This window comes from Comamonas sp. GCA5 (assembly GCF_036541385.1).
Taxonomy (GTDB): domain Bacteria; phylum Pseudomonadota; class Gammaproteobacteria; order Burkholderiales; family Burkholderiaceae_C; genus Comamonas; species Comamonas aquatica.
Genome location: NZ_JAZHFR010000011.1, coordinates 1 through 56,878, shown reverse-complemented (window position 1 = coordinate 56,878; position 56,878 = coordinate 1). Strand labels below are relative to the sequence as shown.

Genomic DNA, 56,878 nt, shown 5'->3' with positions numbered 1-56,878 from the left:
GTGCCCACTGCCCGCCGGCGCCCAGCCAGGGTCGCCCTGCAGCCAAGGCGCCCTCCCCTCGCCCGTCGCGCGCAACGCGTCGACAGCGGGGGACGGCCCGCAGGGCCCCAAGGTGCGCCAGTCAGTCCAGCTTGATCTGGCCCTTGCGCACCACCTCGCCCCATTTGACCTCTTCCTGCCGCAGGAAGGTGGCGAAGTCGGCGGGGCTCGACCCCACGGCCTGGGCGCCCAGGTCTGACAGGCGCTGTTTCACCTCGTCTTCCTTCAGCACGTCAACCAGGGTCTGCTGCAGCTTGGCGACCACGGGCGCGGGCGTGCCGGTCGGCAGGAACACCCCGTTCCACTCGTAGGCCTCATAGCCGGGGATCGCGGCCTCGGCGACGGTCGGCACCTCGGGCAGGCGCTTGGAACGCTCGGGGGCCGACACGGCCAGCGCGCGCAGCTTGCCCCCGGCAATCAGCGGATAGGTGGCCGCCACGGTGCCGAACATGAAATCCACCTGCCCCCCCATCACATCGGCGATGGCCGGGCCGCCGCTCTTGTAGGGCACGTGCACCATGTCCAGGTTGAGCTTCTGGCGGAACAGCTCCGCCGCCAGGCGCTGCACGGTGCCGCTGCCGCCGGAGGCGAAGTTCAGCTTGCCCGGCTCGGCCTTGGCCTTGGCGATCAGGTCGTTCACGTTCTTGAACGGCGAGTCGGCCTTCACGATCAGCGCATTGGGCGCCAGCAGCACCAGCGACAGCGGCTGCAGCGCGTTCGCCGCATACGGCATCTTGGGGAACAGGTGCGGGTTGATGGAGTGCGGCGTGGCGTCGTACAGCATGGTGTAGCCATCGGCGGGGGCCTTGGCAACAAAGCCCGCGCCAATCGTGCCGCTGGCGCCGGCCTTGTTGTCCACGATCACGCTGGTGCCCAGCTTGGCGCCCATGCGCGTGGCAATCACGCGGGCCACGGCGTCGGCCGCCCCACCGGGGGCATAGGGCACGACCATGGTGATGGTGCGCTCGGGGAAGGCGGCGTGCGCCAGCGTGGCCGCCAGGGCACAGGCGGCGATGAGGGGTCGGATGAATCGGGGCATGGTGGGTGTCTCCTGGTTGTAAAAATGCAAGCACGGGCCGCAGGGGGCCGGACTCAGTCGGCCTTGAGGTCCAGCGCGCGGGCGATCTGGGTGTAGGTGGCGACTTCGCGTTCGACCTGGCTGGCAAAGGCCGGGCCGCAGGTGGCGTCGGCCTCCAGCCCCAGGCCCCGCAGCTTCTCGACGGTGGCGGCGCTGCCGGCGAAGTCGCGCACCACCTGCTCCAGTTGCTGCGCAATCGGGGCCGGCAGGCCGGCGGGGGCCAGCACGCCATACCAGGCATCGGCCGCATATTGGCCGCCGCCCGACTCGGCGAAGGTCGGCACCTCGGGCAGCAGGGCCGAGCGCTTGGGCGAGGCCACGGCCAGTGCCGTGAGCTTGCCACTGCGGATCTGCGGCAGCACCGACCCCAGCGTGGCGAACGAGCTGTCGAGCTGCCCGCCCATCAGGTCGGTGACCACCGGCGCCGCGCCCTTGTACGGCACGTGGTTCAGCTGCAGGTGGTTGGCCCGCGCGAACATCTCCGTGGCGAAGTGGCCAGAGCTGCCCACGCCCGCCGTGCCGGCGGTGGTGCGGCCCGGTTCCTTGCGCGCACGGGCCATGTAGTCGGTCAGCGATTTCACCGGCAGGCCGGGCCCCACCACCAGCACCGTGGGGCTGGTGGCCACCGTGCACAGCGGCTTGAACGATGTCACCGCATCGAATTTCACCCGCCCGCTGTACAGGCCCGGGATCATCGTGTGGTTGGTCGCCCCGAACAGCAGCGTGTAGCCGTCGGCCGGGGCGCTGGCCACCGCCTGCGCCGCCAGGATGGTGTTGGCGCCGGGCTTGTTGTCGACGATGAAGGTCTGCCCCAGGGCACGGCTGGCATGGTCGGCAAAGGCGCGGGCCACCACGTCGGTGGGCCCCCCGGCCGCAAAGCCCACCACCAGCTTGACCGGCTTGGCCGGGTAGGTGGCGGCCTGCGCGAAACCGCCCGCAGACGCTATCGATAGTGCAGCTACCAGCGCTTGATAGATAAGCGCCAGAGGCTGTTTTGGCTTGAAAGCACGAAGCATGGATGTCTCCTGTCCCGGGCTGCGCAGACGGCAGCCTCTGGTGGTGGAAAGGTGCCGGATGCGGTGCCCGGCCCCTGGATTCCTGCGGGGCCCCCGCTCACCGGGGCCCCGCAGGCGGTGCCGCTCAGGTCGGCGCTGCCGCGGGCGTGCGCGCCAGCACGGCCAGCAGGTTCTGCGCGGCACCCACGCCCATGTTGACGTAGGCATCGCTGGTCACGCCACCGATGTGGGGGCTGAGGATGAAGTGCGGCTCGCCCTGGAACGGGTGGCCGGCCGTCATCGGCTCCACCGCAAAACTGTCCAGGCCGGCGGCCATCACCTGGCCGGAACGCACGGCGTCCAGCAGGGAGGCTTCGTCGATCAGGCCGCCGCGTGCCGTGTTCACCACGATCACGCCGCGCTTGCATTGCGCCAGCGTGGCGGCATTCAGCATGCCGCGGTTCTCGTCGGTCAGCGGGCAGTGCAGCGAAATGGCATCGGCCTCGCGCCAGATCGTGGCCAGGTCCACGCGCTGCACGTAGTCGGGCAGGTTCTTGGCGAACGGGTCGAAGCCGATCACGCGCATGCCCAGCGCGTCGGCCATCTTGGCAAAGCGCAGGCCGATGGCGCCCAGACCCACCAGGCCCACGGTGCGGCCACCGAGCTCCAGGCTCTTGTGCGTGGCCTTGTCCCAGTGGCCGGCGTGCATGCGCGCATCGAGCTGCACCACCGACTTGGCGCAGGCCAGCAGCAGGGCCAGGGCCTGTTCGGCCACGGCCGCCGCGTTGGCGCCCGCAGCCGCCACCACCGCGATGCCGCGCGCCTGGGCCGCCACCTTGTCGATGGTGTCGGTGCCGCTGCCATGTTTGGAGATCACTTTCAGCGACGGTGCCACGTCCATGATCGACGCGCCCACCTTGCCGTAGCGCACGATGATGGCCACGGGGTCGTGCTGCTGGGCCAGCGCGACCAGATCGTCTTCGGTCGGCGTCTTGCCGGCATAAACGACTTCGTAGCCGGTGAGCAGGTCCAGCGCCTGCTGCGCCAGGTCGGCGCCGGTGACGATGATGGTGCCGGCGCTCACAGCGATTCCCCTTCCTTGAGCACGCCGGCGGCGCGCAGCGCGGCGGGCAGCCACTTGGAGGCCGTGTCGCCGCGGGCAATCGCTTCGATGCGTGCGGCCTCGTCGGCCACCTTCTTGTCGGCCAGGGCCATCATGGCGGGCGCCTTGGCGCGTTCGATCACGACCACGCCATCGGCATCGCCGACCACCAGGTCACCGGGGTTCACCACGGTGCCGCCGGCCGAGATGGGGTGGTTGATGCGACCGGGCACGTACTTGGTGGGACCGGCGGGGTTGAAGCCGGCGCTGAACACGGGGAAGTCCAGGTCCAGGATTTCCAGCTTGTCGCGAATGGCACCGTCGACGATCACGCCGGCCAGGCCGATTTTCTTGCAGGCGCTGAGCATCAGCGTGCCCATCAGGGCCGCCGTCTGGTCGCCCTTGCCGTCGATCACCAGCACGTCGCCGGGCTTGGCCAGCGCGATGGCGGCGTGGATCATGAGGTTGTCGCCGGGGCGCACTTCGACGGTGAAGGCGGGGCCGGCCACCTTCATGTCCTGGTGCACGGGGGTCACGCGGGCGTGCATGGTGCCGCGGCGGCCGGCCACGTCGGCCAGGATGGCGGCCTGGAAGCTGCTGGCCTTGGCGACGACATCGGCGCTGACGCGCTCGATGTCACGGATGACTTCGGGAAGTTGGCTCATGGTGATTCAATCCGGTTGAGGAAGCGAAAGAGAAAACAAAGGTGTGGGGACCGCCGGGGCGACATCACCGTGGCCGCCATCGGGGCCTGGGGGTGGCGGCACCGAAGGGCGCGGCCACCACGCGTTGCAGACCGTTGGAACACCACACCGGGGGTGGCCATCGCCCTGCCATACCTGCGTCGGGCATGGCCACGCCTGCGTGCGACCTCTGGCGATCTCCACGGGCAGGCGGTGGGGTGGTGCGGCCTCAGTTCAGGCTGGCGCCCGAGTCCTTGACGATCTTGGCCCAGCGCGGCACTTCGGCTTGCAGCAGCTGGCCGAAGTCCTTGGTGCTGCCGCCGAGGACATCGCCGCCTTCCGAGCGCAATTTCTCGGCGACGTCCGGCTCGGCCAGGGCGGCGTTGATGGCGGTGTTCAGCTTTTGCACCACCGCGTCGGGGGTGCCTGCCGGCGCCAGGATGCCGAACCAGGTGATGGCCTCGAAGTTCTGGCTGCCCGATTCGGACATGGCCGGGGTCGAGGGCAACTGGCCCGAGCGCTGCTTGGAGGTGACCATCAAGGGGTGCAGCTTTTCGTTGCGCACCTGACCGATCAGCGAGGGGATCGAGCCCACGAACAGATCAATCTGCCCGCCAGACAAATCCGTGATCGCCTGCGCAATCCCCTTGTAGGGAATGTGGCGCAGCTTGATGCCGGTGGCCTGCTCCACCTGCGTCACCGCCAGGTGGGCCACCGTGCCGTTGCCCGCATAGCCCACGGTGACCACGTCCGGCTTGGCCTTGGCGAGCTTGAGCACTTCGGCCATCGACTTGAAGGTGGTGCCCGCGCCACTGACCATCAGGATGGGCGAGGACGACACCAGGGCCACGGGCACCAGGTCCTTCAGCGGGTCATAGGGCAGCTTCTTGTACAAGGCCGGGTTGATGGCCAGATTGCTGGTCTGGCCCATGACCAGGGTGTAGCCGTCGGGCATGGACTTGGCGGCGGCATCCACCCCCAGGTTGCCCCCGCGCCGGGGCGGTTGTCGACGACGATGTTCCAGCTGGTTTTCTCGGTGATTTTTTGCGCCACGGAACGCGCAATCATGTCCGTGCCGCCACCGGGCGGGAAAGGCACGATCAGGCGGATGGGCTTGGCCGGGTAGGCGGCTTGCGCCTGCGCACCCACTGCGGCCGTGGCCAGCAGGGTGGCGCCGAACACCCAGGTGCACAGGCGTGCCGGGGTGGAAAGGACTCGTTTCGTGATGGTCATGCGTTGTCTCCGTCTTGTGTTTTGGAATGTCCGCCCGGTCTTTGCGCCAGGTGGTGCACGACTGTAGAAAAAAGTTTCGCTGCGTACAATGACGTTTCGAGCAGCGAAACCAATTGCATCATGAGCAACCCCATCCACCGCCGCACACCGCCCCGCGCTGACGCGTCCTCGGCCCAGGGCCTGCCCTCCCCAGGAGCCCTGCCGGGCGATGCCGATGACAACCAGCCCCCCTCGACCGGCAGCGTGACGGCAGTCCTGCGCGCGATGCAGGTGCTGGATGCTTTTGCCCTGGGAGAGTCCCACCTGCCGCTGACCGAACTCAGCCGTCGCTGCCAGTTGCACAAGACCACGGTGCTGCGCATCGCCCGCACCCTGGCCCTGTCGGGCTATCTGGTGCAGCGCGAGGACGGGGACTGGCGCCTGGGCCCTGCGGCAGGCTGGCTGGGCGCACGCTACCAGGCCGGCTTCGACGTGCAGAACGTGCTGGAACCTGCGCTGCGCGCCCTGACCCTGGCCAGCGGAGAAAGTGCCGCGTTCTATGTCCGGGAAGGGAATGTGAGAACCTGCCTGGTGCGTGTCGAAGGTCCCCAGGCCTTGCGCCACCATGCCCGCATGGGCGAAGGCCTACCGCTGGACCGGGGATCACCCGGACGCGTGATCCTGGCCTTTTCCGGGGAGCCCGGCGAGCTGTACGAAGACATCCGCCAGCGCGGCTATCACTGGTCCATCGGCGAGCGTGAACAAGGGGTGGCCACCATTTCCGCCCCGGTTTTCGGCAAGCACTGGCGGCTGCTGGGATCGGTGTGCGTGTCAGGTCCGGCCTCACGCCTGTCGCAGCAAAGGCTGGAGGAGATCGCGCCGACGGTAATTGCGGCGGCCAATCAACTGTCCTACGAACTGGCCGGCAACACCGGCACGACCACCACGCCGGCCAGGGTCAGCCATTGGCACCCGTGACCCCTTGATGGGGTATCGCCGCGCGCACTGCGGCAAGTTCCAAGGGCACCGGTGGGCGTAGGCCATGCAGGTGCAGGCGCCTCCGCGAGCCCCCATGTTCGTCGGAACCGGCTGCGGGCCGTTGGTCCCCCCGAAAGCCTGGCAATCACAGCCTATGGCGACTTCATCCCCAGCCGCTTGGCCAGTTTGTGCAGGTTGCTGGGATCGAGCTCCAGCGCACGCGCGGCCTGTGCCCATTGGCCGTGGCAGGCCTGCAGCGCCTGCCGGATGGCGGCACGCTGCGCCTCATCCACCACCATGCGCAGGGAGAGCCCCGGTGCCACCGGGGGCACGACGGAAGGCAGGTCCGAGGGCAGCTGGGGCTGGACATCCAGCCCCAGCCAGTCGGCTTCCAGCGTGACGATCTCGCTGCGCTGCGCGCCGTGGCTCAGCGCCTTGAGTGCAGCACGGCTGATGACGTGCTCCAGCTCGCGCACATTGCCGGGCCAGGGGTAGCGGCGCATGGCGTCTTCGGCCGATGCCGACAGCCGCAGACTGCGCAGGCCCAGGCGGGCGCGGTTGAGCTCGGCAAAGAAGCCCGCCAGCAGCAGCACATCGTGGCCGCGCTCGCGCAGTGGCGGAATCGGCACCGGGTAGACCGACAGCCGGTGGTACAGATCGGCGCGAAAACTGCCCTCCTGCACCCGCTCCTGCAGATTGCGATTGGTGGCGGCGATGATGCGCACATCCACCTTGCGCGGGCGGTCCGCGCCCAGGCGCTGGATTTCGCCGTTCTGCAGAGCCCGCAACAGCTTGGCCTGGATGGACAGGGGCAGCTCCCCCACCTCATCCAGGAACAGGGTGCCGCCCTCCGCGGCCTCGAAGCGTCCGGGACGGTCGGTGATCGCCCCCGAGAACGCACCGCGCGCGTGGCCGAACAGCTCGCTCTCGGCCAGGGCCTCGGGCAGCGCCGCGCAATTCACGTGCACCAGGGGCCTAGCGCTGCGGCGTGACATCTGGTGCAGGCGCCGGGCAAATAGCTCCTTGCCCACCCCGGTCTCGCCAAGCAGCAGCACGGGCAGCTCCGTGTCGGCCACCACCTGCAGCTCCTTAAGCAAGCGCTGCAGGGCTGGGCTGTCACCGATGATCTCGCCCTCGGGACGTGCCACCAGGCTTTCCGCCACCGTCCCCGCCGACTGGCGCGCACCGCGCAGCGCCGTCTCCAGCCGGGTCACGCGCACGGCGGCCTCGATCAGGGGCACCAGCTGCTCCAGGTCGCGCACGGCCTTGCCCGCAAAGGTGCCCACAGTCAATGCGTCCAGCGTCAACACGCCCCAGCACTGGCCCTCGACCTCCAGCGTCACGCCCATGCAGTCGTGCACATCCAGGGGCTGGCCCGCCTGCTCGATCACCAGGCCATCGTAGGGGTCCGGCAGGCTGCTGTCATGCGCAAAGCGCACCACTTCGCCCGCACGCTTGAGCAGGGTCGCCAGGCGCGGGTGGTCGGCAATCGGAAAGCGCCGCCCCAAGGCGTCGCGCGACAGCCCCTCCACCGCCACGGGCCGCAGGCTGCTGGTTTCCTTGTCCAGGCCCAGCAGTGCCACGGCCCCGCAGCCGAAATGCATGCGCAGCAGCTCGACCATGCGCTGCAGACGCACGGCAATCGGCAACTCCATGGAGAGATCGGTCAGCAACAAAGCGTGCAGAGGATTCATGGTGAAAACTACCTTTCGCGGGTTGTTTCAACCCTAAGGCATCAGGGTAGTTACGACCTTGATCCATGTAAACATTTGTTTTTGTTTCATTTTTTTCTGGCCTGTTCCATGCATGGATCCGGGTGACGGCAAATCCGCCCTCACCTCTCGGAGATATTCACCATGAAACAGCTCTCTCTGAATGCACTTTCTCTGGCCCTGTGCGCACTGACCCTGGCAGGTACCGCCCCCGTGCTGCAGGCCGCCCCCAACCAGGCTCAACCCGCGGCCTCGGCGGCCAAGGCCCCGCAGGCCGTCAAGCGCTTTGTGCTGCACACCAATGTGGTGGACGGCAAGATGGTCTACGTGGATGACAAGGGAGTGGTCAACCCCACCTTGCATGTGGCCGTAGGCGACACCGTGGAGATCGAGCTGTTCAGTGGCGAAGGCGCGGAGCACGACTTCATCATTGACGAGCTGGGGGTGGCTTCGCCCAAGTTCAGCGCCACCCAGAAGCAAAAGCTGCGCTTCCAGGTCACCCAGGCCGGGGAATTCCAGTACTACTGCTCCATCCCGGGCCACCGGCAGGTGGGCATGTTCGGCACCCTCAAGGTGTCTGGGGAGTCGCTGCCGGCCGCCACCGCCAGCAGCAACGCGGCCGTGGCGCTGTATGCCCCTGCAGCCACCCCGCTCCGGGCCGCAGACCCCGCGGCCGTGGACATTGCCGCCGACCCGAACAAGCTGCCCGCCCCTATGGCTGCGCATGCGCCTCGGGTCCAGAAGGTGCGCCTGGAAACCGTGGAACTGCCCGGCAAGCTGGACGACGACACCAGCTTCACCTACTGGACCTTCAACCGCCAGGTACCCGGGCCGATGCTGCGTGCCCGCATCGGTGACACGATCGAGCTGACGCTGGCCAATTCCAAGGACAGCAAGGCCATCCACTCCATCGACCTGCACGCCGTGACCGGGGGACACGGTGGGGGTGCAGACACCCAGGTCGCCCCCGGCCAGGAAAAGACCATCACCTTCAAGGCCCTGCACGCCGGCCTGTTCGTCTACCACTGCGCCACGCCGCTGGTGCCGCAGCACATTGCGGCCGGCATGTACGGAATGATCCTGGTCGAGCCCGAACAAGGCCTGCCCAAGGTGGACCGCGAGTTCTATGTGATGCAGGGCGACATGTACACCCAGCGCCCGATTGGCGCCAAGGGGCACCAGGAGGTGGACCTGCAGAAGATGTCCGATGAACTGCCCAGCTACTACGTCTTCAACGGCGCCGTGGGCGCCCTCAGCAAGACGCACAAGATGCAGGCCAAGGTGGGCGAGACCGTGCGCATCTACTTCGGGGTCGGCGGCCCCAACAAGGTGTCCTCCTTCCACGTAATTGGCGAGGTGTTCGACAAGGTCTACAGCGAAGCCGCCCTGAACACCATCAAGCACAGCGTGCAGACCACCCTGGTCGCCCCCGGTGGCGCGACCATCGTGGAACTGAAGATGGACCACCCCGGCAGCTACCTGCTGGTGGACCACGCCCTGTCACGCACCGGCAAGGGCGCCGTCGGTGTGCTCGAAGTCACCGGCGACAGCACCCCTGGCGTCTACCACTCCGGCGCGCTCTGACCCTGCGCAGCGCGCCATATCACCGGCAGCCCCGGCACGGGGCTGCCTTCCCCCCTCCGACACCTTGATGAGGACACCCTCCATGTCTTACCTGGAACAATCCCTGGGCCAGCTGCCGCCGCATTCCTGGTGCCACCGGCTTGTTCGATGCCCACCAGCTGGATTTCTGCTGCGCGGGCAACCGCAGCCTGCGCACCGCCACACAAAGCCTGGGCATCGATCCCCAGCCATTGGTGGAGGCGCTGCAAGCGCTGGAGCAGCGCGCCGCCCCCGAGCCGGCCCAAGACTGGAGCAGCGCCAGCGATGCGCAGCTGATCGCGCACCTGCTGGTGCGCTACCACGCCGTGCACCGCGAACAGCTGCCCGAGCTGATCCGCCTGGCGCGCCGCGTGGAGCAGGTGCATGGTGACCGCGAGGACTGCCCGAATGGCCTGGCCGACCACCTGGAGGCCATGGCCCAGGAACTGGACAGCCACATGCGCAAGGAAGAGCTGGTGCTGTTCCCGATGATCACGCAGGGCCGCGGCGGCATGGCCAACATGCCGATCGCCGCCATGCGCGCCGAGCACGACGACCATGGCAGCGAGCTGCGCCGCCTGGATGCGCTGACCCAGGGCATCACCCCGCCGCGCGACGCCTGCACCACCTGGCGCGCGCTCTACACCGGCCTGCGCAGCTTCCGCGACGACCTGATCCAACACATCCACACCGAAAACAACATCCTGTTCGAGCGCTTCGCGCCCGCACAGGTGCTGTGAACATTGATTGGGAGGCTCCACCATGGGTCCGTACAAAAAGCACTGGTTCACCCTGATCGGCCTGTGCATCGTGATGTTTTCGCTGCTGGGCTACCTGGGTGCCGACATCTACCGCGCCGCGCCGCCCATTCCCGCCCAGGTGGTCACCGCCCAGGGGCACAAGCTCTTTGGCCAGGACGACATCCTGGATGGCCAGACCGCGTGGCAGTCGGTGGGGGGCATGCAACTGGGCTCCATCTGGGGCCACGGTGCCTACCAGGCACCCGACTGGACGGCCGACTGGCTGCACCGCGAGCTGAGCGCCTGGCTGGAGATGGCCGCACAGGAGCGCCACCACAAGCCCTACGGCGATCTGGACGTGGGCGCCCAGGCCGCGCTGCGCGCCGAACTGCAGGCCGAGTACCGTGGCAACCGCGTAGGGGCCGACGACACACTGACCGTCAGTGAGCGCCGTGCCCAGGCCATGGCCCAGACGGCGACCTACTACGACCAGCTGTTCTCCGACGCTCCCGCCCTGCGCGGCAGCCGCGAGAGCTTCGCCATGAAGGAAAACACCCTGCCCAGCGCCGAACGCCGGGCACAGATGACCAAGTTCTTCTTCTGGACCGCGTGGGCCGCCGCCACCGAGCGCCCCAACAGCAAGGTCACCTACACCAACAACTGGCCGCACGAGCCACTGATCGGCAACGTGCCCAGCAGCGAGAACGTGGTCTGGTCGATTGCCAGCGTGGTCATCCTGCTGGCCGGCGTGGGCTTCCTGGTCTGGGGCTGGTCCTTCCTGCGCCACCAGGACGGTGAGGACACGGCCGCACCGGCCCAGGACCCGCTGACCCGCTTTGCCCTCACGCCCTCGCAGCGGGCCCTGGGCAAATACCTGCTGCTGGTGGCCGGCCTGTTCATCTTCCAGGTGATGCTGGGGGGCTTCACCGCGCACTACACGGTGGAAGGCCAGGAGTTCTACGGCATCGACGTGTCGCAGTGGTTCCCCTACTCGCTCACCCGCACCTGGCACATCCAGAGCGCCCTGTTCTGGATCGCCACGGGCTTCCTGGCGCTGGGCCTGTTCCTGGCGCCGGTGATCAACGGCGGCAAGGACCCCAAGTTCCAGAAGCTGGGCGTGGACGTGCTGTTCTGGGCGCTGGTCTTGGTCTGCGTCGGCTCCTTCGTGGGCAACTACCTGGCCATCGCCCAGATCATGCCGCCGGAGTGGAACTTCTGGCTGGGCCACCAGGGCTACGAATTCGTGGACCTGGGGCGCTTCTGGCAAATCCTGAAATGGGTGGGCATGCTGCTGTGGCTGGTGCTGATGCTGCGCGGCGTGCTGCCGGCACTGCTGGCCCGCAATGGTGAAGACAAGAACCTGTTGGCCCTGCTGACCTGCTCGTGCGGTGCCATCGGCCTGTTCTACGGCGCGGGCCTGTTCTACGGCGAGCGCACCAGCCTGACCATCATGGAGTACTGGCGCTGGTGGGTGGTGCACCTGTGGGTCGAGGGCTTCTTCGAAGTCTTCGCCACCACCGGCCTGGCCTTCGTCTTCTCCAGCATGGGACTGGTGTCGCGCCGCATGGCCACCACCGCCAGCTTGGCCTCGGCCTCGCTGTTCCTGCTGGGCGGCATTCCGGGCACTTTCCACCACCTGTACTTTGCCGGCACCACCACCCCGGTCATGGCCGTAGGGGCCGCCTTCAGCGCGCTGGAAGTGGTGCCCCTGATCGTGCTGGGCCATGAGGCCTGGGAGAACTGGCGCCTGCAACGCCGTGCGCCCTGGATGCAGCAGGTGAAATGGCCGCTGATGTGCTTCGTGGCCGTGGCCTTCTGGAACATGCTGGGTGCCGGAGTGTTCGGCTTCATGATCAACCCGCCCATCTCGCTGTACTACGTGCAGGGTCTGAACACCACGCCGCTGCACGCCCATGCCGCGCTGTTCGGGGTGTATGGCTTCCTGGCCCTGGGCTTTACCTTGATGGTGCTGCGCTATGTGCGCCCGCAACTGGTGTTCAGCGAAGGTCTGATGAAAACCGCCTTCTGGTGCCTCAACGGTGGCCTGGTGCTGATGATCGCCACCAGCCTGCTGCCCATCGGCATCCTGCAGTTCCACGCCAGCGTGAGCGAAGGCCTGTGGTGGGCTCGCAGCGAAGCTTTCATGCAGCAGCCTTTGCTGGAAACGCTGCGCTGGGTGCGCACCTTCGGTGACGTGGTGTTCATCGTCGGTGCCGTGGCCATGGCCTGGCAGGTGGTCAGCGGCGTGCGCGGGACCTCGGCCGCCTCGCACCCCAGCGCCACCGTCATTCCGGCGAAATAACAACGATGGAAAGAAAGACCGCGCGTGCGCCCTCCTGGGGGTGCACGCGGCAGAAGGACCCTCGAATGCAGATCGACAAACTCAAACACCAGCACGCCGACATCCTGGCGCGCCTGGCAGCCCTGCGCCAACTCACCCATGCGGGCGTGGCCCCGAACGCACCCGCGATTGCCGCCGGCATTGTGGGGATGAGCGCCGTGATCAAGCTGCACCTGGCCGTGGAGGACCAGGCCCTGTACCCAGCCCTGCAGCGCAGCCACGATGCCGATATGGCGCACATGGGGCAGCTGTACCAGGACGAAATGGCGCAGCTGGCCGAGGCCTATGACGGCTTTGTACGCCGCTGGAACACCGCACAGCGCCTGCGCGCGGACACCGAAGGGTTCCGCGCCGATGCCAACGATGTGCTGCGCCGCCTGCATGCCCGCATGCAGCGCGAGAACCGCGAGTTTTACCCACGCATCGAGGCTCTGGCCTAGGTCATTGTTTTTTGAGAGTGGCACCTTGGGCCCTGCTTGCAGGGCCCTTTTTTTGCGGGGTGTCTCACATCCGACGCCATGCATGACGGCGCTGCATCGGGTCTCGCCCCCCTGGAACCCCGCCTCAGGGCATTCAGACCCGGCATTCCCCCGGTGTTGCCAGGCACAGGAAAAATGGTTGAAATCGGTACCACTCGCTGTACATTCCCCCCGGACTGCGGAAGGATTCACATGGCACTTGCACATGCATCACCCGGCCAGGCCCTCGACGTACGCCCACTGGGGCTGCGCCTTGCGGACGCGAAAACTTCGGCCCTGTTCAAGTCGGAGGATCTCGAGATCCTGCGCTTGGTCCTGCTGGCGGGCCGGTCCTTCCCGCAGCACAAGGTGCCCGGGGAGGTCACGATCCACTGCCTCGAAGGCAGCCTCGACATTCAGCTGGAGGCGCGCAGCGTCCGGCTGGAAGCCGGCGCCCTGCTGTTCCTCACCCGGCACACGGTGCACGCGGTCCACGCCGTGACCGACGCCAGTGCCTTGGTCACCATCTGTCTGAAACCCTGAGCCTGGGACTGTCGGGCCGCAGGCGCTACCCCGCGTGCCGCATTGGCGGCATGCGGCGGGCCATGCCTGCCGCCCGCTATGAGGACGGCGCGTCCGTCAAAACTTCGGGGGACCACCCACCGCCCAGGGCCTTGTACAAGGCCACATGACCCTGCAAGCGCTCCAGCTGCAGTTGCACCGACTGGTCCTGGGCCGCGTAGAGCACGCGTTGTGTCTCCAGCAAAACCAGCAGGCTTTCCGCACCGGCGCGGTAGCGCACCTCGGCCAGCCCCAGTGCACGCTGCGCTTGCTCCAGCTCTTGCCCCTGTGCCTGGATCTGCGCGTCCACCCCTGCCAGGGTGTGCAGCGAGGTCTGCACTTCCCCTGCGGCCTGGACGATGGTCTGCCGGTACGTGGCCAGAAGCTCGACCTGCCGGGCCTGTGCGCGCTCGTGCCCCGCCGCCAGCCGCCCCCCATCAAAGACCGGGGCCACCAGACCGGCGGCCAGCGTGTACAGGGGGTTGTCGAACAGGCGATGCCACCGGTCATCACCACTGCCCAAGCTGGCGGTCAGCGTTACGCGCGGCAGCAAGGCGGCGCGGGCGGCCGCCACGTCGGCGTGCGCCGCTGCCAGCTGCGCTTCCGCCCGTGCCACGTCAGGGCGGCGCACCAGCAATGCCGCAGGCAGCCCGGCATCCAGCGCCGAGGGCCGCAACGCCATCACGCTGCGTGCCGCGATGGGCAGCTCCTGTGCCTGCCCCAGCAGCATGCCCACCGTGGTTTGCGCCTGGACCCTCTGCTGCAGCAGCAGGGCCAGGCTGCGCTGCTGTGTGGCCACCAGCCCGCGCTGCTGGGCCAGGTCCAGCGGCGAAGCAGCCCCGGCCCGCACCCTGGCGTCCACCAGTTGCAGCAAGCGTTCCGCTGCGCGCAGATTGGACTGGGCAATGTCCGCGCGCTCGCGCAGCGCCACCGCTTGCAGCCAGGCACTGGCCACGCCTGCCGTGACCGTCAAGCGCACGGTGTCGCGGTCATGGGCACTGGCCCGCCACGCCGACTCAGCTGCAGCACGTGCAGACCGGTTGCGCCCCCAGAAGTCCAGTTCGTAGCTGGCCGACAGGCTGCCCCCATAGCGCGAGCCGTTGACCGAGGCCTGGCCACCGAGGCGGTCTTCCCGGCGCGCCTCCACGCCGGCGGTCAACTCCGGCAGCAACTGGGCGCCTGCCAGTCGGGCACTGGCAGCCGCCTGGTGCACACGGGCGGTGGCCGCAGCCACATCCCAGCTGTCACGCTCGGCCTGGGCCACCAGGGCATCGAGTTCGGCGCTGCCCAGGCTGCGCCACCAGGTCCGGCCGACCCCGGACAAGCCCCCCTGTGGGGCCTGCTGCCACTGCGCAGGCAGGGCCGGCGCCCAGTGGGTGGTGTCCACCACGGGTGCGGTGCATCCCGTGAAGGCCAAGACCGCCGCACATGCGCCGGCGGTGGTAAATCGCTGCATTCCTACTCTCCTGCCAAAGCCCGCACCGGATCCAGGCGAGCTGCCGTCTGCGTGGGCTTGTAGCCAAAGACCAGCCCGGTGATCACCGCACAGGCGAAGGCACCCAGCATGGCGCGCACGGAAAACACCACCGGCACCCCCACGGCGATCAGCACCGCCCCCAGCGCCAGCCCCACGAACAGACCGGCGCTGCCGCCGACCAGCGTCACCAGGCTGGCCTCTGCCAGGAACTGCCGCAGGATGTCGCGCTGGCGCGCACCCACGGCCATGCGGATGCCGATTTCGCGCGTCCGCTCCTTCACCGTCATCAGCATCACATTCATCACGCTGATGCCGCCCACCACGAGCGAGACGGCGGCAATCAGGCCCAGCATCATGGCCATGCTCTGGCGGGTGGCGGCCTCCGCCTGGATGCGCGCAGCCGCATTGCCGATGCCAAAGTCTTCCCGCCCGCCATGGCGGGCGATCAGCAATTGCCGCATGGCAGTTTCTGCTGCGTGGACGTCCGCGGAAGACATGGCCTCCACCACCACATAGTCCGGCTGGGTCTGGCTTTGGTAGACCCGGGCGCGGCCTGCGTTGTAGGGGATGAACACCATGTCGTCATAGTCCTGCGCCCCGGACTCCGCGCCGCGCTCGCTCATCACCCCGATCACCTCGAAAGCCGAGGTACCGATGATGAGTTGCTGGCCCAAGGGATGGGGGGTATCGGGGAAGAAATGCTGCCAAGCCTTGTGCCCCAGCACGACCAGGGGGGCCAGGTCGTGGTCTTCAGCGGCGGTGTAAAAGCGCCCTTGCGCCACCAACCAGTGGTGGACGGCCGGCATCTCCTCGCTGGCAGCAAACACGTAGAGCTGCTTGTCCACACTGCCGTACCGCACCGTCACCGGGTCACCGATCACGGGCAGCACGCGCCGGATCTCTGCCAGCTCGCGCACGGCCTGCAGGTCTTCCTCTGTCAACTGCCCTGCCGGCCCGCCTGTGACCGGGGGCTTGCTGCCCATGTACAGGATGGCCGTGCCCATGGTGCCCATGCGCTCCATGACCTGGCGGCGTGCACCTTCGCCAATCGCCAGCATCACGATCACCGAGGCCACGCCAATCACGATCCCCAGCAAGGTCAGGCTGGTGCGCACCCGGTTGATGACCATGCCACGCCAGGCGCTGCGTGCCGCTTCCCGCAGGTCGGCCCACCAGACCGCCGTGGCCGCAGGCGACCGCGCCAGTTCTGGGGGCTCTGCCAAGGCCGCCTCCCGGGGCGCCGGGGCAGGCTCCCGGCTGTCGCTGACGATGCGGCCGTCGTGGATTTCAATCACCCGCCGTGCCTGGGCCGCCACCGCCCGGTCGTGCGTGATCAGCACGATCGTGTGCCCGGCATCGGCCAGTTCGTGCAGCAGCGCCATGACTTCGGCCCCGCTGTGGGAGTCCAGGGCCCCGGTGGGTTCATCGGCCAGGATGACGTCCCCCCCATTCATCAGCGCGCGCGCAATCGATACCCGCTGCTGCTGCCCGCCCGACAGCTGGTGGGGCCGGTTGTGCCGCCGGGCCTCCAGGCCCAGCCGCGCCAACAACTGCTGGGCCCGCTGCGCCCGGGCGTCCGGGTGCAGGCCGGCATAGATGGCCGGCATTTCCACGTTCTCCTGGGCGGTCTCGCTCGCAATCAGGTGGTAGCCCTGAAACACGAAGCCAAAGGCTTCGCGGCGCAGCCAGGCCAAGGCGTCCGCATCCAGCAGCCCGACATCCTGGCCCTGAAAGTGGTAACTGCCGTGGCTGGGGCGGTCCAGGCACCCCAAAATATTCATCAGCGTGGACTTGCCCGATCCCGAGCTGCCCACCACCGCCACAAACTCCCCCGCGTGAATCTCCAGGTCGATGCCATGCAGCACGGTCACTTGCGGTGGGCCGCCACGGCCACCGCCGTAGTGCTTGCCAATGCCGCGCAGGGCAATCAAGGGCACCGTGTCGTCTGCGGCCATCGGCAGTGCTGCGGCGTCGACACTCACCATTGCAGCCACCGCAGTCCGCCCGCGTTCACCGTTTCACCCGTGATCACCGGCTCGCCCTCTTGCAGCCCCTGCGGCACGGCCACCCGGTGGCGGCTGCGCACCCCGGTGTGCACCGTGCGCGGCTCTGGCTGTCCACGCGCATTCAGGACCCGCACCACCTGCTCGCCCTCCTGCGCCCCTGGCTGCACCGCCACCAGGGGCACGGTCAGCACCTGCTCGACGCGGGCCGTGACAAAGACCACCTGGGCGGTCATCTGCGGCATCAGCTCGGCATCCAGGTTGTCCACGTCGAACAGCACCGTATAGGCCACCGCCTTGGTGGCCGGCGCAGGCGTGCCTGCCACGGCACCGGCCGCCGCCTGGCTGACCGACGGCGCAGGCAAGACCTGGCGCACATGGCTGTGCCAGCGGCGCGGCTGGTCCTGGCCGGCACTGCCCAGCGTGGTGAAGTACACCGGCATGCCTTGCTTCACCCGGCGCACATCGGCTTCCGACACGTCGGTCCAGACCGTCATCGCCGTCAGATCGGCAATCCGCAGGATATTGGGCGTCTGGTAGGTGGCATTGAGCGTCTGCCCTTCACGGGCCTCGACCGTAACCACGGTCCCGGCCATCGGGGCGTAGATGCGCGTATAGCCCAGGCGGGCTTCGTCGGCCTGCAGCGTGGCCTGCGTCTGCGCGATCTGTGCCTTCAGGTGCTCGACGCGCGCCGCCGCGCCCACCAACTGGGCTTGGGCCGACTGCACATCCTCTTCGCGCGTCGCGCCGTCCCTGTCCATCTGCTGCTGGCGGTCCCACTGCTGCTGGGCCAGCCGGTGTTGGGCCTGCTGCTCCGCCAGCTGCACGCGCAAACCTGCCAGCGAGGCCCGCCCGGCATCCACGGTGGCGCGCTGCACGCTGGGATCGATCTCGACCAGCAAGGCACCCTTTTCGACCGTGGCGCCCGGTGCCACCAGCAAGCGCGTGATCTGCCCCGACACCTGCGCCCCGACATCCACATAGCGGCGCGGCTGCAAGGTGCCAATTGCCGTCACCGTGGCCTCCACATCGCCGCGCACCGCCGGCTCCGTCTGGTACGTCGTTCTGGGACGGCTGGCCGCCCACAACACGCCCCCAGCGCACCCCACAACCACCAAGGCCGTCACGGCCCAACGCTTCATTCCACCAAGCTGCATCAAAGCGGCACTTTCAAGAAAAATTGATCGGCTGGCGCCGTGGACCAGTCCACGCGGCCGCCACAGGCCGTCGCCCGCCTTGCATCAAGGCCTGCCAAATCGACCACGGCGCCCCTCACAGCCACGCCAGGACGCAGCCCGTCGCCCCCAACAAGGCAGCGGTCGCGCCGGCACGCACCGTCCAGGGCGGCGACCACGACATCCCGCCCGCGGTCAGCAGCGCCCCCAGGGACCAGAACCCGAGGGCGGCCACCGTGCTGACCGAAGCCCCCCAGCCGAGCACGCAGGGCACCCAGACGCTGGCGAGCAGCAGCAGGCCCCCACCCCGCAGCAGCACACACAGGGGCAGCGGAATCTCGTCCCGCCCGGACCACTGCGGGTAGTGGCGGTCCATGGCACATGCCAGCGCCGCCATGCCGCCCAAGGCCAGCAGCCCTGCAATCACCGAGGCTTGCCACATGCTCATACGCCCGACTCCGGCTGTGCGATGGATCCGGCGGCCTTGCGGGCCACCGAGACGCTGCGTCTGGATTGCGCCGCAGGGGCACGGTGCAACCGGCGCACGACGGCGGCGGCCGCGATACCGGTCGCCAGCACAAACAGCTCGACACCGGCACTTTCCCAATCCCCGTCCCGGAAGTGGGCGGCCAGGTGGTCCCCGGTGGTCATGAAGTTCAGCACGGGCAGCCCCAGGCACAGCAGCGCCAGAACGCCGAGCTGTTCGCGCCAGGCCGCAGCCGGTGGACGCACCCAGGCGTGCAGCACGGCCAGCGCCCACAGGCCGAAGAACACCACCAGCTCCCAGTCGTCCCGGTGGGGCAAGCCCAGGGGGACCAGGCGGTTGGCCCACAGAAAGCTGATACAGGCCACGGCCAAGCCGGCCACCGCTGCCACATTCAGCCCTTCGATCAGGCGATAGACCGCTGCGGTCGCGCTGCCGAACTCGCCCAGGTGCTTGGCCCGGCGCTTGACCACGAACAAGATCGCCCCCGTGGCCATCATGGCGCTGCCGGCCAGGCCGCAGACGAAGTAGACCCACTTGAGCGCCAGCCCCCCGAAAGTCACCATGTGCAGGCCGCCCAGCACGGACTGCACCAGTGACGGCGTGCCACCATCCACCTCGCCCGGCTGGCGCACCTGCAGTACGTCCCCCGTGGCGGCCGAGAACATGGCCATGCCGCTGGTCGGACTGAGGCGCTGGCGCGTGCCGTCGACGTCGTTCCAGCCATAGACACCGACACGCGCAGCCGCATCACCGGGGTGGTCGATGACCACCGCGCGCACGGGCTGTCCCATCAGGGCCTGCCCGCGCAGCACCAAAGGCTCCAGCTCCGGCACCGCCATGGCGTGCCCTGTGCGCTGGGGCTTGCCTGGCTCGTTGAGGGCGGCCAGAAAAGTGCGCGTGCCTTCCTGGCCGACACCAAAGTACGCCGCAATGCCGGCCGGCATGAAGGTCAGGCCGGAGAGAGCGATCCCGGTATAGGCAATCATCAGCTGGAAGGGCAGCGTCAGCACCGCCACGGCATTGTGGGCATCCAGCCAGCTGCGCTGCCCCTTGCCAGGGCGAAAGGTGAAGAAGTCCTTCAAGATGCGCCGGTGCGTGATCACGCCACTGACCAGGGCCACCAGCATCGCCAGGGCCGCCCCCCCGACGATCCACAACCCCACCCGGCCGGCGTGCAGTTCGTAGTGGAAGTTGACAAAGTGGTGCCCCCCCAGGGTCTGGCGCAGTGGCGGGTGGCTGGACTCCGGCAAGGGGGTGCCGGTGCGCGGGTCCAGTTGGGCGGCAACGTACTGGCCTTGGGCATCCAGCCAGTACACGCGCAGCTCGCCCGCGCCGCGGGCATCGGCCGGCCACAGCTCCCACATGCCAGCCCCGGGGTGCTGCTGCGCCATATAGGCCAGGCCCCACGCCAGGCGCTGGTGCAGGGTGCCCGTCGGTTCGGCCTCGCTGTCAGAGACTTGCGCCGCCGCTTCTTCGGCATGGTGCTCCGGGGTCATCCAGTGGGTGATGGGCTCGGCAAAGACCGCCAAAGTACCGGTCAGAAAGATGGCAAACAGCAGCCAGGAGCACCACAGGCCACACCAGGTGTGCAGCCAGGCCTGCGCCTGCCGCCATCCGCCTTGCGCCGCACCACTGCGAGAAAGAGGTTGCTGCATCGCTCAGCCCCCCCGCTGTGCCAGCCACACGGCCGCCAGCAACAGGCCCAGAGTGGCCGCCGCAAAGACGCCCACCACCCGGGCCAGCGCCACCGGGGAGAACGCCCAGATCATGGCAGCCACGTACGCCAGCCAACCGGTCTGCTCCCCCGCCAGGATGCCGTCCACGCGCGCGGCATCCCACGCCCCCCACAACACCGCCCAGGCACTGGCCAGGGCATACCCCCCCAGGACCGCCACCAGGGCACGCCACGTCCAACCCACGCCCAACTGGCGGGTGCTTGCTTGACTCATGTCCATGCCCCGTTCAGAAACGTCCCTTGAGGGTCACGGTCACCGTGCGCTTTTCGCCATAGAAATTGCCATAGCCGGCGTAGCCCACGGTGCTGTAGTAGGTCTTGTCGAACAGGTTGCCCACGTTCATGGCGATGCTCCAGTCCGGGTTGACGGCATAGCCCAGGCGTGCGGACCAGACAGCGTGTCCCGGCGATGTGAACTGGTACGGCGTCCACGCGCCGTCATAGCGCCCCGTCCCCGGGTTGTAGGCATTGATGCCGCTGGCGCGGAAATGCGCACTCTGCGCCACCACCCCCGCGCCCATGCTCCAGCCGCGCCAAACGCCCCCCAGGCGGTAGTCGGCCCAGGCCTTGAACAAATGGCGCGGCGTGACCGTGCTGAACTGGGCATCGCCCTGGCGCTTGTCTTCGTTGTCGTTGAAGGTGTAGCCCACGGCCACCTGCAGGTTGGGGGTGACGCGGCCGGTCAGCTCCAGGTCGATGCCTTGGCTCAGCTGGTAGCCATCGCGGAAATAGCAGCAGCCCCCGCGCCAGTCGGTCTGCGGGTAGGCGGGGTCCACCACCGCCTGCCCCTTCTTCTCCGTACGGAACAGGGCGGCACTGGCGATCAGGTCCTTGGTCCACTCGCCCTTGATCCCCAGTTCATAGGTGCGCCCCCGCACCGGGTCCAGCGGTGTGCCCGGCAACGGTGCCGAGAACTTGCCGGCTTGCGACTGGTAAATCTCTGCCGTGCTGGCATACAGGCTGATGGTCTTCGACAGGTCATAGACCACGCCAGCGTAGGGCACGAACACATGGCTTTCACGGCTTTGCGCATTCAATGCACCATCCATGCCATGCTGCGTGTTGCGGTCCTGCAGCGTGTAACGTCCGCCCAGCACCACCGCCCAGTCCTGCACGGGCCGCAGACGCAGCGAGCCATACAGCCCCGACTTCTGGTTGCGCGTTTGCGAACCACTGGTCCAGTTGCCCAGGGGGTAGCCCGGGTCCGCGGGTGGCGTGCGGTCAAAGATGTCGGCAGGGCCGATCCTGGGCCACAGACTGCGCACCACATCGTTGGTGCGCTGCATGTCCCAGCCCACGATCACGTCATGGCGCCGGCCCCAGGCGTCAAACCCGCCCTGCAGGTGCATGTCCAGGCTGGTTTCCCGTGCGCGGGACTGGTTTTGGTGGATCCACCAGTCGGTCCCCTGCAGGGTGACGGGGTCGGGGGTCCCTTCAATTTCCGCCGCGTTCACGCCTTCCTCAAAGCGCGTGTGCCGCAGCTGCGCCTTCAATTGCCAAGCGTTGGAGAGCTGGTGCTCCAGCTTGGCAAACACGGTCTTGTTCTCGCGCGCAATCCAGTTCCAGGGGGCACCCATGTTGGTGTCGCGCGGCAGGCCGATGTCACTGCCGTCGGCATAGCGCGGCAGGCTGGCATTGAAGCCCGTGTTGCGGTCTTTCTGGTAGCTGCCGCCCAGCATCAGCAGCGTGTCGGTGCCCACATCCAGCTCCAGCACGCCGTACAGCATCTGCCGCTTCAGGCGCGAGGGATCGGCCATTTCGCTGCGGTCATGGTGGACCGCCACAAAACGCCCACGCAAACTGCCCTCGGCATTCAGGGCCCCGGTGCCATCGATTTCGGCACGGTAGTTGTTGAGCGTGCCGCCCGACATCAGCACCTGCATCTGCCGCTGGGGCAACGCGCGCTTGTAGGTGAAGTTGATCACGCCGCCGGCCTCACCCGCGCCAAACAGCCCGTCCGCGCTGCATAGCAGTCGTCTGCATCAACTGAAGCAAACGGTTGCTCAGCCTCGGCTGCCCTCTAGTCGTGTGCTCTCCACGCATGCTTTTACGCCCATAACTGCCTGATAGAACCTATGGACTCTTCAAGCGACTCTTTGTGTGATCAGACGCCCTCTATATCTCGCTGTACATGCAGCGCCTGCCCCATAGAAGAAAAAGCGCTCCATCAGAGCGCTTTTTTCGTAGCAAAAGAGATCAATCTGCAGCGATGAAAGTCTAGATATCACTGGCAAAAATCACAAAGAGCCGCTTGGGTTTACGACTTTACGGTTACAAATCACCGCCCCGCAAACCCGCATGAATGCTTGCCCTGTGTTTACGACTTTATTTGCCGGTTTACGACTTTAATTACCCAGAACAACAACAGCCAGCCATCGCTGGCGTCGCTTATTCGACCGTCACGCTCTTGGCCAGGTTGCGGGGCTTGTCCACATCGGTGCCGCGCGCCACGGCCGTGTGGTAGGCCAGCAGTTGCAGCGGCACCACGTGCAAGATGGGGCTGAGGGCGCCGTAGTTCTCCGGCATGCGGATCACGTGCAGGCCTTCGGCGTTGTCGATGTTGGTCTTGGCATCGGCCAGCACATACAGCACCCCGCCGCGCGCGCGCACTTCCTGCATGTTGCTCTTGAGCTTTTCCAGCAGTTCGTCGTTGGGCGCCACAGTCACCACCGGCATGGAACTGTCGACCAGCGCCAGCGGACCGTGCTTGAGTTCCCCGGCGGGATAGGCCTCGGCGTGGATGTAGGTGATCTCCTTGAGCTTGAGCGCTCCTTCCAGCGCGATCGGATAGTGCATGCCACGCCCCAGGAACAGCGCGTTCTGGTGCTTGGCAAAGTTCTCGGCCCAGCTGACCACCTGGGGCTCCAGCGCCAGCACCGACTGCAAGGCCACGGGCAGGTGGCGCATTGCCGTCAGGTACTCCTGCTCCTTGGCCTCGGTCAGCTTGCCTTTGGACTGGGCCAGCGCCAGGGTCAGCAGGAACAGGCCGGCCAGTTGCGTGGTGAAGGCCTTGGTCGACGCCACACCGATTTCCACGCCGGCCCGCGTGATGTAGGCCAGTTTGCACTCGCGCACCATGGCGCTGGTGGCCACGTTGCAGATGGTCAGCGTGTGCGCCATGCCCAGGCTCTGCGCATGGCGCAGGGCGGCCAGGGTGTCCGCTGTTTCGCCCGACTGGCTGATGGTGACCACCAGGGTCCGGGGATTGGGCACGCTGGTGCGGTAGCGGTATTCGCTGGCCACTTCCACGTTGCAGGGAATGCCGGCAATGCCTTCCAGCCAGTACTTGGCGGTGCAGCCGCTGTAATAGCTGGTGCCACAGGCCAGGATCAGGACGTTGTCGATCTCCTGGAACACCCGCCAGGCCGCCGTGCCATCGGCGCCGTCAAACAGCTCGGGGGCGATGTTGACGATGCCTTCCAGCGTGTCGCCAATCGCGCGCGGCTGCTCGAAGATTTCCTTTTGCATGTAGTGGCGGTAGGGGCCCAGCTCCACGGCACCGCTGTGCGCGTGCACGGTCTTGACCGGGCGCTGCTCGGGCAGCACGGCATGGCCGCTCTTGTTGCTGATCCAGTAGCGGCCGGGCTGCAGGTCCACCAGGTCGCCCTCTTCCAGATAGACGATCTGGTCGGTCACGCCGGCCACGGCCATGGCGTCGCTGGCCAGGAAGAATTCGCTGTTGTCCTGGCCCACGCCCAGCACCAGGGGCGAGCCGGCACGCCCGCCGACCACGCGGTGCGGCTCGTCCTTGTGCATCACTGCAATCGCATAGGCACCATGCAGCTGGGCGCGCGCCGCCTTCACGGCCTCGAACAGATCGCCGTCGTACAGGCTGTCCACCAGGTGACAGACCACCTCGGTGTCGGTCTGGCTGGCAAAGATGTAGCCCTTGGCCTGCAGGTCGGCACGCAGCGCCTCGTAGTTCTCGATGATGCCGTTGTGCACCAGCGCCACCCGCGCGGGCTTGCCGCCGTCCACGGTTTCGCCCGGGCCATAGCTGAAATGCGGGTGGGCGTTGCGCACGGCCGGTTCACCGTGCGTGGCCCAGCGGGTGTGGGCGATTCCGGTCAGGCCCTGCAGGTCGTCGGTGGTGACCTGCTCCAGCAGCTCGGCCACGCGCGCCGTGCTGCGGGCGCGCTGCAGGCCCTGGCTGATGGGGCTGCCGGCCACCATGCGGTGCACGGCCACGCCGCACGAGTCATAGCCGCGGTACTCCAGGCGCTGCAGGCCTTGCACCAGCAGAGGAACGATGTTGCGCGTAGAAACGGCGCCGACGATGCCACACATAGGCGGAACTCCGAAAGGGTTGGAAGGTGGGGCGATGCTAAAAGCATCGCCATAAAACTTATGATCTATTTTTCACAGTTTCAGAAATTAAATTTCATCAAAAATCATTCAAGAAATTTAATTCCAATTTCCAATGAAATATGAAATTCAAACACCTGATGGCAGCCTGGACCTGACCGATCTGCAGTTGCTGGACCTGCTGCAGCGCGACGCGGGGCAAAGCAATCTGCGCCTGGCCGAGCTGCTGCACATCTCACCCCCGACCTGCCTGCGCCGGGTGCGCCGCCTGCATGCGCTGGGGCTGATCGAGCGCCAGGTCGCCATCGTGCGCCCTGAGGTGCTGGCCCCGCTGGTCGGCCACGGGCTGCAGGCCCTGATCGAGGTGACGCTGGAGCGCCAGCACGCCGAAGCGCTGCAGGCCTTCGAGGCCCTGGCCGTGGCCGAGGACGGGGTGCAGCAGTGCTGGCGCGTCTCGCCCGGACCTGATTTCGTGCTGGTCGTCGCCTGCCGCGACATGCCAGCCTACCTGGCGCTGTCGCAGCGGCTGTTCACCGCCCAGAGCAATGTGCGCAACGTGAAGAGCTTCTTTGCCACCCGGCGGGCCAAGTTCAGCCCGCACCTGCCGCCGCTGGCGCAGTAAAACCAATAGCTGCCCACGCAGGCTGCAAGCGCGTCACAGCCACTTTTGACACAGATTCAGAGGGCACCCGGCCAATCGATGCACACGGTGCAGCCGGCCTGCGGCTGGGCCTCGATGGCCAGCCGCGCCCCATGGCGCTGCGCCACGGTCTGCACCAGGGCCAGACCACAGCCGACCCCGGGAAATTCCGCGTCCCGGTGCATGCGCTGGAACAGCTCCCCCAGGTGCTGGGCACGCTGGCGGTCAAAGCCCACACCCTGGTCCTGCACCTGCAGGCGCCACCAGCCATCGTCCAGGGGCTGGGCGCTGAGACGGACCACGGGCTGCGCCTGGCGGGCCGAAAACTTGACCGCGTTGTGCAGCACCGCCTCGGTCAGGGCCTGCAGCGCGGCGGCATCGGCCATCACGGGCACCGGGGCCTCGGGCAGCGTCCACTGCACCTGCGGGTGCGTGGCCTGCCAGCGCTGCGCCGCATGCCGGGCCACCACCCCCCAGTCGATCAGGCCCAGGACCAAGGGCGCCCGCGCCGCGTGCGAGACCTGGGCCAGGCCGTCCAGCATGGCCGACATCTTGCGCGCCGACTGCTCCATGGTGGTGGTGAACTCGCGCGCATCGGCCACGGCGTCGGCGGCCTGGGGCGCAGCCGCCGCCAGTTCCTCCACCGATTCGCGCAGCAGCGGGGCGAAGGACAGCACATGCCGCAGCGGCGCGCGCAGATCGTGCGCCACGGCACGCATCCAGGCCTCGTGCGCACCCTGCAACTGCGCCAGCTCTTGCTGCTGGCGCGCAATCACGGCCTGGGCCTCCTCCAGGGTCGACGGCAACACGGGGTGCATGGCGCCTCAGGCCTTGGGTTGCTTGGTGGGGCGCTGCCAATTAGCGATCGACACCTGCTTGCCTCGCGCCACATTCAGGGTGCCGGGCGGGGTGTTCTTGGTGATGGTCGAGCCACCACCCACGGTGCCGCCCGCCCCCAGGGTCACCGGCGCCACCAGCACGCAGTTGCTGCCCACGTGCACGTCGGCCTCGATCACGGTGCGGTGCTTGTTGACGCCGTCGTAGTTGGCGGTGATGCTGCCGGCGCCGTAGTTCACGCGCTCGCCCACCGTGGCATCGCCCAGGTAGGCCAGGTGGTTGGCCTTGGCGCCATCGGCCAGGGTCGAGTTCTTGACCTCGACGAAGTTGCCGATGTGCACCTCGCGGCCCAGCTCGGCGCCGGGGCGCAGGCGGGCAAACGGGCCGACCAGCGCCCCCTCGCCCACGCGGGCGCCCAGCTTCTCGCCGTCGATGTGGGTAAAGGGGTGGATCACCGCACCGGCGGCGATCTGGGCATTGCTGATGTGGCAGTAGGCGCCGATGCGCACGCCCTCGCCCACCTCCACCCGTCCGGTGAAGATGCAGCCCACGTCGATCTCCACATCCTGGCCGCAGCGCAGCTGCGCCGGCGTGCCGCGCACGTCGTCGCGCAGGTCCAAACGCGCCGGGTCGGCCAGGCGCACGCCCTGCTCCATCAGGGCATGGGCTGCGCGCAGCTGGTGGGCACGCTCCAGCTCGGCCAGTTGCAAGGGGCTGTTCACGCCGGCGACCTGCACCGCGTCGGTGATGCGGTGTGCCACCACTTCCACCCCGTCGGCCACGGCCATGGCGACGATGTCGGTCAGATAGTACTCGGCCTGGGCGTTGTGGTTGTTCAGCTGGCACAGCCACTGCGCCAGGCGCTGGGCCGGCACGGCCATGATGCCGCTGTAGACCTCGGTGATGGCGCGCTCGGCCTCGCTGGCGTCCTTTTGCTCCACGATGCGCTGCACCGTGCCGGCGTCATTGCGCACGATGCGGCCATAGCCCGTGGGATTGTCCAGCGACACGGTCAGCAGCGCCATGCGTTGGCCCGCAGCGGCGTCGACCAGCGCGGCCAGTGTGTCGGCCTGGGTCAGCGGCACGTCGCCCGACAGGATGACGACCATGCCGTCGCGCGCCAGCACCGGCACGGCCTGCTGCACGGCGTGGCCCGTGCCCAACTGGGGTTCCTGGCGCACGAACTTCAGGTCCAAATGACTGTCAGCCCGCGCTGCGTCGGTGATGACTGCTTCCACTTCTGCAGCACCATGGCCCGTCACCACCACGGCCGAGCGCGCCTGCAACTGCTGCGCCGTGTCCAGCACGTGCTGCAGCAAGGCCCGCCCCGCCAGCTTTTGCAGCACCTTGGGGGTGCGGCTTTTCATGCGGGTGCCTTTGCCGGCAGCCATGACGACGATATCCAGGGGGAGTGCATTCAGGGACATGGGACGCAATCAACTCACAGTGAAACCAGCCAACGCTGGCGATGGTCTTCGATTATCACGCGCCCGGCCGCCGCGCCGGGCGTGATCGGCATGGCCACCGCGACCGTGCCGTGGGACGCAGCCCACACCGCGCCGCCCGGCGTTTGATGTCCGTCAGACAGACGCTGCGCCAGGGCCCTGCCCCCATTGGAAGGCGCCGGCACTTTATGCATCCTGGGCAGGCGTTGTGCGCCGCAGGGCCACCCCACCCCATGTTTCACCGATTTGGAGAGCCCATGACCTTCATGCCGTGGCCCAGCGACTTGATGCTGGGCATCCCCCATGTTGACGCCCAGCACCAGCACCTGGTGGCGCTGATCAATGCCTTGCACGACGAACTCGACAACCCCATCCCGGACCGCGCGGTGGTCGGCGAGGTGCTGGAGGGCCTGGTCGAGTACACGCACAACCACTTCATCGAGGAAGAGGTCATGTTCCAGCGCTACGGCTACCCGCAGGCGACGGCGCACACGGCCGAGCATGGCCAGTTCACCACCCAGGCCATGAACTGGCTGCTGCGTTTCGAGGCCGGGGAAGAGGTGGACCTGGAGGCCATGGCCTTTCTCAAGCACTGGCTGCTGCACCACATCCTGCAGGAGGACCGCGCCTACGTGCCCTTTTTGCAGGCGGCCATCGCCGAGGCCGGTGCGCCGGGCGCTATCACCAGCGAAGCACCCAGCGCTTGCTGAATGGCGCTTTCCAAGGCTAAAGACCTTGAACACCTTTTTCAGCCAGCGCCAACCGCTCCTGGTTTTGAAAAAAACAAGGCGGCACCTGCTTCCAGATACCGCCTTGGGCCGCACACCCGGGGCACCCAGGGCGCCCCGCACATCACGCCAGCGTCACCCGCGCGAACTTGCGCTTGCCCACCTGCACCACGAAGGTGCCGGCGTCCAGCTTCAGGCCGCGGTCACTGACCACGTTGCCATCCACGCGCACGCCGCCGCCATCGATCAGGCGGTTGGCTTCGCTGGTCGAGGGCGCCAGATTGGCCTGCTTCAGCAAAGCGCCGATGCCCAGGGGCGCGCCGGACAGGCTCAGCTCGGGGATGTCGTCGGGGATACCGCCCTTGGAGCGGTTGATGAAATCCTGCTCGGCCGCCTCGGCCGCCGCCGCGCTGTGGAAGCGCGTGGTGATTTCCTTGGCCAGGGCCACCTTGGCGTGCTTGGGGTTGCCGCCGGCGGCAATCTCGGCCTTCAACTGGGCGATGTGCTCCAGGCTCTGGAAGGACAGCAAGGTGTACCAGTCCCACATCAGGTCGTCCGAGATCGACAGCACCTTGGCGAACATGGTGTTGGCGTCCTCGGTGATACCGATGTAGTTGTTCTTGGACTTGGACATCTTGTGCACGCCGTCCAGGCCCACCAGCAGCGGCATGGTGAGCACACACTGTTGTGGCTGGCCATATTCGGCCTGCAGATGGCGCCCCATCATCAGGTTGAACTTCTGGTCCGTACCGCCCAGTTCCAGGTCGGCCTGCAGCGCCACCGAGTCATAGCCTTGCAGCAGCGGGTACAGGAACTCGTGCAGGCTGATGGAGCTGCCTTCGGTGAAGCGCGTGTGGAAGTCGTTGCGCTCCATCATGCGGGCCACGGTGTACTTGGCCGACAGCTGGATCATGCCGCGCGCGCCCAGCTGGTCGCACCATTCGCTGTTGTAGCGCACCTCGGTCTTGGCCGGGTCCAGCACCTTGGCGGCCTGGGTGTAATAGGTCTCGGCGTTCACCTTGATCTGCTCGGCCGTCAGCGGCGGGCGGGTGGAGTTGCGGCCCGAGGGGTCGCCGATCAGCGTGGTGAAGTCGCCGATCAGAAAGATCACCTGGTGGCCCAGATCTTGCAGCTGGCGCATCTTGTTCAGCACCACCGTATGCCCCAGATGAATGTCCGGCGCCGTAGGATCCAGCCCCAACTTGATGCGCAAAGGCACGCCCGTGGCCTCCGAACGCGCCAGTTTCTGCGCCCATTCCTCCTGGGGCAGCAGCTCATCCACACCACGCAACGTGACTTCAAGCGCTTGTCTTACAGCCTCGGTGACCGGGTATGTTGTAACAGCATTTTGATTCATAAGGGTTTTTTCCAGCACGGGGGGTATTGCCCCCGCTATACTTCGGGCTCGATTGCAGTGACGAATTCTAGTCGGCCGGCCATTGGCATACAGCGCAATGGCAACTATGCTGACAGAAAGCGTATCCCGTCACTCACATGGTCGTTTGTCTTCTCAGGGTACGCGCCACTTCCGGGAACCATGTTTTGAATAACAGCCTAGTTTCTGCCGGCAGTGCTTTGCTTGCACAGCTGGCCCGGTCCATTCAGCGACACCCCAAGCGACTCACCGCAGCCATCGCCGCCCTCATGCTCAGCGCAGGCGGCGGCGCGTTTGCTGTGGCCTCGCTAGGTCCAGATCCCGCTGAACTGCCGGTTCGCACACTCACGCAGACCGTCCCCTCGTTGGTGGAAGGCAGTACGTTGGCGGACCTGACGGACCTCAACGATTTCTCGCTCTATCGCACCGACTACACCCGCGCCAGCGACACCGCCGAGTCGTTGCTGCAGCGCCTGGGCATTGCCGATCCGGGCGCCTCCGCCTTCCTGCGCAGCAACGAGCTGGCCCGCCAGCACCTGTTCAGCCGCAATGGCCGCCTGGTCTCCGCCGAAGCCAGCAACGACCACCAGTTGCGCAAGCTGAACGTGCGCTGGATCCAGGACGAAACCAGCCAGAACTTCGAGCGCCTGGTGCTGGAGCGCGATGCCAACGGCAAGTTCAGCGCCACCGTGTCCAGCGCACCGCTGACCACCAGCACCCGCTTGGCGGGCGGCACCATCCACAGCAGCCTGTTCGCCGCGACCGATGCCGCCGGCCTGCCCGATGCCGTGGCCGTGCAGATCGCCGACATCTTTGAAGAGGTCAATTTCCACCGCCTGCACAAAGGTGACCGCTTCTCCGTCATCTACGAAACCCTGGAAGCCGACGGCGAATTCCTGCGCTCGGGCCGCGTGCTGGCCGCAGAATTCCACAACCGCGACAAGCTGTACCAGGCCATGTGGTTCCAGGAGCCCGGCAAGCGTGGCTCCTACTACGCCATGGACGGCTCCAGCTTGCGCCGCGCCTACCTGAGCTCCCCCGTGGAGTTCTCGCGCGTCAGCAGCGGCTTTGCCATGCGCATGCACCCCATCCACAACACCTGGCGCAAGCACCTGGGCACGGACTTTGCCGCCGCCACCGGCACCAAGGTGCGTACCGTGGGCGACGGCGTGGTTGAGTTTGCGGGCTGGCAAAACGGTTTTGGCAATGTGGTGTTCATCAAGCACAGCAACAGCAGCCATGTCACCGTCTACGCCCACCTGAGCCGTATTGACGTCAAGAAGGGGCAGCCCGTGGAACAAGGCCAGTCGATTGGCGCCGTGGGCGCGACAGGCTGGGCCACCGGTCCGCACCTGCACTTCGAGTTCCGTGTCAACGGCGTCCACCAGGATCCCCAGACCGTGATCGCCAAGAGCGAAGCGAACGAGATTTCCGCCAAGGTGCGCCAGCAGTTCAAGCAGCACGCCGAATTCATGCACATGCAACTGGCTTCTGCCGAGCAGATCCGTCAAGCCAGCGCACAATAAGCCGCTGCGCGCAGTGACTCCCCAGGGCCTCCAGCGTGAGGCCCTTTTCTTTTCCCGGATGCAGCTTGTGACGATGCCTGAACACTTTATTGGCCTGATGTCAGGCACCTCCCTCGACGGCGTGGATGGCGTGCTGGTACGCTGGCAGGCAGACCAGCCATCGCAGGTCCTGGCCTACGCCTGCCAACCCTTCCCCACCCCCTTGCGCCAGGAGCTGCTGGCCTTGAACAGCCCCGACGGCGTCAACGAATTGCACCGCGCGGCCCTGGCCGGCAACGCTATCAGTCGCGCCTATGCCGCGGTGGTGCGGCAGCTGTTGCAGCAGGCCGACCTGCCCCCGAGTGCGGTACGGGCGATTGGCGCCCACGGGCAGACCGTGCGCCACCAGCCACAGCTGCACGACGGCACGGGCTACACCCTGCAGCTGCAAAACCCGGCGCTGCTGGCCGAAGCCACGGGGATCACCGTGGTCGCCGACCTGCGCAGCCGCGATGTGGCGGCCGCCGGCCAGGGTGCGCCCCTGGTCCCCGCCTTTCACCAGGGCGTCTTCGCCGATGCGCAGACCACCACGGCGGTGCTCAACATCGGCGGGATTGCCAACCTCAGCATCCTGCCGCCCAGCACCCAGGCCGATGCGGTCATCCTTGGTTTTGACTGCGGCCCCGGCAACGCGCTGATGGACTGGTGGTGCCTGCAGCACACGGGCGCAGCCTACGACGACCAGGGCCGCTGGGCTGCCGGCGGCCAAGTGCACCCGGCCTTGCTGCAGCAGCTGCTGGCAGAACCCTTTCTGCAGCAACCGCCCCCCAAGAGCACCGGACGCGACCTGTTCAACCCGCACTGGCTGCAGGCGCAACTCCAGCGCGTGGCAGCCACGATCCCGGCCCAGGATGTCCAGACCACCTTGACCGCACTGACCGCCCACAGCTGTGCCGACGCGGTGCAACGGCATGCGGGTGACAGTGGTCGCTTGCTGGTCTGCGGGGGCGGCGCATTGAATACCGAGCTGATGTGCCAGCTGCAGGCCCTACTGCCGGCGTACACCGTCACCAGCACCGCCGCACAGGGACTGCCGCCGCTGCAGGTGGAGGCCGCGGCCTTCGCCTGGCTGGCACGCCAGTGCCTGCACGGTTTGCCGGGCAACCTGCCGACGGTCACCGGCGCCAAGGGGCCCCGGATTCTGGGCGCGATCTACCCCGCCTGAGCGGCACGCGCGGGTGCGGGACCGTCTCAGCCCTCGGGGCGGTCGGGCGTGGGCGTGATGCGCTCGTCCGCATCCAGCTGGCTGAAGACCAGCGTGGCCGCCAGCGTCATCACCCCCACCGTGACGAAGGTGGCCTGCAAGGCCAGCAGCTTGTAGCCCTCGCGGGCCTGCCACAGGTCGGCATAGCTGGCCAGCACCGCCCCCGCCACGGCCACGCCCATGCTCATGGCCAGCATCTGCACCATGGACAGCAGGCTGTTGCCGCTGCTGGCGGACTCGCCGGTCATGTCCTTGAGCGTGACCGAGTTCATGGCCGAGAACTGCATGGAGTTGATACCACCGAAGATGAACAGCTGCAGCAGGATCAACCACATCGGCTGCCCCGGGTGTATCCATCCCAGGCAGGCAATCATCAGCCCCAGCAGCACCGAGTTCACCTGCAGCACACGCTTGTAGCCATAGCGCAGCACCGTGCGCACGGCCATGCGCTTGACCAGCATGCTGCCGATGACCATGGCCAGCATCATGCTGCCGGCATGGAACGGTGACAGACCCAGCCCCACCTGCAGCATCAGCGGCACCAGGAATGGCGCCGCGCCACTGCCCAGGCGTGCGAACAGATTGCCCATCAGGCCGACGCGCAACGAGCGCACCTGAAACAGCGCCGGTGCAAACAGTGGCGTGGGCGTGCGCAGCGCATGCAACCAGTAGGCCGCCAGGCTGGCCATGCCGAAGACCAGCAACACCGTCACCAGGGCCCGCCCCATGCCGATGCCCGACAAGACATCCAGGGCCAGCGACACCCCGACCATGCCTGTGGCCAGCAGGCTGAAGCCCACCCCATCAAACGGCCGTGGCGGCTGTGCATCCGACTTGGGCATCCAGCGCCAGGCCGCCCAGATGCCGACCACCCCGACGGGCACATTGATCCAGAAAATCCAGTGCCAGGAGGCATATTCCACCAGCCAGCCCCCCCAGGGCGGGGCCCAGCAGCGGCCCCACCTGCCCCGGGATGGCGATGAAGCTCATGGCACGGATGAAGGCATCGCGCGGATAGGCCCGCAGCACCGCCAGCCGCCCGACCGGCAGCATCATGGCACCGCCCACCCCCTGCACCACGCGCGCGCCCACCAGGAACTGCAGCGACGGCGCCAGCGCGCACAGCACCGAGCCCAGCACGAACAAGGCCATGGCGGCGGTGTAGATGCGGCGCGTGCCGAACCGGTCCGCCACCCAGCCCGTAGCCGGGATCAGCATGGCCGTGGTCAGGGCATACGCCACGATCACCGACTGCATCTGCAGCGGACTTTCCCCCAGCGATGCGGCCATGCTGGGCAGGGCCGTGTTCAGGATGGTGGCATCCAGCGTCTGCATGAAAAAGCCGACCGCGACCAGCCACAACAGGCGTTCACTGGCCATGGAAGAAGTGGGGGGGACTGCGTTCATGGATAAAAAGATGAGCTGACTGCGCAGGCTGGATCAGGGTAAAACCCCAATTTGAATACAAAAAAGCCGCTGGAGGCAGCGGCTTCTTGGAGGGAGAGGGCGAATCCTGCAGATCCGCCACCTCGGGATCAGACCGAGAAGCTGGAACCGCAGCCGCAGGTGGTGCTGGCGTTGGGGTTCTTGATCACGAACTGCGCGCCCTGCAGGTCTTCCTTGTAGTCGATCTCGGCACCGATCAGGTACTGGTAGCTCATGGCGTCGATCAGCAGCGACACGCCATTCTTGGTCATGGTGGTGTCGTCGTCGTTGGTGATCTCGTCGAACGTGAAGCCGTACTGGAAGCCCGAGCAGCCGCCGCCCTGCACGAAGACACGCAGCTTCAGATCGGGATTGCCTTCTTCCGCGATCAGATCCGCCACCTTGGCAGCCGCGCTGTCGGTGAAAACGATGGGATCAGGCATGTCTGTGACTTGTTGTTCGGCAACGGCGCTCATGGGGATACTCCGAGTGTTCTCTGAAATCGGCTCGAATGGTACTGCAATCCGCTCGGGAATTCGGTCCCCAGCGCGTTTGACGGCAGTGGCAGTGGGGGCATTGCCCGGGTCCGCTGGAGCCAGCGGGCCACGGGACGTCATCCCACAAAAAAGCCGCCTGACCCGAAGGCCCAGCGGCTTTTTTGTGGCAAGGCCGCTCCGAAGAACAGCCTGCCGAGGTCTGAAACGAATTAACGCTTCGAGAACTGCTTGGCGCGACGTGCACCACGCAGACCGACCTTCTTACGCTCGACTTCACGGGCGTCGCGAGTCACGAAGCCGGCTTGGCTCAGTGCAGGCTTCAGGGCCGCGTCATAGTCGATCAGGGCACGTGTGATGCCGTGGCGGGCAGCGCCAGCCTGACCAGATTCGCCGCCGCCATGGACGTTGATCTGGATGTCGAAAGCTTCGACGTTACCAGTCAGCACCAGAGGCTGCTTAGCGATCATGATGGAGGTTTCGCGGCCGAAGTACTGTTGAATGTCTTTGCCATTCACAGTGATCTTGCCGGAGCCCTTCTTCAGGAATACACGAGCGACGCTAGACTTGCGACGGCCGGTACCGTTGTTCCAATCACCAATCATTGAGGTCTCCTTAGATTTCCAGAGCCTTAGGCTGCTGTGCGGTATGGGGGTGCTCAGCACCGCCGTACACCTTCAGCTTCTTGATCATGGCGTAGCCCAGGGGACCCTTGGGCAGCATGCCCTTGACGGCCTTTTCCAGAGCGCGGCCAGGGAACTTAGCCTGCAGGTCGCGGAAGTTGGTGGCAGTGATGCCGCCGGGGAAACCGGAGTGACGGTAGTACACCTTGTCCAGGTTCTTGGTGCCAGTGACCTTGAGCTTGGAGGCGTTGATGATGACGATGTAGTCGCCGGTGTCAACGTGAGGTGTGTAGATGGCCTTGTGCTTGCCGCGCAGACGGAGTGCCACTTCGCTGGCGACACGTCCGAGCACCTTGTCGGTGGCGTCAATCACAAACCACTCGTGTTGCACCTCAGCGGGCTTTGCGCTGAATGTAGACATGAGATTTCTCTTTCTAGAGGGTTTGGCGGATCCTTTTCCGCGGTCGGTGCTTCTTCTTGACTCCATCGCTGGAGCAGGAAGCCTCTTAGGCGGGGACTGCCTGGGATCGCTCCCAAACACTTCGCCGCGGGACCCATAAAATCGCTGCGAAGCCCGCCATTATACAAAATAGCGTCCAATACGGCCATGCACCTTTGTCGGCATGTGGATTTAGGCACACGCGCACGAATCCCAGGACACTGGACCCCATCCCTGCGGCCCCGGGCCGCCTGCCCCGCTGCAGCCCGGCTGCCGCACTGCCAAGAAAAGAATTACGACCTATGTTCAGCTACCGCCACGGCTTTCACGCCGGCAACCACGCCGACGTCCTCAAGCACACCGTCCTGATCGCCGCCCTGCAACACATGACCCAGAAGGACACGGCCATCAGCGTGATCGACACGCACGCCGGCGCCGGCCTGTACCGCCTGGACGGCGACTTCGCCAGCACCAGCGGCGAGGCCAAGGACGGCATCGCCCGCCTGATCGACGTGCCCGAAGCTCAGCTGGCACCGGCCCTGCGCGCCTATGTACAGACCGTGCGCAGCGTGAACCAGGGCAAGGGCGTGAAGACCTACCCCGGCTCGCCCTTCATCACCCACAGCCTGCTGCGCCCGCAGGACAAGCTGCGCCTGTTTGAGCTGCACCCCACTGACTGGCGCGCGCTGGACGGCAACATGGCGCAACTGGACAGCGGCAAGCAGGTGGAGATCCTGATGGAGGACGGCTTCAACGGCGTCAAGCGCTTCCTGCCCCCGCCCTCGCGCCGCGGCTTTCTGCTGTGCGACCCCAGCTACGAGATGAAGACCGACTACGGCCGCGTGATCAGCATGATCGAAGACGCGCTGGTGCGCTTTGCCACCGGCACCTACGCGGTCTGGTACCCCATCATCCCGCGCCAGGATGCGCACGACCTGCCCAAGCGCCTGAAGACCATCGCCACCAAGGCCGGCAAGGGCTGGCTGCACGCCACGCTCACGGTCAAGGGCAGCAAGCTGCGCAGCGAGGTGAACGACTGGGGCAACACCACCGAGGCCAAGCGCCCCGGCCTGCCCGCCAGCGGCATGTTCCTGATCAACCCGCCGTTCACGCTGCGCGCGGCGCTCAAGGAAGCCCTGCCGCAGATGCAGCAACTGCTGGCCCAGGACAAGAACGCCACGCACACCCTGGAATACGGCGAGTAAACACGCCCAGGCGCGGCAAAGCCCCGGGGATGCGCCCCAGGCCGCACCGCAGCAGGGCCATGGCCTGACCGGGCACGTCGCACGGCAAGCGCGATAAACGCGCAGATTCATCGCGGACCGCCTGCACGGCACGTCACAACGCCACATAAAAAAGGAGCTGTCAGCGCTGTCTTTTCAAGGATTCCAGGGCTTAAAGCTCTCGAAATCCACGAACGACAAGCGCTGACAGCTCCTTTTTTTCACCGATACCCGGCGGCACGCTGGCCGCGCCGGAGATCCCGTTCAGTTGTTGGCCGCCAGCAGTGCCTCGGGGCAGCTGTCCTGGCCGTCGTCCAGCTTGTAGATTTCCACAGTCTTCACACCCTTGCCCAGCATGCCGATTTCCTCGGCCGCAGCCTTGCTCAGGTCGATCACGCGGTTCTTGGCAAACGGACCCCGGTCGTTCACGCGCACCACCACGGCCTGGCCGGTGCTCTTGCTGCGCACGCACAGCTGGGTGCCGAATTCGTAGGTGGGGTGGGCCGCGGTCAGCTCGTACTGGTTGAAGCGCTCGCCGTTGGCCGTCTTACGACCATGGAAGCCCGGGCCGTACCAGGAGGCAATGCCCTGCTGATCCACCTCGGGCAGCTCCAGGTCGTACAGGCTTTGCTGCACGGCCTTGGCGGGATCACCCAGGCGGTCGGGACGCAGCGCAGGGGGCGCCATACGGGCCAGGGCTTCAGAGCCGGTGCGGCCGCTGGCGCGCGGTGCGGTGCTGGTGGCGGAAGGGGCACTGACCGCGACCGTCTCGGTCGCCGGGGGCAGCGGTGCGCAGGCGCTGAGCAGCGTGACCAGCAGGGCGGAAGCCGCAGGCCAGGCGCTGCGGCGCAGCGAAAACTTCAGATACACATTGGCGGTGGCAGCAGGCTGGCACGCAAGTGCGGACATGGTCTAACCCTTCTCACGGTGAGCGCTCAAAAAGCCGCACCACAGGGTCAGGGTCACGCACAAGCCGGTTTACAGGCCCAAACGGTCACACAGCTCCAAAGTGGCAGCGCTCTGGTTCATCGTATAAAAGTGCAAGCCGGGTGCGCCTTGGTCGCGCAGCTGCTCGCACAAGCGAGTGACCACGTCCAGACCGAAGGCCCGGATGGAGGTCACGTCGTCCCCGTAGGCCTGCAGGCGCAGGCGGATCCAGCGGGGAATCTCAGCGCCTGTCGCGTCGGAAAAGCGCATGAGTTGGGAGGAATTGGTGATCGGCATGATACCCGGAACCACCGGAGCCGACACGCCAAGTGCTTGAATCCCCTCGACAAAACGAAAATAAGCGTCCGCATTGTAGAAATATTGGGTGATTCCGGAGCTGGCGCCGGCCTGGATTTTTGTAGCAAAAGCTTTCAGGTCCGCCTCGGGCGAGCGGGCCTGGGGGTGGGTCTCGGGGTAGGCCGCCACCTCGATGTGGAACCAGTCGCCGAACTCGCGGCGGATGAAGGCCACCAGATCGCTGGCGTAGTGGAATTCACCGCCCAGGCCATAGCCGCTGGGCAGGTCGCCGCGCAGCGCCACGATGCGCCGCACGCCCATGTCCTGGAGCTGCTGCAGCTCCGCGCGCACCTTGTCGCTGGTCGCACCGATGCAGGAAAAGTGCGAAGCCGCCTGCATGCCTTCGGCCTGGATGTCGCGCACCATGCTGAAGGTGCCGGCCTGCGTGGAGCCGCCCGCGCCATAGGTCACCGAGCAGAACTCGGGCTTGCGCGCGTACAGGTCCTGGCGCACCTGCACGTGCTTGGCCGCGCCTTCGGGCGTCTTGGTGGGAAAAAACTCGAAGCTGATGGGGAAGCTGCTGGGGTTTGCGTTTGCCACGTTCATCTCTCCTCGCCTGCCCTCCCGGCAGGCTGTTGGCGGTCTGGGGTCACGGCCAGGGGCCTGCAGTCCTGCGGGCACCCCGGGTTCCACCGTCAGTATTTCTTGGTGTTCTTGCGCTTGGGCCGGGCCGGGCCGGGGACGTTGTAGCCGTCTTCCTCGTCGTCGATCACGTCGATGCGCTTGAGCTCGCGCAGCACCGTGCGCGACACGCGCTTGGCCGCCGGCGCCGCGGGCTGATCGGGCAGGGGCTCACCCAGCCCCTTGATGGTCTGGCCTTGTACCGCATGGATGAAGAACTCACGGTTGCCGTCGCCACCTTCGATGGCGGATTCCATCCAGGCCTTGACCTCCAGACCCAGCTCGGTCAGGCAGGTGTGCACGCGCTCTTCCACTTCCTGGAAGTGGGCCGGCTCGCGCACGATGCCGCCCTTGCCGATCTGGCCGGGCTGCAGCTCGAACTGGGGCTTGACCAGCATCAGCAGCTGGCCGTGCGGCTTGAGCAAGCGCACCACGGCGGGCAGCACCAGGGTCAGCGAAATGAAGGACACATCGCCGGTGACGAAGTCGAACAGGGGCGTGGTGTCCACCTCGGCGTATTCCGCCTTACGGCGGCGCTCGGTCGGCACAGTACCCTCTTCGCGCGCCTTGGCCTTGGCCGCGCGCTCGGCCTTGAAGGCCTCGATGTCGCTGTCCTTGGCGTCGTTGCTGTCGTCGTAGTCCTCGTCGACCTGGCCACCGTTGCGCATCCAGGCATAGGGCGCCTTGGGCTGGGTGTCGTTGTCTTCTTCCTCTTCCCAGCGCTCGGAGATCACCTCTTCGCAGGCGTCTTCCAGCACCTCGGCGGTCATGGCGCGGGCGTTCATGCCTTCCACGCAGACCACGCGCACATCGGCGCGCAGGCGCTCGTGCAACTGGCCGTGGCCCACGTCCACGCCGATCACCTGGGCCGCGCCGCGTTGCAGCAGGCAGTCGGTGAAGCCGCCGGTGCTCTGGCCCACGTCCAGGCAGCGCAGGCCATCGACCTTCAGGCCGGAGGCCTCCAGCGCGCCTTCGAGCTTCAGGCCACCGCGCGAGATGTACTTGGCCTCGGCGTTGTCGAGCAGCTTCAGCTCGACGCCCGCGGGAATGTCGTCACCGTTCTTGGTGACCTTCTTCCACGGGGCCAGCGGCGTCAGGCGCCATTCCACGCCCGAAGCGATCAGGCGCTGCGCTTGGGAGCGGGTGGTGGCATGGCCGTGGTCCACCAAAAATACATCTGCGCGCATAGCGTCTTTCCTTTAATACTCAAACAGGCCCTGAGCGCATATCCAGTCTGCGCATGCAGCTATCAAAATTAGATGTTTACCCAGGGCAGAGCCACGGCCCCTGCCGCGGCTCCGGTCCGCCATGATCAGTAGCGGTAGGTGTCAGGCTTGTAAGGGCCTTGCTTGTTCACACCGATGTAGGCGGCTTGCTCATCGGTCAGCTCGGTCAGCATGGCGCCGACCTTCTTCAGGTGCAGGCGCGCGACCTTTTCGTCCAGGACCTTGGGCAGCACGTAGACCTTGCCGGCTTGGTACTCGGCCGGCTTGGTGAACAGCTCGATCTGGGCGATGGTCTGGTTGGCGAACGAGGACGACATCACAAAGCTGGGGTGGCCGGTGGCGCAGCCCAGGTTCACCAGGCGGCCCTTGGCCAGCAGGGTGATCTTCTTGCCGTCAGGGAAGGTGATCTGGTCCACCTGGGGCTTCACTTCTTCCCACTGGTACTGCTCGATCGACGCGACGTCGATTTCGTTGTCGAAGTGACCGATGTTGCAGACGATGGCCTGGTCCTTCATGGCGACCATGTGCTCGTGGCGGATGATGTCCTTGTTGCCGGTGGTGGTCACGAATATGTCGGCCTTGTCGGCGGCGTACTCCATGGTCACGACCTTGTAGCCTTCCATGGCGGCCTGCAGGGCGTTGATGGGGTCGATCTCGGTCACCCACACTTGGGCCGACAGCGCGCGCAGGGCCTGGGCCGAACCCTTGCCCACGTCACCGTAGCCGGCCACGCAGGCGACCTTGCCGGCGATCATCACGTCGGTGGCGCGCTTGATACCGTCCACCAGGGATTCGCGGCAGCCGTACAGGTTGTCGAACTTGGACTTGGTCACCGAGTCGTTGACGTTGATGGCGCGGAACAGCAGCGTGCCCTTGGCGCTCATCTCGTTCAGGCGGTGCACGCCGGTGGTGGTCTCTTCGGTCACGCCGATAATCTGGGCCGACTTGCGGGTGTACCAGGTGGGGTCCACGGCCAGCTTGGCCTTGATGGCGGCAAACACAATGCGCTCTTCTTCCGAGCCGGGGTTGGCCAGCACGGACAGGTCCTTCTCGGCCTTCTGACCCAGGTGCATCAGCATGGTGGCATCGCCACCATCGTCCAGAATCATGTTGGGGCCTTCGCCTTCGGTGCCGGCGGCGCCGAATTCGAAGATGCGGTGGGTGTAGTCCCAGTAGTCTTCCAGCGATTCACCCTTGATGGCGAACACGGGCGTGCCGGTGGCGGCGATCGCGGCGGCCGCGTGGTCCTGGGTCGAGAAGATGTTGCACGACGCCCAGCGCACATCGGCGCCCAGGGCCTTCAGCGTCTCAATCAGCACGGCCGTCTGGATGGTCATGTGCAGCGAGCCGGTGATGCGCGCGCCCTTCAGGGGCTGGGCCGCAGCGAACTCTTCGCGGATGGCCATCAGGCCGGGCATTTCGGTTTCGGCAATCCTGATTTCCTTGCGGCCCCAGTCGGCCAGGGAAATGTCGGCGATTGCGCGGTCTTGGGTATTGCTCATGGTTTCTCCGGTGCGGAAAACAACTTGAAAAAACCACGTTCTGGGGATTGGGGGCTGATGACAGAGGCCTCACCGCACAGAAAGCGTGGGTGAGCGTCGTTGCCTAGGAGCGAGGCCGCGTGACCACGGTCTGCTGCCCTTCCGAGCCTCACGGCACCGCCCATCGGGTGCACGCTGCAACGCTCCTCGGAAGGAAAAGAGGGCCAGATTGTAATCGAGCCCTGGCCGGCGTGCCAGGCTCAGGCCGCAGCAGGGGGAGCGATGCGCAGGGGAATCGTCACCGGCCCGTCGTTGACCAGGTGCACCTGCATGTCGGCGCCAAACCCACCGGTCTGCACCACGGGGTGCAGGCGACGGGCCTGCTGTACCACATGCTCGTACAGGCGTCGTCCCGCTTCGGGCCGTGCCGCCTGCGTGAAGCTGGGCCGGTTGCCGCCGCTGGCATCGGCCGCCAGCGTGAACTGGCTGACGATGAGCAGCCCACCGCCCACGTCCTGCACGCTGCGGTTCATCTTGCCCTCGGCATCGCTGAAGATGCGCAGCTTCAGGACCTTGGCCAGCAGCTTGTCGGCCTCCTGCTCGGTGTCGCCCTGCTCGGCACACACCAGGGCCAGCAGGCCCGTGCCGATCCGCCCCACCACCTGACCGTCGATTTCGACATGCGCGGCGCGCACGCGTTGCAACACAGTGATCACACCAATCTCACAATTTCATAGCTGCCTGCGCTCGTCCTACATGGCAATCCAGGCCAAAACGATTCAGAAACCAATCCCTGGGCGCGCAGACAGCTGCGGTTTTCAATGGCACCGCCGTTGGTCCGGGAGACCCGGCACAAACTGTTCCAACGGCAGCGATCGGCGGCGCGCCTTGCCGTAACGCAAAACGCAGTCACCGGGCTTTGGGTATACCCACGGCTCTTCCTGCATGATGGTGATTGTCCATGCAAGCCGGGCCTTGCGCCCGCTCGCCACCACCGCCCTTCTCAAGCCCATCTGTCTCATGAGCAACGTGCCCCCACGTGCCCCCCTCGTTCCGCCGCACGACCTGCTGCACGCCGTGGCCGTGGCCACCGGCACGCCCATGGCCTACCTGCAATGGCCGGGCGGGCGGTGCATCTGGGCCACCGCCACCTACGCCCGGCTGCTGGAGATGCCCAGCCAGGAGCTGCTGGACAAGGCGCCGCAAAGCTATCTGTCCCCCTGCACCTGGAACGAGTGGAAGTGCGAGCTGGAGCGCCTGGCCGACAGTCCGCAGCCCGGCACCAGCCTGCAGACCCCGCTGCGTTTTGCCCGCCAGCAGGCCGTGCCCACCCAGCTGGTGGCCGACGTGCAGCAGGGCGTGGTGCGCGCCATCGTGGTGATTCCGCTGCAGGACCTGTCGCACACCGACGCCCTGCAGATGGTGCAGGACAGCGACACGCGGCTGCAGCGCTACGCCCACGCCACGCGGGAGGCCATCATCTTCTTCCGCCAGGGCCGGGTGTTCGACGCCAACCCAGCCGCGATTGCCCTGACCGGCTACCCGCTGCACCAGTTGCTGGACCGCCCGGTACTGCACCTGCTGCCCCACGTGCTGCGCGCCGAAGCCCAAAGCCTGATCGACCAGGGCACGGAGCACGCCCACGAAACCCGCCTGCTGCACCACGGCGGCCAGGAGCTGGACGTGGAAATCGCCGTTCACCTGCTGCCCGAGGATGGGGACACCTACGGCATGCTGGTGCTCAACGACATCACCGAGCGCAAGCGCGCCGAGGCCGAGGTCTACTTCCTGGCCAACCACGACCCGCTGACCCGCCTGCCCAACCGCCAGGGGCTGATGCAGCAGCTGCGCCAGGTGCTGCTGCAGGCCGAGCGCACGCAGCAGCACATTGCCGTGCTCTACGTGGACCTGGACCGCTTCAAGGACGTCAACGACTCGCTGGGCCACGACGCCGGGGACAAGCTGCTGATCGATGCCGCGCGCCGCATGCGCAGCAAGGTCCACCCCGACGACCTCGTCGCCCGGCTGGGCGCCGACGAGTACGTGGTGGTGCTGGCCTCGCCGCTGACCGCCTGCCAGCCCGACTGCATCCTGCGTGAACTGCGTTTCGCGCTGAACAAGCCCTATGTGCTGCCCAAGGAGGCGGTGAACCTGCCGGCCTCGATCGGCGTCAGCATCTACCCCGAGGACGGCAGCACGGCCGAGGAGCTGATGCTCAACGCCAGCGCCGCCATGGAGGCCGCCAAAAGCCTGGGCCAGGGCCACCTGCAGTACTACAACGCCCACCTGCAAGTGCGCCCCAGCCGCCTGCTGGTGCAGGACCGCCTGCTGCGCGAGGCCGTGGCCAACGACCAGGGGCTGGTGCTGCACTTCCAGCCGCTGTGGAACCTGGCCACCAACCGGCTGGAGGGCTTCGAGGCCCTGGTGCGCTGGCAGCACCCGCAACGCGGCCTGCTGCTGCCGGCCGAGTTCATCGGCTTTGCCGAGGCGCGGGGCCTGATCTCCCTGGTGGACCGCTGGGTGATGCGCGCCGCCTGCAAGCAGCTGCGCGCCTGGCGCGATGCCGGCCTGCCGCCCGTGGTGGTGGCGGTGAACATGTCCGCCACCGAATTCAACCAGCGCACCCTGGTCGAGGAGGTGCAACTGGTGCTGGCCGACACCGGCATCGACCCGCAGTGGCTGGAGATCGAGCTGACCGAGACCACGCTGATGAAGCAGTCCGAGCATGTGCTGCACACGCTGCAGGCGCTGCGGCAGTTGGGCGTGCGCCTGTCGATCGACGACTTTGGCACCGGCTACTCCTCGCTGGCCTACCTCAAGCGCTACCCGCTGGACAAGATCAAGATCGACCGCTCCTTCGTCAAGGACACGCCCCAGGATGCCGACGATGTCAGCCTGATCCAGGCCATCATCCAGATGGGGCGCAGCCTGAACCTGCGCACGGTGGCAGAAGGGGTGGAGACCAAGGAACAGTGGGACATGCTGCAGGCCATGCACTGCGACCTGATCCAGGGCTATTACCTGGCCCGCCCGATGGCGGCCGAGGAGGCGCTGCGCTGGCAGCAGCACCGCTGTCAAATGAGTGCGCCACAATGAGGCATGGCACACACCCCTGTTTCGTATTTCACTCTGGCGTCCGAGCCCACCGTCTTTGCCCGCGCCCAGGATGCGCTGGCACAGTTGCAGCGGCTCTACCAGCAACAGATCGACCACCTGCGCAAGGCCATGCAGGCCTACGTGGAAGGCCAGGATTTCCCGCAGCCCGTGCGGGCCTGGTACCCGCTGCTGCGCATCCAGGCCCACAGCGTGCGCCGGCCGGAATCGGGCCTGGCCTTCGGCTTCCTGGACCATCCCGGGGTCTATGAGACCACCATCACCCGGCCCGACCTGTTCGGCCACTACCTGCTGACGCAGCTGAGCCTGCTGGAGCGCAACCACGGCGTGCAGTTCGAGGTCAGCCTCAGCACCCAGCCGATCCCCATCCACTTCTCGTTCGCGGACAACGACCACGTCGAAGGCAGCCTGAGCGCGCAACGGCGCCAGTACATGCGCGAAGTGTTCGACCTGCCGGACCTGGCCGCCATGGACGACGGCATCGCCAACGGCACCTGGCAGCCGCGCCCCGGCGGGGCCCTGCCGCTGTCGCTGTTCACCGCCCCGCGCATCGACTATTCGCTGCACCGGCTGCGCCACTACACGGGCACGGCGCCCGAGTGGTTCCAGAACTTCGTGCTGTTCACCAACTACCAGTTCTACATCGACGAATTCATCCGCCTGGGCCACGCCGAGATGGCCCGACCGGACAGCGAGTACATCGCCTTCATCGAGCCCGGCAACGTGGTCACCCGCCGCGCCGGCCTGCCCGCCGAGGATGTGGACAGGCTGGGCGCGCCCCCGCCCCGGCTGCCGCAGATGCCGGCCTACCACCTGGTGCGCGCCGACCGCAGCGGCATCACCATGGTCAACATCGGCGTCGGGCCGGCCAACGCCAAGACCATCACCGACCACATCGCCGTGCTGCGCCCGCACGCCTGGATGATGCTGGGCCACTGCGCGGGCCTGCGCAACAGCCAGCGCCTGGGCGACTATGTGCTGGCCCACGCCTACGTGCGCGAGGACCACGTGCTGGACGAGGAGCTCCCGCTGTGGGTACCGATTCCGGCGCTGGCCGAGATCCAGCAGGCGCTGCAACAGGCGGTGGCTGACGTGGCCCAGGTATCGGACGACGACCTCAAGCGCATCATGCGCACCGGCACCGTGGCCAGCACCGACAACCGCAACTGGGAGCTGCTGCCCGACAACCTGCCGCAGCGCCGCTTCAGCCAGAGCCGCGCCGTGGCGCTGGACATGGAGTCGGCCACAATTGCGGCCAACGGCTTCCGTTTTCGCGTGCCCTACGGCACACTGCTGTGCGTCAGCGACAAACCGCTGCACGGCGAGATCAAGCTGCCGGGCATGGCCAACCACTTCTACCGGGAGCGCGTGGACCAGCACCTGCGCATCGGCATGCGTGCCGTGGAACTGCTGCGCGACGGTGGTACGCAACGCCTGCACAGCCGCAAGCTGCGCAGCTTTGCCGAAGTTGCCTTCCAGTAAAAACCGCGCCCCACACCCATGCCCCAGCTGGACTTCGCTTCGATGGCCATCCTGATCGCCATCAACCTGGCAGCCATCGGCCTGGCCCTGCCCTGGGCCATGGGTTCCCCGGTCAGCCCGGCAGCACGGCACGTGCAGCGCTACTTTCTCCTGCAAGCCCTGGGCTGGTCCTTGATCCTGGCCGCCAGCCGCATCCGCGGCACCTTCTGGGACCCAGTACTCAGCCTGTCCGCCACCTGTGCAGCCGCCGCCGCCCAATGGCAGATGGCCCAGGCCCTGCAGTGCTGGCTGGGACCACGCCCCCTGCGTTGGCTGGTCATCGGACTGGCCATCCTGGGACCGCTGGGCTTTGCCTGGTGGCTGCACGACATCCCGACACGGCTGGCGTGGTACAGCCTCTACCATGGCACCAGCGTCGCCTGCCTGGGCTGGATGTGCCTGCACCCCCTGCGTCCGGTGGCCCGCGGCTGGCGCTATCTGATGGCCGCCTGCGCCACCACGATGAGCCTGGGGCTGCTGGCACGCGCCTACCTGGCGTACTACACCCCCTGGCTGCGGGAATTCGCCCACGACTCCGCCGCCAACTACCTGTTCGCCATCCTGGCCCAGCTGTGCAGCAGCCTGGCGCTGGTCAGCATGCTGGTGGCCTGGCGCGACGAGACCAACCAGAAATTGCGTGACATGGCCTTGACCGACCAGTTGACCGGCCTGGCCAACCGCCATGCGCTGCTGCAAACCGCACCGCGCATGCAGTCCCTGGCACAGCGCCAGCATCTGCCGCTGGCGGTGGTGTTGCTGGATCTCGACCACTTCAAGAACGTGAACGACCAGTATGGGCATACCACTGGCGACCACGCCTTGCAGCTGGTCGCCAAGGTTTTGCACGCCGAGATGCGCCCCAACGAGATGGCATCGCGCTGGGGCGGCGAAGAGTTCTGCTTGCTGTTGCATGCCGATGCGGATGGCGTGCAAAGCTTCTACCAACGCTTCAGCGCAGCGCTGCTGCAACGCGCGCAGCAGGAGTTGGGCTTTGCCCTGCACATCAGTGCGGGCTGTGCCCTGCAGACCGGCAGCGATCAAAACCTGGATCAGCTGCTGCAGCGGGCCGACACCGCCTTGTACCAAGCCAAAAGCCAGGGCCGCCGGCGCCTGGTGTTCGGCACGGTGGTGGAGCGGCCGCAACCGCCCACAGCCCTCAGTCCGGCGCAAACGCCCGCCTGAAGCCGCGACGCAGCACGGCGAAAGGCGACGCTCAGTCCTGTGCCAACGCCGCTGGGTGCTGCGCCTGGCGCTGGGCTGCCACAGGCTGCCCGGCCAGCAGCGCGGCCGCTTCCTTGGCGGCAATGCGTCCCTCGTCAGTGGGCACCACCCACACCTCCACGGCGCTGTCCGGGGCATGGATGGCATAGGCCCCTTGGCCGTTGGCGGCCTGGTTGCGCTGCTCGTCCATGCGGATGCCCAGCCAGCCCAGGCGCTCGCACACCTGGGCGCGCAGCACGGCATCGTTCTCGCCAATGCCGCCGCTGAAGGCGATGGCATCCAGCCCACCCAGGCAAGCGACCAGGGCGCCGGTTTCGCGGATCACCCGGTGCGTGAACTGGTCGATGGCGCGCTGCGCCGGGGCGCTGCCATCGGCCCGCAGCTTGCGCATGTCGGCCGAAATGCCGGACACGCCCAGCAGCCCGCTTTGCTTGTAGAGCAGCTTTTCGATCTGGGCATGGGTCCAGCCCTGCTCCATCAGGTACAGCAGCACCCCAGCATCGAGCGAGCCGCTGCGCGTGCCCATCATCAGGCCATCCAGCGCCGAAAAGCCCATGGTGGTGGCCACGCTGCTGCCGGCCAGGGCCGCGCACAGGCTGGCACCATTGCCCAAGTGGGCCATCACCACCCGGCCGCGGCCGCGGATGGTGTGCGTCTGCAGCACCGACATGATGTACTGGTAGGACAGCCCATGGAAACCATAGCGGCGCACGCCCTGCTCCTGCAGCGCTTGCGGCAGGGCGAAGGCAAAGTCCACCTCGGGCATGCTGGCGTGGAAGGCCGTGTCGAAGCACGCGACCTGCGGCAGCTGGGGAAACGCCGCCCGGAACTGGCGGATGCCCTCCAGGTTGTGCGGCTGGTGCAAAGGCGCCAGCGAGTTGAAGCGCGCCAGCCGCGCCAGCACCTCGTCGGTCACCAGCACCGGCCCCGTGAACACGCCGCCGCCATGCACCACGCGGTGCGAGACGGCCTGGATGTCCGGTGCCGCCTCCAGGCGGTGCACCAAGGCCCGCAGGCTTTGCAAGGCACTTTCAAAAGAAGAGCTGCCTGCGCTGACTGCAAGCGGCTCAGAGTGCTTTTTTCCTAGATATACCCAGTCCATGAGGGGCGTCCCCTGGGGCTCCAGCCCCTGGATGCAGCCCGACAGGACATAGGGCTGCACCTGCCCTTCCTGCAGCGGGTGCAGGGAGAACTTCAGGGACGAGGAGCCGGCGTTCACCGCAAGAATGGCCATGTGCGTGTCTCCTGGCTGGGGTCAGCCCTGCTTCCAGGCGTTGGCCGCCTGCTGTTGGCGCCGGTCGTGGGCGGACAGCACCGCCAGCACGCACGAGGCCACGCGGGCCTGCGGGCCGTCGGCACGGCTGGTCAGGGCAATCGGCACGCGGGCGCCGAGCACCAGCCCGGATCCCGAGGCACCGGCCAGGTACTCCAGCTGCTTGGCCACCATGTTGCCGCTTTCCAGGTCGGGCACGGCCAGGATATCGGCCTGCCCCGCCACCTCGGAGGCGATCCCCTTGATGCGCACCGCGTCCATGGAGATGGCGTTGTCGAAGGCCAGCGGGCCGTCGAGCTGCGCCGCCGTGATCTGGCCACGGTCGGCCATCTTGCACAGGGCCGCGGCGTCCAGCGTGGAGGGAATGCTGGGCGTCACGGTTTCCACGGCCGACAGGATCGCCACCTTGGGCACGGCCGTGCCCAGCACGCGCGCGAAATCGATCGCGTTCTGGATGATGTCGGCCTTTTCCTGCAGCGTGGGGCGGATGTTGATGGCCGCGTCCGTGATCAGCAAGGGCTTGCTGTACAGCGGCACATCGAAGCGGAACACGTGCGACAGGCGGCGGCCCGTGCGCAGGGCCGGCTGCGCCAGCACGGCCTTGAGCAGCTCGTCCGTGTGCAGGCTGCCCTTCATCAGGATTTCCACCTGCTGGCTGGCCGCCATGCTGGCCGCCAGTTCGGCCGCGGCATGGCTGTGTTCCACGGCGTGGATTTCCACGCCATCCAGGTTGATGCCGGCCTGCTCCGCCGCGCGGCGGATGCGGCCTTCGGGGCCGATCAGCACCGGCACGATCAGGCCGTGGCGTGCCGCGTCCATGGCACCGCTCAGCGATCCTTCGTCACAGGGATGGACCACGGCGCAGCGCACCGCCGGCAGCGGCTCTGCGCGCGCCAGCAAGTCCTTGAGGCGGGCCTCCGGGTCGAACAGCTGGATCTGCGGCGCATGCACCGTGGGCACCTTGACCTTCTGCGTCGGCGGCATCAGCTTGGCTTCGCCCTTGAGCACCACTTCGCCCTTCTGGTTGGTGACCAGGCAGTCCATCTTGACGCGCTTTTTCTCGTCGTCCTTTTCGGTCACCGTCGCCACCACGGTCAAGGTGTCACCGATGCGCACCGGCTTGGTGAACTTCAGCTCCTGGCCCAGGTAAATCGTGCCGGGGCCGGGAAACTGGGTGCCGAACAGGGCAGAGATCAGCGCCGCGCCCAGCATGCCATGCGCGATCACGCCGTGGAACATGGTGGCGTCGGCATATTCGGCGTTCAGGTGGGCGGGGTTGATGTCCCCGGACACGGCCGCAAAGGCCTGGATGTCCTCCAGTGTCACGGTGCGCAGCAAACGGGCGCTCTGGCCGACTTCGAGTTCGTCGTAGGTGACGTTTTCCATCCATTCCATCGCAGGGGCTTGGGTGTTCATGGGTTTCTCCGGTCGACCGGCGCCGGGGCGCCGGTGCAGTTCTGCAAAAGCCAAAAATCCAGGGTGATCTTCAGTCCACGGCGTGGACGCCGCCGTCCACATAGATGGTCTGACCCGTCATGCCGGAGGCGGCATCCGAGCACAGGAAGGTGCTGAGCTGGGCAATCTCTTCCAGCGTGACCAGCCGCTGCAGCGGCGCCTTGGCCTGGGCCGAGGCCATCAGGCCATCGAAGTCGGCGATGCCCGAGGCGGCACGCGTCAGGATCGGGCCGGGCGAGACGGCATGCACGCGGATGTTCTTCGGCCCCAGCTCCATGGCCATGTAGCGCACCATGGACTCCAGCGCGGCCTTGACCGGCCCCATCAGCCCATAGTTGGGCACGGCCTCGCCGGAGCCCAGGTAGCTCATCGACAGCATGCTGCCGCCGTCCGGCATGTGCGGCGCGCACAGCTTGGCCAGCTCTGCAAACGAGTGGCAGGAGACGCTGATCGCCCGGGCAAACCCTTCGCGCGAGCTGTCCACCACATCGCCGTGCAGATCGTCCAGCGGGGCCCAGGCGATCGAGTGGATCACGAAGTCCAGCTTGCCCAGCTTGCGCACGGCGTGCTCCACCAGGGCTTCGAGCTGGCCGGGCTCTTCCACGTTGCAGTTCACCAGGTCGACACCGATGGGGTCGGTCAGCGGCGTCACCCACTTGCGGGCCTTGTCGTTCAGGCACGAGGCCACCACCTCGGCGCCCTGGGCACGGGCCTGCGCCGTGCACCCCCAGGCGATCGAGCGATCGTTGGCCACACCCAGCACCAGACCTTTTTTACCTGCCACGCTGAATGCATGGGCTGCGTTGTTCTGCATCCTCTCTCCCTCTCGTGCGCCTGGGCGCTGTAGCTATGAAAAACGGGGGCCTGGCACACGGTGGCCAGGCCCGTATGGGGGGATGCGCTCCGCCGTCAGTCGGCGTAACGCACCATGACGTACTCGCCCGGGGCTTCGCACACCACGTGCTCGGCCCGGATCGGCTGGGCCTTCATCGGTGCGCCCGAGCGGGCCTTGATCCAGGCATCCATGGCCTCCCACCAGGAGCCCTGGACCACCGGCGTGCGCGCGGCCCAGTCATCGGGATCGGTCCAGCCATGGCCCTCTTCCACACTGGCGATCTGGTAGCTGCGCCGTGGCCGGCCAGGCTCGGAGACGATGCCCGCGTTGTGCCCACCGGCGGCCAGCACGAAGGTGACGTGCGTGTCGGTCTGCAGGTGGATCTTGTAGACCGACTTCCAGGGCGACACATGGTCGCGCGTGGTACCCACCACCATCATCGGCGCCGTGATGTCCATCAGGGCCACCGTCGACCCGGCAAAGCGGTACTGCCCCGATGCCAGCGCATTGTTCAGGAACAGCGACGTCAGGTACTCGTTGTGCATGCGCGCGGGCAGGCGGGTCTGGTCGGCATTCCAGCTCATCAGGTCGAAGCTGGCATCGTCCTCGCCCATCAGGTAGCGCCGCGTGTTGCGCGACCACACCAGGTCCTTGGAGGCCAGGAACTGGAAGGAGCCGCCCATCTGCTTGCCGGACAGGTAGCCACGCTCGTTCATGCGCTGGCGCAGGTTGGCCAGTTGGTCCTCGTCGATGAACACGCCCAGCTCCCCGGGCTCGGCAAAATCGGTTTGCGCCGCCAGCAGGATGACCGAGCTCAGCTGGGGCATATCGGCCGGCACCAGGGCCTGTTCCTTGGCCGTGCGGGTCTTCTTGCGCTGCAGGCGCCCCAGGGTGGCGGCCGCAATCGCCAGGAAGGTGCCGCCCAGGCAATAGCCCACGGTGTGGATGCTGGCCGCGCCGGTGCGCGACTTCACCGCCGCCATGGCCTCCAGCACGCCGGTGCTCAGGTAGTCCTGCATCTTCAGGTCGCGGTCGGAGGCGTCCGGGTTGCGCCAGGAGATGATGAACACCGTATGGCCCTGGCTGACCAGGTAGCGCACCATCGAGTTCTGCGGCGACAGGTCCAGGATGTAGTACTTCATGATGCACGAGGGCACGATCAGCACCGGCTCGGGCAGCACCTGGTCGGTCTGCGGGCTGTACTGGATCAACTCGATCAGGTGGTTGCGGAACACCACCTTGCCCGGTGTGCACGCCACATCCTGGCCGACGGCGAATTCCAGCGGCTCCAGCTGGTCGGCCGCAGTGTCGGCCTTGGCCTTGCGCGCGGCCTGCACATCTTCGGCAAACAGCTTCACGCCCTGGCGCAGACTCTCGCCCTGCGTGGCCTTGGCCTTGACCAGCACCTCGGGGTTGGTGGCCGCCCAGTTGGACGGCGACAGGGCATCCATCCACTGCCGGGTGAAGAACTCGACCACATGGCTGTGGTGACGCGTCATGCCCTCGACCTGCGCGGCCTCGCGCCACCAGCTGTCGGCCGCCTTGAAGTGTTCCTTGACGGCCCGGTAAGGCCATTGCTGCCAGGCGGCGTCCTTGAAACGGGCATCGCTTTCGCTGCCAGGCTGCAGGCTGGCTTGCGCAGCCTGTTGTGCCAGTTGCACCGCCTTGTGGGCCAGCGTCATCTGTTTGCCCGGCGCCGTGGCGAGGTGCATCATCCAGTCGGCGGCAGCCAGGCCCAGGGCCACGGGGGACAGGCCCATGGTGCCGGCGCTCAGCGCGGCACGCACCTGGTCATCCAGGGCCTGCGCGGCTTCGGCAGGGGAAGATCCATGGGTTGGGCGGGTCGGTATGTTCGGTGAAGTCTCGCTCATCTCGGGGCCTAATGGTTACAACTGTAGCTACCAGTAACCATTCTCGGAAAAACCACCGCAACCACCAAATCCAAACCTCCGCACCTTGATTCGCATCAAGCTTCACCCGCTTCCCGGCGCCCGTGGCTTGACGCCCGGCCCTCGCTCCGCGCCTTACGCCACGCTGGCCGGACCGGCCACCGCCGCGGCATGCTGCGCGGCGTGCAGCACCAGGTGCGCCGCCTTCTCCGCCACCATGATGGTCGGGGCGTTGGTGTTGCCACTGGTGATGCGAGGGAAGATGGAGGCGTCCACCACCCGCAGCCCCTGCACCCCGTGCACCCGCAGTTGGCTGTCGACCACGTCCAGGGGGCCGGGGCCCATGCGGCAGGTGCCGACCGGGTGGTAGATCGTGTCGGCAGTCTGCCGCAGCCAATCGGCGATCTGCGCCTCGGTCTGCGCCGCCGCGGAGGCCGGCAGCTCCCTGGCGCCATGGCGCGCCAGCGCCGGCTGGGCCAGGATGTGGCGCATGCTGCGCACCCCTTGCACCATGGGCGCCAGGTCCCGGGCGTCGCCCAGGAAGTTCGGGTCCACGGCCGGCAGGGTCAGCGGATCGGCACTGCGCAGCCGCACCTGGCCGCGGCTGTGCGGCTGCAGCAGGCACAGGTGGCAGGAAAAACCATGGCCCCAGACGGTCTGGCGCCCATGGTCCAGCAACTTGCCCACCACGAAGTGCAGCTGCAGATCGGGCTGCACCAGCTCCGCACGGCTGCGCACAAAGGCGCCGGCCTCGGCAAAGTTGGTCGTCAGCAGCCCGGTGCGCTGGCGGTGCCACTGCCAGGCTCCGCGCGCCACGTGCCACAACCCGGCGGGCGACAGGCCGAACGACTGCGTCAGCCCCGGCGCATCGCACAGCAAGATCGCATCCAGATGGTCATGCAGGTTGGCCCCCACGCCCGGCAGGTCGGACCGCAGCGGGATGCCCAGCTCCTGCAGGTGGCCCGCCGGGCCCAGGCCCGACAGCATCAGCAGCTGGGGCGACAGCAGTGCGCCCGCACTGAGCAGCACTTCGCGCCGCGCCTGCACCACGTGGCGCGTGCCATCGCGCAGGTATTCCACCCCGGTCGCACGCAGCCCCTGCGGGGTGTCCGACAGCAGGATGCGCAGCACCTGGGCCCCGGTGCGCACCCGCAGGTTGCGGCGACCGAGGTGGGGCGTCAGATAGGCCTTGGCAGCACTGCAGCGTTCCCCCTGCTTCTGGGTGACCTGGTAGCAGCCAACACCTTCCTGGGAGGGACCGTTGAAATCCGCGTTGCGGGGCAGCCCCGCCTGCACCCCGGCCTCGACAAAATCCAGGCTCAGCGGATTGGGCTGCTGCAAATCCGCCACATGCAGCGGCCCGCCCTGGGCATGCAGCGCATCCGTGCCACGTGCGTTGTGCTCGGCCTTCAGAAACCAGGGCAGCACCTCCTGCCACGACCACCCGGGGTTGCCTTGCGCGGCCCAGGCGTCGTAGTCCTGCGGCTGTCCGCGCAGGTAGATCATGGCATTCACCGAGCTGCTGCCGCCCAGCACCTTGCCGCGGGGCTGAAAGCCGCAGCGGCCATTCAGGCCCGGTTGGGGCACGGTGTCGATCGACCAGTTGAACTGGCCGGTCCTGGCCAGGCCCGCGATGCCGGCCGGGCACTGCACCAGCGGGCTGGCATCGGCGCCACCGGCTTCGAGCAGGCACACCTGGTGCGCACCGTCCTCGCTCAAACGGCCAGCCAGCACGCTGCCCGCAGAGCCTGCGCCGATGACCACGAAATCAAAGGTTTCATCCATGCTGCTCGCTCCCCCGGTCTGAAGACGCGCACTTTACGGGCGTGCTGCGGGAAATTCGCTACCATCTTTCCCGCATTTCAATCATTAACTGGGGAGATAACACTGTGAGCATTCAAACCGTAGGCATCGTTGGCGCAGGCACCATGGGCAACGGCATCGCGCAGGCATGCGCCGTGTCCGGCATCCAGGTGGTGATGGTCGATATTTCCGAAGCCGCCGTGCAAAAGGGTCTGGCCACCGTGGCCGGCAGCCTGGACCGCCTGATCAAGAAGGAAAAGATCACCGCCGCCGACAAGGAACAGGCGCTGGCGCGGATCAAGACCTCCACCAGCTATGACGACCTGAAGGGCGCCCAACTGGTGATCGAGGCCGCCACCGAGAACTACGACCTCAAGGTCAAGATCCTCCAGCAGCTCGACGCCCTGCTGGCCCCCGAGGTGCTGATTGCCACCAACACCTCCTCCATCTCCATCACCAGCTGGGTGCCGTGACGCGCCGCGCCGACAAGTTCATCGGCATGCACTTCTTCAACCCCGTGCCCATGATGGCCCTGGTGGAGATCATCCGTGGCCTGCAGACCAGCGATGCCACGCACGATGCCGTCAAGGCCCTGTCGGAAAAGCTGGGCAAGTCGCCCATCACCGTGAAGAACGCGCCCGGCTTCGTGGTCAACCGCATCCTGGTGCCCATGATCAACGAGGCGTTCTACGTGCTGTCCGAAGGCACGGCCACGGCCGAGGACATCGACGCCGGCATGAAGCTGGGCTGCAACCAGCCCATCGGCCCGCTGGCCCTGGCCGACATGATCGGCCTGGACGTGTGCCTGGCCGTGATGGAGGTCTACCTGAAGGAATTCGGCGACAGCAAGTACCGCCCCTGCTACCTGCTGCGCGAGATGGTGGCCGCCGGCCGCCTGGGCCGCAAGACCGGCCAGGGCGTGTACACCTACTGATCACCTGCTGGCCCACCCCCACGCCCTGCGCGGGGTGCTCTACCCTCCCACGGCCAGGCGCACTGCCTGGCCGTTGTGCTGGGGCCTATCCCGTGTGCTGACCTTGTTGCCAGCATGGATTTCACAATTAAATTGTACACAATTTAATTAAGCACTACATTTCAATCCATGACTTCCACCGCCCCCGCCCTTGATGCCCGCGCCCAGCAACTGGACCACCAGCTGTGCTTTGCGCTGTATTCGGCATCGCTGGCCATGACCAAGCTGTACAAGCCCCTGCTCGAAGGCCTGGGCCTGACCTACCCGCAGTACCTGGTGCTGCTGGTGTTGTGGGAGCGCGATGACCTGATGGTGTCGGAACTGGGCGAGCGCCTGTTCCTCGACTCCGGCACGCTCACCCCCCTGCTCAAGCGCATGGAAGCCGCCGGCTGGCTGCAGCGCCAGCGCGACGCGGCCGACGAGCGCCGCGTGCGCGTCACGCTCAGTCCCACCGGGCGGGCCCTGCAGGCCCAGGCCGCAGGCATTCCCGCCTGCGTGCTGCAGCACAGCCAGTGCACACTGTCCGATCTGCAGGCGCTGACTGCCCAGGTGCAGCAACTGCGCGACCGCCTGGCAGCCCCCCTTTCGTTGTCCCCCGCTTCGTCCTGAAGCGATTCCTCAGCCCTTTGTCAGGAGCACACCATGGCCTCTTTGGAAAAAGTTCTCTACACCGCCCGCGCCCACACCACCGGCGGCCGCGATGGCGCCGCCCGCACCGATGACGGTCGCCTGGATGTGAAGCTGTCCTCGCCCGGCACCAGCGGCACCGGCACCAACCCCGAGCAGCTGTTCGCCGCCGGTTACTCGGCCTGCTTCATTGGCGCGCTGAAGGCCGTGGGCGGCAAGCTGGGCATCACCGTGCCCCAGGACGTGGCCATCGACGCCGAAGTCGACCTGGGCACCATCCCCAATGCCTACGGCATCGCCGCCCGCCTGAAGATCAGCCTGCCCGGCCTGGACCGTGAACAGGCCCAGAAGCTGGTCGACGCTGCCCACCAGGTTTGCCCCTACTCCAACGCCACGCGCGGCAACATCGACGTGACGCTGACCCTGGTCTGAGCCCGCCGCACCCACTCGTCACAGCCGGGCCCAGCCCGGCTTTTTTGCGTGCGCCGGGGGCTGCGCCTTCAGGGCCGTAGCAGCGCCCCCGGCAAGGCGGTGTAGCGGCGCGTGGTCAGGTCCAGGCAGCCTTCGGCAACCAGGGGGCCGGCGATGGCGTGCGTGCGGTAGCGCACCAGCCACAGCTGCGGCGCCGCGCACGCCAGTGGCGCCAGGCCGGCCAGCGCGGCCTGCAGGGTGTGCAGGATGGGCGCCATCGGCACGCTCTGGGCATAGTGGCCCAGGGTCACGTGCGGCACGTAGTGCCACGCCGGGGCCGGCGGCTCGGGCACCAGGGCCTGGTGCAGCGGCTGCAGGGCGGCGGCATCGGCCGGGTCCAGCCCCAGGTAGGGCACGGTGGTGAAGCTGCCGCTGCCCTGCACGCGCAGCACCCGCGGCCACG

46 protein-coding genes, 3 pseudogenes and 1 riboswitch are annotated in these 56,878 nt (G+C 66.9%); of the genes and pseudogenes, 17 read left to right on the top strand and 32 right to left on the bottom strand.

The features are described 5' to 3' along the window. Nucleotides 1–121: 121 nt before the first annotated feature. The 5 genes and pseudogenes from SJH88_RS04635 to SJH88_RS04615 all read right to left on the bottom strand — a co-directional run bounded on the left by SJH88_RS04635 (nucleotide 122) and on the right by SJH88_RS04615 (nucleotide 5,130). The gene (locus tag SJH88_RS04635) at nucleotides 122–1,078 is read right to left on the bottom strand and encodes a tripartite tricarboxylate transporter substrate binding protein (RefSeq protein WP_274753727.1); all 957 of its coding nucleotides are present in this window, start codon (nucleotides 1,076–1,078) and stop codon (nucleotides 122–124) included. Between the two features lie 53 nt (nucleotides 1,079–1,131). Then, the gene (locus tag SJH88_RS04630) at nucleotides 1,132–2,133 is read right to left on the bottom strand and encodes a Bug family tripartite tricarboxylate transporter substrate binding protein (RefSeq protein ID WP_274753726.1); all 1,002 of its coding nucleotides are present in this window, start codon (nucleotides 2,131–2,133) and stop codon (nucleotides 1,132–1,134) included. A gap of 124 nt (nucleotides 2,134–2,257) precedes the next feature. Beyond that, nucleotides 2,258–3,196: an NAD(P)-dependent oxidoreductase gene (locus SJH88_RS04625; RefSeq protein WP_274753725.1), complete on the bottom strand. Its 939-nt coding sequence runs from the start codon at nucleotides 3,194–3,196 to the stop codon at nucleotides 2,258–2,260. After that, on the bottom strand, nucleotides 3,193–3,879 hold the full coding sequence (locus SJH88_RS04620; protein WP_274753724.1) for an RraA family protein: 687 nt from the start codon (nucleotides 3,877–3,879) through the stop codon (nucleotides 3,193–3,195). Before SJH88_RS04620 ends, SJH88_RS04625 begins: the two co-directional genes overlap by 4 nt. A gap of 247 nt (nucleotides 3,880–4,126) precedes the next feature. Further along, nucleotides 4,127–5,130: pseudogene (locus tag SJH88_RS04615) on the bottom strand (tripartite tricarboxylate transporter substrate binding protein). 120 nt (nucleotides 5,131–5,250) lie between these two features. Between SJH88_RS04615 and SJH88_RS04610 the strand changes: the two are divergent. Then, a complete protein-coding gene (locus SJH88_RS04610) occupies nucleotides 5,251–6,087 on the top strand; it encodes an IclR family transcriptional regulator (RefSeq protein WP_274753723.1) in 837 nt (278 codons plus the stop codon). 152 nt (nucleotides 6,088–6,239) lie between these two features. On the opposite strand, the gene norR is transcribed toward SJH88_RS04610, so the two are convergent. After that, the gene (norR, locus tag SJH88_RS04605; RefSeq protein ID WP_042414886.1) at nucleotides 6,240–7,781 is read right to left on the bottom strand and encodes a nitric oxide reductase transcriptional regulator NorR; all 1,542 of its coding nucleotides are present in this window, start codon (nucleotides 7,779–7,781) and stop codon (nucleotides 6,240–6,242) included. A gap of 162 nt (nucleotides 7,782–7,943) precedes the next feature. On the opposite strand from norR, the gene nirK reads away from it, so the two are divergent. The 5 genes from nirK to SJH88_RS04580 all read left to right on the top strand — a co-directional run bounded on the left by nirK (nucleotide 7,944) and on the right by SJH88_RS04580 (nucleotide 13,483). Beyond that, nucleotides 7,944–9,383 carry a copper-containing nitrite reductase gene (gene nirK / locus SJH88_RS04600; RefSeq protein ID WP_042414889.1) on the top strand — a complete coding sequence of 480 codons (1,440 nt, stop codon included), beginning with the start codon at nucleotides 7,944–7,946 and terminating at the stop codon, nucleotides 9,381–9,383. Nucleotides 9,384–9,523: 140 nt separating this feature from the next. Continuing rightward, nucleotides 9,524–10,141 (top strand): iron-sulfur cluster repair protein YtfE, encoded by a 618-nt coding sequence (gene ytfE, locus SJH88_RS04595; RefSeq protein ID WP_331699174.1) that lies wholly within the window; start codon nucleotides 9,524–9,526, stop codon nucleotides 10,139–10,141. Between the two features lie 22 nt (nucleotides 10,142–10,163). Next, a complete protein-coding gene (locus tag SJH88_RS04590) occupies nucleotides 10,164–12,443 on the top strand; it encodes a nitric-oxide reductase large subunit (protein ID WP_274753722.1) in 2,280 nt (759 codons plus the stop codon). A gap of 65 nt (nucleotides 12,444–12,508) precedes the next feature. After that, nucleotides 12,509–12,922, top strand: coding sequence for a hemerythrin domain-containing protein (locus SJH88_RS04585; protein ID WP_042414897.1), 414 nt, complete (start codon nucleotides 12,509–12,511; stop codon nucleotides 12,920–12,922). Between the two features lie 231 nt (nucleotides 12,923–13,153). Next, entirely contained in the window at nucleotides 13,154–13,483 is a 330-nt protein-coding gene (locus SJH88_RS04580; protein WP_274753721.1) for a cupin domain-containing protein, read from the top strand. 76 nt (nucleotides 13,484–13,559) lie between these two features. Here SJH88_RS04580 and SJH88_RS04575 read toward each other — a convergent pair whose 3' ends face one another. From SJH88_RS04575 to glmS, 8 genes are all read right to left on the bottom strand, one after another. Next, on the bottom strand, nucleotides 13,560–14,957 hold the full coding sequence (locus tag SJH88_RS04575) for an efflux transporter outer membrane subunit (RefSeq protein ID WP_274753720.1): 1,398 nt from the start codon (nucleotides 14,955–14,957) through the stop codon (nucleotides 13,560–13,562). Nucleotides 14,958–14,959: 2 nt separating this feature from the next. Further along, nucleotides 14,960–16,963, bottom strand: coding sequence for an ABC transporter permease (locus tag SJH88_RS04570; protein WP_274753719.1), 2,004 nt, complete (start codon nucleotides 16,961–16,963; stop codon nucleotides 14,960–14,962). Beyond that, complete coding sequence (locus SJH88_RS04565; RefSeq protein WP_420921716.1) at nucleotides 16,957–18,138, bottom strand: efflux RND transporter periplasmic adaptor subunit; 1,182 nt, start codon at nucleotides 18,136–18,138, stop codon at nucleotides 16,957–16,959. Before SJH88_RS04565 ends, SJH88_RS04570 begins: the two co-directional genes overlap by 7 nt. 115 nt (nucleotides 18,139–18,253) lie before the next feature. Then, nucleotides 18,254–18,604 carry a DUF3325 domain-containing protein gene (locus tag SJH88_RS04560; protein ID WP_274753717.1) on the bottom strand — a complete coding sequence of 117 codons (351 nt, stop codon included), beginning with the start codon at nucleotides 18,602–18,604 and terminating at the stop codon, nucleotides 18,254–18,256. Further along, nucleotides 18,601–20,298: a PepSY-associated TM helix domain-containing protein gene (locus SJH88_RS04555; protein ID WP_274753716.1), complete on the bottom strand. Its 1,698-nt coding sequence runs from the start codon at nucleotides 20,296–20,298 to the stop codon at nucleotides 18,601–18,603. The genes SJH88_RS04560 and SJH88_RS04555 overlap by 4 nt, the downstream gene beginning before the upstream one ends. 3 nt (nucleotides 20,299–20,301) lie before the next feature. Beyond that, nucleotides 20,302–20,592: a hypothetical protein gene (locus tag SJH88_RS04550; RefSeq protein WP_274753715.1), complete on the bottom strand. Its 291-nt coding sequence runs from the start codon at nucleotides 20,590–20,592 to the stop codon at nucleotides 20,302–20,304. Between the two features lie 13 nt (nucleotides 20,593–20,605). Further along, a complete protein-coding gene (locus SJH88_RS04545; protein WP_274753738.1) occupies nucleotides 20,606–22,330 on the bottom strand; it encodes a TonB-dependent siderophore receptor in 1,725 nt (574 codons plus the stop codon). A 436-nt stretch (nucleotides 22,331–22,766) separates the two neighbouring features. Continuing rightward, complete coding sequence (gene glmS, locus SJH88_RS04540; protein ID WP_154164080.1) at nucleotides 22,767–24,665, bottom strand: glutamine--fructose-6-phosphate transaminase (isomerizing); 1,899 nt, start codon at nucleotides 24,663–24,665, stop codon at nucleotides 22,767–22,769. A 133-nt stretch (nucleotides 24,666–24,798) separates the two neighbouring features. Between glmS and SJH88_RS04535 the strand changes: the two genes are divergently transcribed. Further along, the gene (locus SJH88_RS04535) at nucleotides 24,799–25,305 is read left to right on the top strand and encodes an Lrp/AsnC family transcriptional regulator (protein ID WP_270149586.1); all 507 of its coding nucleotides are present in this window, start codon (nucleotides 24,799–24,801) and stop codon (nucleotides 25,303–25,305) included. Between the two features lie 56 nt (nucleotides 25,306–25,361). Here the strand turns inward: SJH88_RS04535 and SJH88_RS04530 are convergent, their stop codons facing one another. Further along, nucleotides 25,362–26,141, bottom strand: coding sequence for a sensor histidine kinase (locus tag SJH88_RS04530; RefSeq protein WP_274753714.1), 780 nt, complete (start codon nucleotides 26,139–26,141; stop codon nucleotides 25,362–25,364). A gap of 6 nt (nucleotides 26,142–26,147) precedes the next feature. Continuing rightward, nucleotides 26,148–27,587 (bottom strand): bifunctional UDP-N-acetylglucosamine diphosphorylase/glucosamine-1-phosphate N-acetyltransferase GlmU, encoded by a 1,440-nt coding sequence (gene glmU / locus SJH88_RS04525; protein ID WP_274753713.1) that lies wholly within the window; start codon nucleotides 27,585–27,587, stop codon nucleotides 26,148–26,150. A 275-nt stretch (nucleotides 27,588–27,862) separates the two neighbouring features. Between glmU and SJH88_RS04520 the strand changes: the two genes are divergently transcribed. Continuing rightward, a complete protein-coding gene (locus SJH88_RS04520; RefSeq protein WP_274753712.1) occupies nucleotides 27,863–28,315 on the top strand; it encodes a bacteriohemerythrin in 453 nt (150 codons plus the stop codon). Between the two features lie 142 nt (nucleotides 28,316–28,457). On the opposite strand, the gene tyrS is transcribed toward SJH88_RS04520, so the two are convergent. Continuing rightward, nucleotides 28,458–29,690: a tyrosine--tRNA ligase gene (gene tyrS / locus SJH88_RS04515; protein WP_043381820.1), complete on the bottom strand. Its 1,233-nt coding sequence runs from the start codon at nucleotides 29,688–29,690 to the stop codon at nucleotides 28,458–28,460. 185 nt (nucleotides 29,691–29,875) lie between these two features. Between tyrS and SJH88_RS04510 the strand changes: the two genes are divergently transcribed. Continuing rightward, nucleotides 29,876–31,234: a M23 family metallopeptidase gene (locus tag SJH88_RS04510; protein ID WP_420921715.1), complete on the top strand. Its 1,359-nt coding sequence runs from the start codon at nucleotides 29,876–29,878 to the stop codon at nucleotides 31,232–31,234. Nucleotides 31,235–31,307: 73 nt separating this feature from the next. Beyond that, nucleotides 31,308–32,438: an anhydro-N-acetylmuramic acid kinase gene (locus SJH88_RS04505; protein WP_274753710.1), complete on the top strand. Its 1,131-nt coding sequence runs from the start codon at nucleotides 31,308–31,310 to the stop codon at nucleotides 32,436–32,438. A 26-nt stretch (nucleotides 32,439–32,464) separates the two neighbouring features. On the opposite strand, the pseudogene mdtD reads toward SJH88_RS04505, so the two are convergent. From mdtD to rplM, 4 genes and pseudogenes are all read right to left on the bottom strand, one after another. Then, nucleotides 32,465–33,884, bottom strand: a pseudogene (gene mdtD, locus SJH88_RS04500) (multidrug transporter subunit MdtD). A 128-nt stretch (nucleotides 33,885–34,012) separates the two neighbouring features. After that, on the bottom strand, nucleotides 34,013–34,378 hold the full coding sequence (gene erpA / locus SJH88_RS04495; RefSeq protein ID WP_042418472.1) for an iron-sulfur cluster insertion protein ErpA: 366 nt from the start codon (nucleotides 34,376–34,378) through the stop codon (nucleotides 34,013–34,015). Nucleotides 34,379–34,608: 230 nt separating this feature from the next. After that, on the bottom strand, nucleotides 34,609–35,001 hold the full coding sequence (gene rpsI, locus SJH88_RS04490) for a 30S ribosomal protein S9 (RefSeq protein ID WP_042418469.1): 393 nt from the start codon (nucleotides 34,999–35,001) through the stop codon (nucleotides 34,609–34,611). 10 nt (nucleotides 35,002–35,011) lie between these two features. Continuing rightward, complete coding sequence (rplM, locus tag SJH88_RS04485; protein ID WP_003059004.1) at nucleotides 35,012–35,440, bottom strand: 50S ribosomal protein L13; 429 nt, start codon at nucleotides 35,438–35,440, stop codon at nucleotides 35,012–35,014. Nucleotides 35,441–35,760: 320 nt separating this feature from the next. On the opposite strand from rplM, the gene SJH88_RS04480 reads away from it, so the two are divergent. Next, complete coding sequence (locus SJH88_RS04480) at nucleotides 35,761–36,663, top strand: 23S rRNA (adenine(2030)-N(6))-methyltransferase RlmJ (RefSeq protein ID WP_274753709.1); 903 nt, start codon at nucleotides 35,761–35,763, stop codon at nucleotides 36,661–36,663. A 282-nt stretch (nucleotides 36,664–36,945) separates the two neighbouring features. On the opposite strand, the gene SJH88_RS04475 is transcribed toward SJH88_RS04480, so the two are convergent. The 5 genes from SJH88_RS04475 to dtd form a co-directional block, all read right to left on the bottom strand. Further along, the gene (locus SJH88_RS04475) at nucleotides 36,946–37,590 is read right to left on the bottom strand and encodes a septal ring lytic transglycosylase RlpA family protein (RefSeq protein WP_274753708.1); all 645 of its coding nucleotides are present in this window, start codon (nucleotides 37,588–37,590) and stop codon (nucleotides 36,946–36,948) included. 69 nt (nucleotides 37,591–37,659) lie between these two features. After that, nucleotides 37,660–38,511, bottom strand: a complete 852-nt coding sequence (gene metF, locus SJH88_RS04470) for a methylenetetrahydrofolate reductase [NAD(P)H] (RefSeq protein WP_042418460.1) — start codon at nucleotides 38,509–38,511, stop codon at nucleotides 37,660–37,662. Between the two features lie 89 nt (nucleotides 38,512–38,600). After that, entirely contained in the window at nucleotides 38,601–39,773 is a 1,173-nt protein-coding gene (locus SJH88_RS04465) for a TlyA family RNA methyltransferase (protein WP_274753707.1), read from the bottom strand. A 125-nt stretch (nucleotides 39,774–39,898) separates the two neighbouring features. Then, nucleotides 39,899–41,314, bottom strand: coding sequence for an adenosylhomocysteinase (gene ahcY, locus SJH88_RS04460; RefSeq protein ID WP_183302228.1), 1,416 nt, complete (start codon nucleotides 41,312–41,314; stop codon nucleotides 39,899–39,901). A gap of 84 nt (nucleotides 41,315–41,398) precedes the next feature. After that, nucleotides 41,399–41,508: riboswitch (S-adenosyl-L-homocysteine riboswitch) on the bottom strand. A gap of 45 nt (nucleotides 41,509–41,553) precedes the next feature. Then, a complete protein-coding gene (dtd, locus tag SJH88_RS04455) occupies nucleotides 41,554–42,009 on the bottom strand; it encodes a D-aminoacyl-tRNA deacylase (RefSeq protein WP_274753706.1) in 456 nt (151 codons plus the stop codon). A 304-nt stretch (nucleotides 42,010–42,313) separates the two neighbouring features. On the opposite strand from dtd, the gene SJH88_RS04450 reads away from it, so the two are divergent. The 3 genes from SJH88_RS04450 to SJH88_RS04440 are packed head-to-tail and all read left to right on the top strand — an operon-like array spanning nucleotide 42,314 to nucleotide 47,110. Further along, a complete protein-coding gene (locus SJH88_RS04450) occupies nucleotides 42,314–44,389 on the top strand; it encodes a putative bifunctional diguanylate cyclase/phosphodiesterase (RefSeq protein ID WP_274753705.1) in 2,076 nt (691 codons plus the stop codon). 3 nt (nucleotides 44,390–44,392) lie between these two features. Further along, nucleotides 44,393–45,889, top strand: coding sequence for an AMP nucleosidase (locus tag SJH88_RS04445; protein WP_045265991.1), 1,497 nt, complete (start codon nucleotides 44,393–44,395; stop codon nucleotides 45,887–45,889). 18 nt (nucleotides 45,890–45,907) lie between these two features. Next, nucleotides 45,908–47,110 carry a GGDEF domain-containing protein gene (locus tag SJH88_RS04440; protein ID WP_274753704.1) on the top strand — a complete coding sequence of 401 codons (1,203 nt, stop codon included), beginning with the start codon at nucleotides 45,908–45,910 and terminating at the stop codon, nucleotides 47,108–47,110. A gap of 31 nt (nucleotides 47,111–47,141) precedes the next feature. On the opposite strand, the gene SJH88_RS04435 is transcribed toward SJH88_RS04440, so the two are convergent. The 5 genes from SJH88_RS04435 to SJH88_RS04415 all read right to left on the bottom strand — a co-directional run bounded on the left by SJH88_RS04435 (nucleotide 47,142) and on the right by SJH88_RS04415 (nucleotide 54,386). Next, nucleotides 47,142–48,383, bottom strand: coding sequence for an acetate/propionate family kinase (locus SJH88_RS04435; protein ID WP_274753703.1), 1,242 nt, complete (start codon nucleotides 48,381–48,383; stop codon nucleotides 47,142–47,144). A gap of 21 nt (nucleotides 48,384–48,404) precedes the next feature. Further along, nucleotides 48,405–49,838 (bottom strand): bifunctional enoyl-CoA hydratase/phosphate acetyltransferase, encoded by a 1,434-nt coding sequence (locus SJH88_RS04430; protein WP_260674302.1) that lies wholly within the window; start codon nucleotides 49,836–49,838, stop codon nucleotides 48,405–48,407. Nucleotides 49,839–49,908: 70 nt separating this feature from the next. Next, entirely contained in the window at nucleotides 49,909–50,691 is a 783-nt protein-coding gene (fabI, locus tag SJH88_RS04425) for an enoyl-ACP reductase FabI (RefSeq protein WP_042418433.1), read from the bottom strand. Nucleotides 50,692–50,786: 95 nt separating this feature from the next. Beyond that, a complete protein-coding gene (locus SJH88_RS04420) occupies nucleotides 50,787–52,583 on the bottom strand; it encodes a PHA/PHB synthase family protein (RefSeq protein WP_274753702.1) in 1,797 nt (598 codons plus the stop codon). 153 nt (nucleotides 52,584–52,736) lie between these two features. Beyond that, nucleotides 52,737–54,386, bottom strand: coding sequence for a GMC family oxidoreductase (locus SJH88_RS04415; RefSeq protein WP_274753701.1), 1,650 nt, complete (start codon nucleotides 54,384–54,386; stop codon nucleotides 52,737–52,739). 104 nt (nucleotides 54,387–54,490) lie between these two features. Between SJH88_RS04415 and SJH88_RS04410 the strand changes: the two are divergent. The 3 genes and pseudogenes from SJH88_RS04410 to SJH88_RS04400 all read left to right on the top strand — a co-directional run bounded on the left by SJH88_RS04410 (nucleotide 54,491) and on the right by SJH88_RS04400 (nucleotide 56,436). After that, nucleotides 54,491–55,338 (top strand): annotated as a pseudogene (locus tag SJH88_RS04410) (3-hydroxybutyryl-CoA dehydrogenase). Between the two features lie 168 nt (nucleotides 55,339–55,506). After that, nucleotides 55,507–55,986 carry a MarR family winged helix-turn-helix transcriptional regulator gene (locus tag SJH88_RS04405; protein ID WP_274753700.1) on the top strand — a complete coding sequence of 160 codons (480 nt, stop codon included), beginning with the start codon at nucleotides 55,507–55,509 and terminating at the stop codon, nucleotides 55,984–55,986. A 33-nt stretch (nucleotides 55,987–56,019) separates the two neighbouring features. After that, nucleotides 56,020–56,436: an organic hydroperoxide resistance protein gene (locus tag SJH88_RS04400; RefSeq protein WP_274753699.1), complete on the top strand. Its 417-nt coding sequence runs from the start codon at nucleotides 56,020–56,022 to the stop codon at nucleotides 56,434–56,436. Nucleotides 56,437–56,504: 68 nt separating this feature from the next. Here the strand turns inward: SJH88_RS04400 and SJH88_RS04395 are convergent. Then, nucleotides 56,505–56,878, bottom strand: a 374-nt coding sequence (locus SJH88_RS04395; RefSeq protein WP_274753698.1) for a 2'-5' RNA ligase family protein, incomplete at its 5' end; no start/stop codon positions are given.

Excerpts from the sequence above, each read along its gene's own strand:
- SJH88_RS04475 (WP_274753708.1), bottom strand. The coding sequence starts at position 37,590 with ATGTCCGCACTTGCGTGCCAGCCTGCTGCCACCGCCAATGTGTATCTG.
- norR (WP_042414886.1), bottom strand. The coding sequence starts at position 7,781 with ATGAATCCTCTGCACGCTTTGTTGCTGACCGATCTCTCCATGGAGTTG.
- SJH88_RS04415 (WP_274753701.1), bottom strand. The coding sequence starts at position 54,386 with ATGGATGAAACCTTTGATTTCGTGGTCATCGGCGCAGGCTCTGCGGGC.
- tyrS (WP_043381820.1), bottom strand. The coding sequence starts at position 29,690 with ATGAATCAAAATGCTGTTACAACATACCCGGTCACCGAGGCTGTAAGA.
- SJH88_RS04405 (WP_274753700.1), top strand. The coding sequence starts at position 55,507 with ATGACTTCCACCGCCCCCGCCCTTGATGCCCGCGCCCAGCAACTGGAC.
- SJH88_RS04550 (WP_274753715.1), bottom strand. The coding sequence starts at position 20,592 with ATGAGTCAAGCAAGCACCCGCCAGTTGGGCGTGGGTTGGACGTGGCGT.
- SJH88_RS04560 (WP_274753717.1), bottom strand. The coding sequence starts at position 18,604 with ATGAGCATGTGGCAAGCCTCGGTGATTGCAGGGCTGCTGGCCTTGGGC.
- glmU (WP_274753713.1), bottom strand. The coding sequence starts at position 27,587 with ATGTCCCTGAATGCACTCCCCCTGGATATCGTCGTCATGGCTGCCGGC.
- SJH88_RS04570 (WP_274753719.1), bottom strand. The coding sequence starts at position 16,963 with ATGGTGAGTGTCGACGCCGCAGCACTGCCGATGGCCGCAGACGACACG.
- SJH88_RS04530 (WP_274753714.1), bottom strand. The coding sequence starts at position 26,141 with ATGCACCCCGTGTTGCCGTCGACCCTGGAGGAGGCCCAGGCCGTGATT.
- SJH88_RS04430 (WP_260674302.1), bottom strand. The coding sequence starts at position 49,838 with ATGAACACCCAAGCCCCTGCGATGGAATGGATGGAAAACGTCACCTAC.
- SJH88_RS04610 (WP_274753723.1), top strand. The coding sequence starts at position 5,251 with ATGAGCAACCCCATCCACCGCCGCACACCGCCCCGCGCTGACGCGTCC.
- SJH88_RS04420 (WP_274753702.1), bottom strand. The coding sequence starts at position 52,583 with ATGAGCGAGACTTCACCGAACATACCGACCCGCCCAACCCATGGATCT.
- SJH88_RS04465 (WP_274753707.1), bottom strand. The coding sequence starts at position 39,773 with ATGCGCGCAGATGTATTTTTGGTGGACCACGGCCATGCCACCACCCGC.
- metF (WP_042418460.1), bottom strand. The coding sequence starts at position 38,511 with ATGAACGTGGCAAACGCAAACCCCAGCAGCTTCCCCATCAGCTTCGAG.
- SJH88_RS04555 (WP_274753716.1), bottom strand. The coding sequence starts at position 20,298 with ATGCAGCAACCTCTTTCTCGCAGTGGTGCGGCGCAAGGCGGATGGCGG.
- glmS (WP_154164080.1), bottom strand. The coding sequence starts at position 24,665 with ATGTGTGGCATCGTCGGCGCCGTTTCTACGCGCAACATCGTTCCTCTG.
- SJH88_RS04445 (WP_045265991.1), top strand. The coding sequence starts at position 44,393 with ATGGCACACACCCCTGTTTCGTATTTCACTCTGGCGTCCGAGCCCACC.
- SJH88_RS04630 (WP_274753726.1), bottom strand. The coding sequence starts at position 2,133 with ATGCTTCGTGCTTTCAAGCCAAAACAGCCTCTGGCGCTTATCTATCAA.
- SJH88_RS04535 (WP_270149586.1), top strand. The coding sequence starts at position 24,799 with ATGAAATATGAAATTCAAACACCTGATGGCAGCCTGGACCTGACCGAT.
- SJH88_RS04400 (WP_274753699.1), top strand. The coding sequence starts at position 56,020 with ATGGCCTCTTTGGAAAAAGTTCTCTACACCGCCCGCGCCCACACCACC.
- SJH88_RS04450 (WP_274753705.1), top strand. The coding sequence starts at position 42,314 with ATGAGCAACGTGCCCCCACGTGCCCCCCTCGTTCCGCCGCACGACCTG.
- SJH88_RS04580 (WP_274753721.1), top strand. The coding sequence starts at position 13,154 with ATGGCACTTGCACATGCATCACCCGGCCAGGCCCTCGACGTACGCCCA.
- SJH88_RS04565 (WP_420921716.1), bottom strand. The coding sequence starts at position 18,138 with ATGCAGCTTGGTGGAATGAAGCGTTGGGCCGTGACGGCCTTGGTGGTT.
- fabI (WP_042418433.1), bottom strand. The coding sequence starts at position 50,691 with ATGCAGAACAACGCAGCCCATGCATTCAGCGTGGCAGGTAAAAAAGGT.
- erpA (WP_042418472.1), bottom strand. The coding sequence starts at position 34,378 with ATGAGCGCCGTTGCCGAACAACAAGTCACAGACATGCCTGATCCCATC.
- rplM (WP_003059004.1), bottom strand. The coding sequence starts at position 35,440 with ATGTCTACATTCAGCGCAAAGCCCGCTGAGGTGCAACACGAGTGGTTT.
- SJH88_RS04435 (WP_274753703.1), bottom strand. The coding sequence starts at position 48,383 with ATGGCCATTCTTGCGGTGAACGCCGGCTCCTCGTCCCTGAAGTTCTCC.
- SJH88_RS04635 (WP_274753727.1), bottom strand. The coding sequence starts at position 1,078 with ATGCCCCGATTCATCCGACCCCTCATCGCCGCCTGTGCCCTGGCGGCC.
- SJH88_RS04585 (WP_042414897.1), top strand. The coding sequence starts at position 12,509 with ATGCAGATCGACAAACTCAAACACCAGCACGCCGACATCCTGGCGCGC.
- rpsI (WP_042418469.1), bottom strand. The coding sequence starts at position 35,001 with ATGATTGGTGATTGGAACAACGGTACCGGCCGTCGCAAGTCTAGCGTC.
- SJH88_RS04505 (WP_274753710.1), top strand. The coding sequence starts at position 31,308 with ATGCCTGAACACTTTATTGGCCTGATGTCAGGCACCTCCCTCGACGGC.
- SJH88_RS04440 (WP_274753704.1), top strand. The coding sequence starts at position 45,908 with ATGCCCCAGCTGGACTTCGCTTCGATGGCCATCCTGATCGCCATCAAC.
- SJH88_RS04620 (WP_274753724.1), bottom strand. The coding sequence starts at position 3,879 with ATGAGCCAACTTCCCGAAGTCATCCGTGACATCGAGCGCGTCAGCGCC.
- nirK (WP_042414889.1), top strand. The coding sequence starts at position 7,944 with ATGAAACAGCTCTCTCTGAATGCACTTTCTCTGGCCCTGTGCGCACTG.
- SJH88_RS04590 (WP_274753722.1), top strand. The coding sequence starts at position 10,164 with ATGGGTCCGTACAAAAAGCACTGGTTCACCCTGATCGGCCTGTGCATC.
- SJH88_RS04480 (WP_274753709.1), top strand. The coding sequence starts at position 35,761 with ATGTTCAGCTACCGCCACGGCTTTCACGCCGGCAACCACGCCGACGTC.
- ahcY (WP_183302228.1), bottom strand. The coding sequence starts at position 41,314 with ATGAGCAATACCCAAGACCGCGCAATCGCCGACATTTCCCTGGCCGAC.
- SJH88_RS04520 (WP_274753712.1), top strand. The coding sequence starts at position 27,863 with ATGACCTTCATGCCGTGGCCCAGCGACTTGATGCTGGGCATCCCCCAT.
- SJH88_RS04575 (WP_274753720.1), bottom strand. The coding sequence starts at position 14,957 with ATGCAGCGATTTACCACCGCCGGCGCATGTGCGGCGGTCTTGGCCTTC.